The 57,671-nt window shown below is 36.0% G+C and carries 54 protein-coding genes; 31 read left to right on the forward strand and 23 right to left on the reverse strand.

Translation table 11 applies throughout. From position 1 onward, the window contains the following. Both H6W53_RS19240 and H6W53_RS19245 read left to right on the forward strand, forming a co-directional pair. Positions 1-900, forward strand: a 900-nt coding sequence (locus tag H6W53_RS19240) for an RHS repeat-associated core domain-containing protein (protein WP_185209024.1), incomplete at its 5' end; no start/stop codon positions are given. Positions 901-1,719: 819 nt separating this feature from the next. Beyond that, on the forward strand, positions 1,720-1,890 hold the full coding sequence (locus H6W53_RS19245; RefSeq protein WP_185209026.1) for a hypothetical protein: 171 nt from the start codon (positions 1,720-1,722) through the stop codon (positions 1,888-1,890). A gap of 32 nt (positions 1,891-1,922) precedes the next feature. Here H6W53_RS19245 and H6W53_RS19250 read toward each other — a convergent pair whose 3' ends face one another. After that, complete coding sequence (locus tag H6W53_RS19250) at positions 1,923-2,231, reverse strand: helix-turn-helix domain-containing protein (RefSeq protein ID WP_185209028.1); 309 nt, start codon at positions 2,229-2,231, stop codon at positions 1,923-1,925. A gap of 304 nt (positions 2,232-2,535) precedes the next feature. On the opposite strand from H6W53_RS19250, the gene H6W53_RS19255 reads away from it, so the two are divergent. The 6 genes from H6W53_RS19255 (at position 2,536) to H6W53_RS19280 (ending at position 8,001) form a co-directional block, all read left to right on the forward strand. Further along, positions 2,536-3,354: a hypothetical protein gene (locus tag H6W53_RS19255; RefSeq protein WP_185209030.1), complete on the forward strand. Its 819-nt coding sequence runs from the start codon at positions 2,536-2,538 to the stop codon at positions 3,352-3,354. 172 nt (positions 3,355-3,526) lie between these two features. Further along, positions 3,527-3,922 carry a hypothetical protein gene (locus H6W53_RS19260; RefSeq protein ID WP_185209032.1) on the forward strand — a complete coding sequence of 132 codons (396 nt, stop codon included), beginning with the start codon at positions 3,527-3,529 and terminating at the stop codon, positions 3,920-3,922. Between the two features lie 10 nt (positions 3,923-3,932). Continuing rightward, on the forward strand, positions 3,933-4,664 hold the full coding sequence (locus H6W53_RS19265) for a CsgE family curli-type amyloid fiber assembly protein (RefSeq protein WP_087712165.1): 732 nt from the start codon (positions 3,933-3,935) through the stop codon (positions 4,662-4,664). Between the two features lie 11 nt (positions 4,665-4,675). After that, the gene (locus H6W53_RS19270; protein ID WP_087712102.1) at positions 4,676-5,083 is read left to right on the forward strand and encodes a curli production assembly/transport component CsgF; all 408 of its coding nucleotides are present in this window, start codon (positions 4,676-4,678) and stop codon (positions 5,081-5,083) included. A 31-nt stretch (positions 5,084-5,114) separates the two neighbouring features. Next, complete coding sequence (locus H6W53_RS19275) at positions 5,115-6,479, forward strand: CsgG/HfaB family protein (RefSeq protein ID WP_185209034.1); 1,365 nt, start codon at positions 5,115-5,117, stop codon at positions 6,477-6,479. 10 nt (positions 6,480-6,489) lie between these two features. Further along, entirely contained in the window at positions 6,490-8,001 is a 1,512-nt protein-coding gene (locus H6W53_RS19280) for a carboxypeptidase-like regulatory domain-containing protein (RefSeq protein WP_185209035.1), read from the forward strand. A 213-nt stretch (positions 8,002-8,214) separates the two neighbouring features. Here the strand turns inward: H6W53_RS19280 and H6W53_RS19285 are convergent, their stop codons facing one another. From H6W53_RS19285 to H6W53_RS21685, 7 genes are all read right to left on the reverse strand, one after another. Then, entirely contained in the window at positions 8,215-8,862 is a 648-nt protein-coding gene (locus H6W53_RS19285; protein WP_087712167.1) for a response regulator transcription factor, read from the reverse strand. Positions 8,863-9,091: 229 nt separating this feature from the next. Next, entirely contained in the window at positions 9,092-9,559 is a 468-nt protein-coding gene (locus H6W53_RS19290; protein WP_185209036.1) for an OsmC family protein, read from the reverse strand. A gap of 1 nt (position 9,560) precedes the next feature. Further along, positions 9,561-10,466 (reverse strand): hypothetical protein, encoded by a 906-nt coding sequence (locus H6W53_RS19295; protein ID WP_185209037.1) that lies wholly within the window; start codon positions 10,464-10,466, stop codon positions 9,561-9,563. A 100-nt stretch (positions 10,467-10,566) separates the two neighbouring features. Further along, positions 10,567-11,985, reverse strand: a complete 1,419-nt coding sequence (locus H6W53_RS19300; protein WP_185209038.1) for a T9SS type A sorting domain-containing protein — start codon at positions 11,983-11,985, stop codon at positions 10,567-10,569. 80 nt (positions 11,986-12,065) lie between these two features. Beyond that, positions 12,066-13,625 (reverse strand): ribonuclease E/G, encoded by a 1,560-nt coding sequence (locus H6W53_RS19305; RefSeq protein ID WP_185209039.1) that lies wholly within the window; start codon positions 13,623-13,625, stop codon positions 12,066-12,068. A 366-nt stretch (positions 13,626-13,991) separates the two neighbouring features. Then, positions 13,992-14,282 carry an HU family DNA-binding protein gene (locus H6W53_RS19310; RefSeq protein ID WP_027388329.1) on the reverse strand — a complete coding sequence of 97 codons (291 nt, stop codon included), beginning with the start codon at positions 14,280-14,282 and terminating at the stop codon, positions 13,992-13,994. Between the two features lie 140 nt (positions 14,283-14,422). Then, a complete protein-coding gene (locus H6W53_RS21685; RefSeq protein ID WP_185209040.1) occupies positions 14,423-15,094 on the reverse strand; it encodes a LuxR C-terminal-related transcriptional regulator in 672 nt (223 codons plus the stop codon). Between the two features lie 180 nt (positions 15,095-15,274). On the opposite strand from H6W53_RS21685, the gene tssO reads away from it, so the two are divergent. From tssO to H6W53_RS19430, 23 genes are all read left to right on the forward strand, one after another. Further along, on the forward strand, positions 15,275-15,811 hold the full coding sequence (tssO, locus tag H6W53_RS19320; RefSeq protein WP_087712125.1) for a type VI secretion system TssO: 537 nt from the start codon (positions 15,275-15,277) through the stop codon (positions 15,809-15,811). An 11-nt stretch (positions 15,812-15,822) separates the two neighbouring features. After that, positions 15,823-16,350 carry a type VI secretion system transmembrane protein TssO gene (locus H6W53_RS19325; protein ID WP_185209042.1) on the forward strand — a complete coding sequence of 176 codons (528 nt, stop codon included), beginning with the start codon at positions 15,823-15,825 and terminating at the stop codon, positions 16,348-16,350. Positions 16,351-16,411: 61 nt separating this feature from the next. Beyond that, positions 16,412-17,320, forward strand: coding sequence for a PKD domain-containing protein (locus H6W53_RS19330; protein WP_076392027.1), 909 nt, complete (start codon positions 16,412-16,414; stop codon positions 17,318-17,320). A 54-nt stretch (positions 17,321-17,374) separates the two neighbouring features. Then, positions 17,375-19,774, forward strand: coding sequence for a type VI secretion system protein TssR (gene tssR / locus H6W53_RS19335; RefSeq protein ID WP_185209044.1), 2,400 nt, complete (start codon positions 17,375-17,377; stop codon positions 19,772-19,774). A 93-nt stretch (positions 19,775-19,867) separates the two neighbouring features. Further along, entirely contained in the window at positions 19,868-20,371 is a 504-nt protein-coding gene (locus tag H6W53_RS19340) for a DUF4280 domain-containing protein (protein ID WP_185209046.1), read from the forward strand. A gap of 20 nt (positions 20,372-20,391) precedes the next feature. Beyond that, entirely contained in the window at positions 20,392-22,527 is a 2,136-nt protein-coding gene (locus H6W53_RS19345) for a DUF5675 family protein (protein WP_185209048.1), read from the forward strand. Further along, positions 22,520-23,779, forward strand: a complete 1,260-nt coding sequence (locus tag H6W53_RS19350; protein ID WP_185209051.1) for an SH3 domain-containing protein — start codon at positions 22,520-22,522, stop codon at positions 23,777-23,779. Before H6W53_RS19345 ends, H6W53_RS19350 begins: the two co-directional genes overlap by 8 nt. 152 nt (positions 23,780-23,931) lie before the next feature. Further along, complete coding sequence (locus tag H6W53_RS19355; RefSeq protein WP_185209053.1) at positions 23,932-24,459, forward strand: hypothetical protein; 528 nt, start codon at positions 23,932-23,934, stop codon at positions 24,457-24,459. 266 nt (positions 24,460-24,725) lie between these two features. Then, entirely contained in the window at positions 24,726-25,688 is a 963-nt protein-coding gene (locus H6W53_RS19360; RefSeq protein ID WP_185209055.1) for a hypothetical protein, read from the forward strand. A 189-nt stretch (positions 25,689-25,877) separates the two neighbouring features. Beyond that, positions 25,878-26,282 (forward strand): type VI secretion system tube protein TssD, encoded by a 405-nt coding sequence (gene tssD, locus H6W53_RS19365; protein ID WP_076392041.1) that lies wholly within the window; start codon positions 25,878-25,880, stop codon positions 26,280-26,282. A gap of 258 nt (positions 26,283-26,540) precedes the next feature. Further along, on the forward strand, positions 26,541-29,036 hold the full coding sequence (locus H6W53_RS19370) for an ATP-dependent Clp protease ATP-binding subunit (RefSeq protein ID WP_185209057.1): 2,496 nt from the start codon (positions 26,541-26,543) through the stop codon (positions 29,034-29,036). Between the two features lie 48 nt (positions 29,037-29,084). Further along, entirely contained in the window at positions 29,085-29,957 is an 873-nt protein-coding gene (locus H6W53_RS19375) for a lytic transglycosylase domain-containing protein (protein ID WP_185209059.1), read from the forward strand. 42 nt (positions 29,958-29,999) lie between these two features. After that, on the forward strand, positions 30,000-31,937 hold the full coding sequence (locus H6W53_RS19380; RefSeq protein WP_185209061.1) for a type VI secretion system Vgr family protein: 1,938 nt from the start codon (positions 30,000-30,002) through the stop codon (positions 31,935-31,937). Positions 31,938-31,939: 2 nt separating this feature from the next. Then, entirely contained in the window at positions 31,940-33,619 is a 1,680-nt protein-coding gene (locus H6W53_RS19385) for a T6SS phospholipase effector Tle1-like catalytic domain-containing protein (RefSeq protein WP_185209063.1), read from the forward strand. 58 nt (positions 33,620-33,677) lie between these two features. Then, positions 33,678-34,670 carry a DUF2931 family protein gene (locus H6W53_RS19390; protein WP_228457840.1) on the forward strand — a complete coding sequence of 331 codons (993 nt, stop codon included), beginning with the start codon at positions 33,678-33,680 and terminating at the stop codon, positions 34,668-34,670. A gap of 368 nt (positions 34,671-35,038) precedes the next feature. Further along, entirely contained in the window at positions 35,039-35,446 is a 408-nt protein-coding gene (gene tssD, locus H6W53_RS19395; protein WP_084196398.1) for a type VI secretion system tube protein TssD, read from the forward strand. 246 nt (positions 35,447-35,692) lie between these two features. Further along, positions 35,693-37,732 carry a type VI secretion system Vgr family protein gene (locus tag H6W53_RS19400; RefSeq protein WP_185209065.1) on the forward strand — a complete coding sequence of 680 codons (2,040 nt, stop codon included), beginning with the start codon at positions 35,693-35,695 and terminating at the stop codon, positions 37,730-37,732. Between the two features lie 6 nt (positions 37,733-37,738). After that, positions 37,739-38,629 (forward strand): hypothetical protein, encoded by an 891-nt coding sequence (locus H6W53_RS19405; protein WP_185209067.1) that lies wholly within the window; start codon positions 37,739-37,741, stop codon positions 38,627-38,629. A gap of 233 nt (positions 38,630-38,862) precedes the next feature. Continuing rightward, a complete protein-coding gene (locus H6W53_RS19410) occupies positions 38,863-40,482 on the forward strand; it encodes a hypothetical protein (protein ID WP_087712157.1) in 1,620 nt (539 codons plus the stop codon). A gap of 6 nt (positions 40,483-40,488) precedes the next feature. Beyond that, positions 40,489-40,989, forward strand: coding sequence for a hypothetical protein (locus tag H6W53_RS19415; protein ID WP_116099377.1), 501 nt, complete (start codon positions 40,489-40,491; stop codon positions 40,987-40,989). A gap of 169 nt (positions 40,990-41,158) precedes the next feature. Beyond that, the gene (locus H6W53_RS19420; protein ID WP_076392061.1) at positions 41,159-41,509 is read left to right on the forward strand and encodes an immunity 51 family protein; all 351 of its coding nucleotides are present in this window, start codon (positions 41,159-41,161) and stop codon (positions 41,507-41,509) included. 619 nt (positions 41,510-42,128) lie between these two features. Further along, entirely contained in the window at positions 42,129-44,966 is a 2,838-nt protein-coding gene (gene polA / locus H6W53_RS19425; protein ID WP_185209070.1) for a DNA polymerase I, read from the forward strand. A gap of 162 nt (positions 44,967-45,128) precedes the next feature. After that, positions 45,129-46,103 (forward strand): hypothetical protein, encoded by a 975-nt coding sequence (locus H6W53_RS19430; RefSeq protein WP_185209072.1) that lies wholly within the window; start codon positions 45,129-45,131, stop codon positions 46,101-46,103. Between the two features lie 8 nt (positions 46,104-46,111). Here H6W53_RS19430 and H6W53_RS19435 read toward each other — a convergent pair whose 3' ends face one another. From H6W53_RS19435 to H6W53_RS19505, 15 genes are all read right to left on the reverse strand, one after another. Then, on the reverse strand, positions 46,112-47,356 hold the full coding sequence (locus tag H6W53_RS19435) for a hypothetical protein (protein WP_185209075.1): 1,245 nt from the start codon (positions 47,354-47,356) through the stop codon (positions 46,112-46,114). Positions 47,357-47,584: 228 nt separating this feature from the next. Next, positions 47,585-48,223 (reverse strand): hypothetical protein, encoded by a 639-nt coding sequence (locus H6W53_RS19440; protein ID WP_185209077.1) that lies wholly within the window; start codon positions 48,221-48,223, stop codon positions 47,585-47,587. A gap of 96 nt (positions 48,224-48,319) precedes the next feature. Beyond that, positions 48,320-49,054, reverse strand: a complete 735-nt coding sequence (locus tag H6W53_RS19445; protein ID WP_185209079.1) for a protein phosphatase 2C domain-containing protein — start codon at positions 49,052-49,054, stop codon at positions 48,320-48,322. A gap of 36 nt (positions 49,055-49,090) precedes the next feature. Continuing rightward, entirely contained in the window at positions 49,091-49,486 is a 396-nt protein-coding gene (locus H6W53_RS19450) for an immunity 22 family protein (protein ID WP_076392074.1), read from the reverse strand. A gap of 58 nt (positions 49,487-49,544) precedes the next feature. Then, positions 49,545-49,901: a hypothetical protein gene (locus tag H6W53_RS19455; protein WP_185209081.1), complete on the reverse strand. Its 357-nt coding sequence runs from the start codon at positions 49,899-49,901 to the stop codon at positions 49,545-49,547. Further along, positions 49,898-50,110: a hypothetical protein gene (locus tag H6W53_RS19460; RefSeq protein ID WP_185209083.1), complete on the reverse strand. Its 213-nt coding sequence runs from the start codon at positions 50,108-50,110 to the stop codon at positions 49,898-49,900. The genes H6W53_RS19455 and H6W53_RS19460 overlap by 4 nt, the downstream gene beginning before the upstream one ends. A 1-nt stretch (position 50,111) precedes the next feature. Beyond that, the gene (locus H6W53_RS19465) at positions 50,112-50,267 is read right to left on the reverse strand and encodes a hypothetical protein (protein ID WP_185209085.1); all 156 of its coding nucleotides are present in this window, start codon (positions 50,265-50,267) and stop codon (positions 50,112-50,114) included. A 23-nt stretch (positions 50,268-50,290) separates the two neighbouring features. Then, the gene (locus H6W53_RS19470) at positions 50,291-50,605 is read right to left on the reverse strand and encodes a hypothetical protein (RefSeq protein ID WP_185209087.1); all 315 of its coding nucleotides are present in this window, start codon (positions 50,603-50,605) and stop codon (positions 50,291-50,293) included. Between the two features lie 131 nt (positions 50,606-50,736). Further along, entirely contained in the window at positions 50,737-51,399 is a 663-nt protein-coding gene (locus tag H6W53_RS19475; protein WP_185209089.1) for a hypothetical protein, read from the reverse strand. A 26-nt stretch (positions 51,400-51,425) separates the two neighbouring features. Continuing rightward, a complete protein-coding gene (locus H6W53_RS19480) occupies positions 51,426-52,721 on the reverse strand; it encodes a DUF389 domain-containing protein (protein ID WP_185209091.1) in 1,296 nt (431 codons plus the stop codon). 202 nt (positions 52,722-52,923) lie between these two features. Beyond that, on the reverse strand, positions 52,924-53,592 hold the full coding sequence (locus H6W53_RS19485; protein ID WP_185209093.1) for a hypothetical protein: 669 nt from the start codon (positions 53,590-53,592) through the stop codon (positions 52,924-52,926). Position 53,593: 1 nt separating this feature from the next. Then, entirely contained in the window at positions 53,594-54,073 is a 480-nt protein-coding gene (locus H6W53_RS19490) for a hypothetical protein (RefSeq protein ID WP_185209095.1), read from the reverse strand. Between the two features lie 14 nt (positions 54,074-54,087). Beyond that, entirely contained in the window at positions 54,088-54,672 is a 585-nt protein-coding gene (locus H6W53_RS19495) for a hypothetical protein (RefSeq protein WP_185209098.1), read from the reverse strand. A 57-nt stretch (positions 54,673-54,729) separates the two neighbouring features. After that, positions 54,730-56,445, reverse strand: coding sequence for an ATP-binding protein (locus H6W53_RS19500; RefSeq protein ID WP_185209100.1), 1,716 nt, complete (start codon positions 56,443-56,445; stop codon positions 54,730-54,732). Between the two features lie 6 nt (positions 56,446-56,451). Then, positions 56,452-57,564 (reverse strand): sensor protein KdpD, encoded by a 1,113-nt coding sequence (locus tag H6W53_RS19505; RefSeq protein WP_185209102.1) that lies wholly within the window; start codon positions 57,562-57,564, stop codon positions 56,452-56,454. Between the last annotated feature and the right edge of the window lie 107 nt (positions 57,565-57,671).

Genomic DNA, 57,671 nt, shown 5'->3' on the forward strand with positions numbered 1-57,671 from the left:
GATGCTAATGATTATTATCCTTTCGGAATGAATCACCTAAAAAGTGGAAATTCATTCTTTGGATCAAGTTCGTATAAAAATTACAAGTACAACGGTAAAGAATTGCAGGAGACGGGCATGTATGATTATGGGGCAAGGTTTTATATGCCTGACATTGGAAGATGGGGCGTTCAAGATTTATTAAGTGAATTTTACTATTCATACTCACAATATAATTATGTTGGTAATAATCCCATTATCAGGACAGATCCAACAGGAGCAGATTGGTACACAGACAAAGATGGTAATTACCAATATAATTCCAATCTTAATAAAGATAACGCAGATAAGTTCTTTAAAGACAATAAAATTGAAGGAGCAAAATATTTCGCGGCTAGTGGTAAAGCTATTTCTGGATATAATTTAGGAAAAGATAATCAAGAAATTACTTCAAGTTATAATTTAAATAGTGATGGCTCGGTAACTGATAATATTTTAGGTAAAAACATTGATGCTGGTTCAACAGGACAATTAGGAGAAACAGGTAAATCTGTGACTGCTGTGGATGATAGACCAACAGGTGATTTAAATAAGAATGGTGATAAATTTTATTCGAATGATAAAAATACATATCAATTAAATAATAATCATTGGGTTAAATTATCTGGTCAAATGGTTGATGCAAATGCTCTTCATGCTGGTGGAATGGGATCTATTTATTCAACTCACAATTCTATTACCTTAGTAGATCGTGCTATTTATAATGATAATTTAACAACCATTTTTGATTATACAATTGATTTAAAAGGATTGGCAGTTGGTATGGGTTTATCTTCTATAGAGAAAGGGAAATTTGAAAAACCTTCTATAAAAGGTCTTGCAATTGGGTTTATTTATAATTTTTATTCAGGAACTTTTTAATCAATTAAATTCAATAAGAGAACATGATGAAAACGCTGAGAAAAATATAAATCAGAATAAAAAGTAATTATAAACGGTAGAATTATTATAAGAGTAATTATATATTTATTGAAATTTTGTGGAATTATCATAGGGATTGATATTATATATAATATTATAGTGCATCATCAATTAAAATCAGTTAATATAATATTTGATATTATTTTTGGCTTTCTTTTTTGGATACTATTTCTTTTTTCTGACAGATTGCGGTCTCATAAATTTTGATATTCCCGATCCCCCGATCTCGCGGATTTATAATCCGTGAGCAACAATAAAGAACCCACCGCTTTGCGAGGTCACTGAAAAACCTTGCATCTTACGCCAGCCTATTCATTTAGGATGAAAAATAAGAGCTTATTACAAGATTTAAAAATCCGTAATAAGCTTTTTATTTTTTTGGGAAGTTGTTTTTTTGATTTTTTTGAGTGGTGATTTTAATCTTATTACAATTGATTTTGAAAATTCGGTACAGAGATTTATTTTCTCTACAATAATTTCAGGATTCTCTTCAGATTGACTACGAAAACAGCCATTGCGCCCTGCATCTGCATGTTTTCTATGCCGTAAGAAGTGGCTCTTTGATAGCCGTGTACATTTTTCAGTTCGCTGCCGCTTTGCGGTGGGTTTTGTTATTTAACGTGAATTCGGAGAAAAACATGAGGTGCTTAATGTCTAAAATTAATATTTTAGAATTGAACAAATACTAAAACACCTCATGAAAAACAAAGATATGCTTTTTGACGAAAATCTATTGATAGAAATCCTTTAATAGAGAGTGTGAACGATATTTTTACTTCCGTCTTTGATCTGGAGCATTCCAGACACCGAAATCCCGATAATGCTTTAACCCATATGATCTCTGCCATATGCGCCTATTGTTTTTTACCCGGAAAAACCATCGGTAAATTTCCCGAACTGGATAAATGCATAGATGGCAAGGACAACTAAATATAATTCAATATTTTAGAGTCGAGTTCACGTTATTTAGTGAACGCCTGTTTCGTTTTAAAATTTTGGATAATGTTATCTACGAGAAAGAACAGATGTTCTTTAGTTTCAGGATCAAGCTTGTCGATATCTTCAATGCGCTTCATTACTTCTTTATCATAAGAAGAAATCTCGCCTTCCCCAATTAAATAATCTACCGTTACATTAAAGGTTCTTGCCATTTTCATCAGCACTTCAATAGAAGGAGTATTTGCATTGCGTTCGTAGTTCCCGAAGATGGTTCTGGAAACTTCAATCCTTTTGGCAAGATCTTCCTGCGAAGTATTAAAAAAAAATGTCATAATATTGGTTTTATAGTCTAAGAATACACATCAAAATTAAGAATCATTTGAATTTAACAGAATTCTAACAAAGTTCTTATAAACTCGTTCCCCAAAAATATTAGAAATAAATAACGATAAAACCTCTATTCATTAGCCAACCCGTATTTTCCCCTAATCAGAACCCGTGATGCAATAAAAACAGCAAACGGTGATAAAACCGTACTGTAATCGGTGATTTTTAAAATTTACCATTTTATTGTGGTTCGCGGAGTTGCTGTAGAGTCTACCTTTGTCTTACTATTAACCAATTAATTTTTATAATATGAAAAACTTAGTTACAGGCGTATTTACATTAATGGCCATGGGATTCACATTTGCACAGGCAAATATGGATATGAGTACTCAAAACGGAAACATGAACGTTGCTACAGTAGACCAGACAGGTCTGATGAACGTAAATCAATTGAATCAGTATGGTAACAGAAACACTGCGGATATTGATCAGGTGGGAATTTTAAACACCAATGAGGCAGAAAGCTTAGGAAACCGAAATGCTGTAGACGTAGAGCAGACTGGTGTCGGAAATTCAAATCTTACAAGCCAGACCGGAAATCGTAACGAAGCTACAACTTGGCAGATAGGTATGCTGAATTCTACACAGCAGACACAGCTCGGAACAAGAAACGAAACATCTTCTACACAGTGGGGAAATATGAATACTGCTGTTCAGTATCAGGACGGAGAAAGGAATGATGCTTCCTCTTTCCAGTGGGGGAATAGCAATGCTGCTACCCAGATCCAGTTAGGACAGAGAAACGAAGCCTCTTCCACTCAGGTAGGTGATGAGAACACTTTGCTGCAATATCAGCAGGGTAATGATAACAGTGCTGCAAATATTCAGACAGGCGATAACAACATTGCTGCAGCCTTCCAGGTGGGAGACGATAATATGGCAATGGGAACCCAGACAGGAGACGACAACCTGTTGGTTCAACTGCAGATCGGTGATGGAAACAGCGCTATGAATACACAGTCCGGTGACGGAAATCTGGCGGCGGTAAGCCAAAGCGGAGACGCACACATTCACATAGGAAATCAAATAGGAAACAATAATTCTTTAATGGTTAATCAATCAAATTAGTACTTCTGTAATCTGAAGTTTGGGAGAGACGACAGTCTCTCCTTTTTTATTTTTTAGCCGTTGTTTATAATCCGTGTTTATACGTAACTGTAAGCAGTGATTTTGACGGATTACCAATTATACGTGTTTTATAGCAAGTTACATTAGACTAACTTTATCAAAATTAATAATCATGTTTACTCTAAGATGGGTTTTCTTTACAATGTTCTTCTTTATATCTGTAAAATCTCAACAGATAGATTGGGACAGGATTAACAGCAATAATGTTTTCAGCATTATCGCTGTACAGAATCAGGATCTTGTGGCTTCCTCGGATATTATTCAGATGGGTAATAGTAATCATGCAGAGCTTTCCATCAATGCTAAAACAGATATTGCGGTAAGACAGTCGGGAGACTATAATGCGCTTTACTTTGTGAATTCATTTTCGGAAGCAGAAACAAAAACTGCAGTTACAACTCAAGGTAATAACAATATTATTGATATCACAGGAAGCAACAGTATATCCGAAAATTTACAGATCCACGTAAAAGGAGATAACAAAACCATCTTCATGAGGAATTATTAAAAATAGGATGATGAAAAACAGGTTTCCCCTTATTTTGTGTACTTTTCTTATCCTTCTGTCACACACCACTTTCGGGCAGGAGGATAAAAAAGTCACTGCAAAGATAGAAAGCAGAATTGTGGAAGATCAGATTCAACTCAAAGCAGTGGTTGCCAACAACACTCCAATCTATGCAGAACTCAATTATCTTCTCATTTCAATAAAAAAAGGAAACGGAGGAAATTTGTCTAACAACAAGCAAAACGGTAAATTTTCTATCAATCCTAATGAAGTAAAGGTTTTGTCTGAAATAAATGTAAACCTTGAGAAAAAAGACGCTTTAAAAGCTTTTCTCTATGTAAAAGATGAAGAAACCCAGAAACTTATTGCGAAAGACAGTCTTGAACTTAATGGAGATTTATTCAGAAAAAAAATAGCCGGAATAGAAGAAGATGTTTTTTTCGAATTAAAAGGTTTAACCATTGATGAAACCAAAAGCAAAGTAGGAAAGGACTTCTATGATATGTTTTATATGAATTACAGCCAGATTAAAGATAAACTGAATGCCGCTGTAAAAATCTCAGAACTTCCTGTTCGCGGAACCAACGGACAGATCAATATTGAAATTGAAGACAAAATTATATACAGTTTTATAACCAATCCGAGCGAAGATTACCTGAAAGAACAATTGGTTGCTGCCTTAAAGTATATAAAAGAATTTAATGCTAAAAAAAATCTGATAAAGAATGAATTCATCTATTAATAACATCAGTCATGAAAACTCTTATTATTCTACTGAGCATTTTTGCGGGAATTTTCTCAGGAAAAGCACAACAGCTCGTTTACAAGCCTATTAATCCCGCTTTTGGAGGAGATACGTTTAATTATCAGTGGCTTTTGAGTTCAGCAAACGCTCAAAATCAGTTTGATGATAAAAAAAGCAACAGCTTACTTGATAATTTTAATTCTCTCGACAGCTTCAGCCAGAGCCTTAACCGTCAGGTTTTGAGTGAACTGTCCAGAAAATTATTTGCAGACCAGTTCGGAGAAGAAACTATTCAGCCGGGAAATTACCTGTTCGGCTCTATGTATTTACAGATTACCGCTACCGCTCAGGGACTGCTGATTAATATTTTGGATACCAAAACAGGCGATCAGTCCGAGATTGTTATTCCAAAATAAAGAAGATTACCAATTACTAATTTTTTTGACCATGAGATCCACAACCTACACCAGAATTTTTTTCTGGGTAACGATGCTGTGCATTCTGCAGGCATGCAGCTCTTTGCTCGGATTGCCCTCCAGTCCGGAAAAGTCTACGCTTGGCGAAAACACATCGTATACCACAGAACTTAAAAATTTACCCTTGCCCAAGGAAAAAATCGTGATCGGAGTATACAAATTCCGGGATCAGACAGGGCAGTACAAACCTGCAGAAAACGGAAACAACTGGAGTACAGCCGTTCCGCAGGGAACCACAACCATTTTAATTAAAGCATTAGAAGACAGCAAATGGTTTATCCCGATTGAAAGAGAAAATATTGCCAATCTTTTAAACGAAAGACAGATCATCCGTTCCACAAGGCAGGAATACCTTAAAGATGCCGATAAAAATACTCAGGCATTACCGCCGCTCTTATACGCCGGAATTTTACTCGAAGGAGGCGTTATTTCCTATGACAGCAATATTATGACGGGCGGATTGGGTGCACGATACTTCGGAATCGGTGCTTCTACACAGTACAGACAGGACAGGATTACCATTTATCTTCGTGCTGTTTCCACATTAAATGGCGAAATTCTTAAAACCGTCTATACTTCAAAAACCATTCTTTCCACGAGCGTTAACGGAAGTTTTTTCAGATATATCGATACCGAAAGATTGCTGGAAGCTGAAGTGGGGCTTACTCAGAATGAACCTGTTCAGCTTGCCGTAACCGAAGCGATTGAAAAAGCCGTAAAAGGATTAATTGTGGAAGGAATTAAAGATAAAATATGGGGGAAATCGGTAGATAATATCGATAATTATCAGGCGATTGTTGATGAATACGATAGAGAAGAGCAAAAGAATGTAAACAGAGTAATTGGAAATAAATTTCAGGACAATTACCGAAAGAATTTTGCTGTTTTCGGAAACGTAGAAGCACAAAAAATTAAAGACGATTACGTAAATCCCAAAATGAGTATTGGCGGAAAACTGGGTTTTAAATATTTCATGAATCCGAATTTCAATCTTGAATTTAATTCAAATGTATTTACGTTAGAAAATGAAAACATCGTAAAAAGAACTTTCATTGTTCCCGAAATTAACATCGAATATCTGCTTTTCCCGAAATATAAATTCACACCCTACATTTACGGTGGAGCAGGAGTGATGTATTCTGAGATCAAACCTCAGTACAAAGCACAGTTTGGCGGCGGCTTCGAGTATATTTTTGCTAAAAATGTAGGATTAAGAGCATCTTCTCAGTACGATCTGGGTTTTAAAGATCAATGGGAGGGGCTTATCAACGGGCAAAGAAAAGATCAGGCACTGAGATTTTCGCTGGGACTTAATTTTTATATCGGTAACCAATAAACCCTGAACTATGAAAACAATACTTAAAATATTCAGCATCTTTCTTCTTTCTTTACTTCTTTTTTCCTGCAATGAAGAGCTTGTAGATCAGGCACAGACAGGAACACTAAAAGGAAAAGTAGTAAAAAGGGGAACCAATGCCCCGATTGCCAATGTGAAAATTTTTACTTCTCCCAGTACACAGACTGTATTTTCCGGAGCAGACGGATCTTTTGAAATTACAGGAATGCCTATCGGAAATTATTCTGTAAAAGCAGAGCTTACCGGCTACGTCACCAATTATCAGGCTGTTAATATTCAGACCAATGATCAGGCGGTAAGTGTGGTTTTTGAAATGGATGACGACAAATCTTTAAATTCTCCTCCCACAGCTCCGGTATTACTCAGTCCTGTTGATAATGCGGTAAGCCAGCCTTTAAGTGTAGAACTTACATGGAACGCAAGCGATCCGGATACCAAAGATGAACTTAAATACAGTTTAACAATTAAAAATAATATCAATACAAATGTTGTTCAGGTAAATGATTTAACGGTAAAGCATTACACCCTTTCCAATCTTAATTACGGAGTAAGCTATTTCTGGCAGGTTTCTGTCTCAGACGGAATCCATCCTCCGGTGATGAGTGCCATCGGAAAATTTACCACCAGTACAGTTCCAACGAACAGATATCATTATGTTAAAAAACTCAACGGGAATCTTGTGATCTTTTCCAGTGATGCCTCAGGAACGAATTTTCAGTTTACCAGTTCTTCTTTCAACAGTTGGCGTCCTAGAAAAAACAATAATTCTGGGCTGGTTGCTTTTTTAAGAACAGAAGGCGGCAGCAATCATATTTACACTGCAAATCCCGATGGTTCCAATCTTTTTAAAGTGACCACAGTTCCGGTTGCAGGTTTCAGGAATGATGAGCTGGATTTTTCATGGAGTACAAACGGGCAGGAACTTTTATATCCAAATTTTAATAAATTATACAGAATTAATAAAGACGGAAGCGGTCTCAGTCTCGTGTACACCACACCCGATGGCAGCATGATTTCCGAATGCGACTGGAGCTACGACGGATCTAAAATTGCTTTAAAAACAAATGATTACAGCGGTTACAATTCAAAAATTTATGTGATTGATATGCTGGGAAATGTTCTTAAAACCGTTCTCACGGGACTTCCCGGAGCCAGTGGCGGACTGAATTTTTCCGTCGACGGGCAAATGCTGCTTTACTCTCGGGATATTTCAGGATATCAGGATACTTCCGGAAATTACAGACAATTAGATTCCCATGTTTTTGTCTATAATCTCACAGCAAACACAAACCACGATATTTCGGCAGAAAGCGATAAGATGATGGGAACTAATGACCTTGATCCCAGATTTTCGCCGAACAATGCTCAGGTAATTTTCATGAATACTTCTAATGATAACATCTCCCAACGGAATGTTATGGTTATTGATCTGAACAGCTCGATGACGGATCTCACTAGAGCTGTTCTTTTCAGTAACGCGGAAATGCCGGATTATGAATGATATTGATGAGGTTGCTTTTTTGTGAATAGCCAATGAATTCACAGGTACAGAATGGTTAGCTGTCAGTCCTTAATTACCATTTGTCTGTGTCACAAAATTGGCTGTTCACCTTTTTTAAGAGATAACATTTTTTTGATTTTTTCATGGTTCTTAAAAGGAAATTCCAAACCCGTAAGTTTGGAATTTTTTTTAATGAAAAATTGGAGCTGCTGTTTAATCTATAATATGATTTTCCAATGCATATTTTACAACTCCTACCGAATTTTTTACATTCAGTTTAAGAAGAATTCTTTTTCTGTGTGTTTCTACCGTGTTTATACTTATGAAAAGTTTTTCAGAGATGTCTTTGCTGCTGAGTCCGTCGCAGATAAGCTTCAGGATTTCCATTTCGCGCCTCGTTAACGGATCTTTTATTTGGTTTTTGCCCGTGTCCTGCTCATTGCTGATGAAGTTAATCATTCTGTCTTTTGCATGATTGCACACGTAGATTTCATTGGAAAGAAGTGCTTCTATAGATTTTATAAATTCATCGTAGCTGCTGTTCTTATCCAGATAGCTTTTAATTCCTTTGTTGAATAATTTTCGGATATCGATCACGTCATAATCGTTTCCTATAATAATAATCTTAATCGCTTTATTTTCGGTGGTAATATTTTCCACAGATTTATATAGTTCCGTAAAAATCAGCATATTGGCACTGATCATGAGAAATTCCGGCGGATCGTCCTTCAAAAGTATTTTTAATGCTTCCGGGCAATTGCAAATATCAATTGTTGTGAAAATTCCACTTTGTTCGAGAAGTTTTGAGAGCCCTTCCGTATACAACAGAGGCTCGTCGAAGATGGTTAATCTTGGTCTCATCATGATTAGTTTTAGTTTATATAAAAATAAGAAAAAAACTTAATATTTATATAAATATAATCAAAAAATATCTAATTAAATCGATTAAATTGTTAAAATAATACAGTTATTTATGATTATTTGATAAATAATTCCCTTTGGTTTGATTTTTAAGGGCTATTTTTAGAGTTATTGATTGTAAATGCCTTTATTTATCATATTTCTCAAGGGTCTGTTTTAATTTGAAAAATTATTTAACTAACACTTTTGGGATATGTTTTATCGGAAAATTTACAGAATTGGCGATGAAACAGAATTCATTTGCTTTTTGATGAAGTTCTGTTGCTTTTTCAATCATAGACTCTTCCGAAACCGTAACTTCAGGATGAAGAATTACTTCCGTAAAATGTCCGCTTCCGTTTGCCAGTTCTGTCATTATACCTGTAGGAAAATCGTTATAATCCGTCACTACAACTCCCGCTTCCGAACAAAAGTGAAGATACCAAAGCATATGGCATGAGGAAACTGAAGAGAGAAGCATTTCTTCAGGATTATATTTTGTCTTGTCACCACGAAATGCCGGATCGGATGAAGCCTCGATTAGAACTTTATTTTCTGCAGAAATTTCATGACTTCTTTCGTAGTCTCTGTAAGAACTGGTTCCTTTTCCTGTATTTCCCGTCCAGCGAACGGTTATTTTATATTGGTGATTTTTCATTTTAGTTTTTTAAAAGAGTATAGAATTTAGAATCTTTAAGAATATTTTTTACTATTTCTGCCCGATCTTTTTTAGTTGTTGTATCATACAGTTTCCAATACGGCAGTGTTACATTTCTGTCTAAGAATTTAATGCTGTATGCAGTATACTTGTTTGTCCCGCTCATTTTCTTTTCTGAAATCAAGTTTTTAAATGCCTTTTCAAATTTTATTTTTAAATCTTCTTTTGTATTATTTTTTAAAAGAAGATCATAAGCTTGCTTAATGATTTCAGAATTATCAGCCAAACCGTTTTCTATCAATAATGGGATTAAAATATCCAGTGCTTTTTCATTTTTCTTTAGTCCGATATAACATTTACTGTATTTTTCTGCCATGAAAATCTCCTCCATTGCAATAGCATTACCACAAAAAGACTGAAAAGGATGTTCATTCGCTTTGTCCAGAAATTTTACTGCCTCTGTAAAGTTATTATTTTCAAGTTCAATATCTGCAAGGCTTTGATAAATGTGATTTAGATATGAATTTTTAGAAGAAGAGAGAAATTGGTTGTCATGCTCTTTACCGTTTTTTTGATCTTCTGTTAATTTTAAACAAAAAAGATAAGATTTTTTTGCATTATCACGTTGATTTAGACCTTGCTCATTCGATGCTTTGCCTAAAAATGCAGTAAATAAATATTCAGAATTCGGATAAGTTGCAATGAACTGATCATATTTTAAAAGAATTTCATTTTGAATATGAATAATACTTTTCGAATTTATGGAAGTGCTATCATTTTCAGAAATAATTTTATTCAGTAAAGAATCTTCAATTTTAAATATTTCGTTTATCGCAACAGAATCTTCCTTCTGCCCAAAGGCAAAAAATGAACACAGTAGTAAGAGTAAAGAGAAAATGTTTCTCATTTCAGGTATTAGTTTTTATAATAAGCGTGTAAAATTATGAAAATCAGATCATAAAAAATCTCCGTATTTTTACGGAGATTTTAAATTTTATGCGTTAAAATTAATTTTTGATAAGTTTTTTTGATAAGATTTTTCCATTTTCAAAAGTGGTTTTTGCAATATAAACACCCTTTTGAAGCTCGGAAACATTAGAATTATTTTCTCTAACGGTCTTTAGAAGCTTTCCGTCAATAGAATAAATGTCTATTTTGCCTACTCTTTCTTTGGATTCATAAACTAAATTTTGCTTTACAGGATTCTCAAAAGAAATATCATTCTCAGCTTTTGTAATATTTAAAGTTGATAATGTAGTCGTATTAAATAAATATTTTACAATACTTCCGCCGACATTTGAAATAATATTATTGTTGTTGACTATTATTTCTTCAACACTAGCAAAAGAACTGTCCGCATAATAACCAAAATCAGAAGCTATTGAGCCGCTTTGAGTGAGTTTTGTGAAAAAAACAGGAGATTCATCTGATCCGTAAGGAATATATGGATGAGAAGATTGGTTTCCTCCAATGTAATAATGTCCATCTTTTTCAATAATGCTTTTTGCTAAAGCAGTGGGATGTATTGCAGATAAAGCACAATTAAATGTGGTATCAAGAGTTCCATCAGGGTTAAGTCTAAAAACTTCATTACCGGCAGGATTTGATTTTGAAATAACAATCTTATTATTGCTGTCTATAATTGCTGTACTAAAAGGAGCAAAATCTAAATTAGACTGTAAAACACCATTGTTTCCAAAGTTCATTAGCGGCTGTCCATTCGGATTGAATTTTTCAATGGTGCTGTTACTGTAGGGTGAGTTGATTTTAGTAAGACAGATAATATTAGATTGATTATCTAGTACTACAAACGCACCATAATAAAAGTTACCCTGAATTGCTACGGAACCATTAACTCCGAATGAGGTATCCATACTTCCGTTAGCATTAAGCCTGTAGATAGCAGTAGAATTATAAATGAGTATTTTTCCATTTTGTAAGAGTAGTCCTAAAGAACGACCATTTGTATCACTGTTAAAATCATTAGATATAACAGAGACTCCATTAGTTCCGAAAGTGGTATCTAATTGTCCGCTTGGAAGTATTCTGTATACAATTCCTACATTGGCAGAACCGGAAATTCCCCCACTGACATTACCGTAACCAAAAATTACAAGCTTTCCATCAGGTTGCATTTTGGATTGACATTGATAGGTGTAATAAGGTAACTGAATTTTTCCATTGTTTCCAAAATTCGAATCCAGAATTCCATTATTTGTAAGCTTATATACAAAGGTTTCGTTACCATTCGGCACAGAATAAGATGAATAAATACTGCCATTGGAATCTTGAGTCATAGTCCATGAATAGCTGTAATTGGCAACATCAGATATTCCGTTTGAACCAAAAGAAAGATCTTTGGAAATAATCTGTGCAAAAGTAAGATGTACTACAGTAAGCAGCACAAGAAATAATAGTTTTCTCATTTGTGTTTAAAATTCTTTTGTGTAATCTGATACAAATATATAAAAAAACCTCTGGTTTTCCAGAGGTTTAAAATTTTGTATCAATTAGAATATCCTATCAATTCTTCTTTATTGGAATTGTAAATTCTGTATTCTAAATATTTAAAAGAATCCCTTGGAATAACGGTTACCCACTTTTTATATTTCATAAACCATTTCATCTGGATGCTTTTAATTCCTTTCGTAAGGTAAGCTTCCACAAACGGATGTACATGCAGATAAAGTTTTCCTTTTTCCTTCTGCATAATGGTTCTCAGGGTTTCTCCCATTCTTTCCACGATCACGATCGGAGCTACGATTTCTCCGTCTTTGTTCGGGTTTTCTTCTTTAGTGTCGATCTGTTTTTCCGGACGGTTTCTTTGTCTGGTAATCTGAATGAGCCCGAATTTACTAGGCGGAAGGATTTTATGGCGGGCTTTATCACGCTTCATCTCTTCCTTCAGATGTTCGTACAGATCTCTTCTGTGTTCGGGGTTTGGCATGTCGATAAAATCGATCACAATAATTCCACCCATATCACGGAGACGCAGTTGTCTTGCGATCTCAGTTGCTGCCATTTTATTCACCTTTAAGGCGTGTTCTTTATTTACGGCAGTTCCGGTTGTGATGTTGTTTCCGGAGTTAACGTCGACTACGTGAAGTGCTTCTGTGTGTTCTATCACCAGATAAGCGCCTTTTGAGCTTGGGATATTGACGTGTTTTCCAAAGCTTTGTTTGAGCTGTTTTTCAACATTATAATATTCCAGAAGAGGAATATGGGAATCGTAAAAATGGACAATATTTTTCCTTTCCGGAGCGATAACTTCCAGATAGTTTTTCATCTCTTCCACCATCTGTTCGTCGTCGCAGGTAATGCTCACGAAATCCTGGTTGAAGTTGTCTCTTAAAATAGCTGAAGCTTTATCGTCTTCGCTTAAAACTCTGGACGGAACTTTATTCTTCTGTATATTTTTGAAGGTTGTTTCCCACTTCTGAATCAGCTGATTCATATCATTGTGCAGGTCTGCAACTTTTTTGCCTTCGGCAACGGTTCTTATAATAACACCGAATCCTTCAGGCTTGATGCTTTCGATTAAGGTTCTCAGTCTCTCTTTTTCTTCAAAGCTTTTTACTTTCTTGGAAATCGAAACTTTGTTATCGAAAGGAATAAGTACCAAAAAACGCCCTGTTAAAGAAACCTGAGTGGAAATTCTCGGTCCTTTGGTAGAAATGGGTTCTTTGGTAATCTGTAGCAGAACAAGATCGTCTTTGGCGATTACCTTGTCTACTGTTCCGTTTTTGTCTATTTCGGGTTGTATCTCGAAATTTTTTAAGCTCGAAGTATTCTGTTTTTTGGAAATCGTATCTCGCAAAAACTTTCTGTACGTAAGGTACTGTGGTCCCAGATCCTGATAATGCAAAAAGGCATCCTTTTCGTATCCTATGTTTACGAAAGCTGCATTAAGGTTAGGTGCCAGTTTTTTTACTTTCCCAACAAACAAATCTCCAACTATAAAATCGCTTTTGTCCTCTTGCTCATGAAGTTCACATAGTCTTCCGTCTTCCAGCAGTGCAATCTTTGTAAGATCATCCTCATGCGAAACTATTAGTTCTTTCTTCATTTTGTTGTAAGATAAAATTGTTAAGATTGTAGGAAAAGAGTGTTTTTTTCATCAAATAAATTTTAACCTTAAGTTAAGCATAACAATTGAATGAATGATATTTTTTTTTGATAAAATATAAAACGTTCTTTTCCTTAGACATCTTATAGTTGCAAAACAAAATATAGTCGGTGAGGCTTTAAAATTTAAAATCACCAACTATATCTTTATATTGTAAATCCCGAGAAAAAGAGATTATTTCTTCTTATGTCTGTTTGCTCTTCTTCTTTTCTTTCTCTTATGAGTTGCAACCTTGTGTCTTTTTCTTTTCTTTCCGCTTGGCATAATTATAATTTTTTAGTAACTAGTTAATATTCAGTTAATGTCTTATTTTACTGTAACTTTCGTTTTTACTTTCTCCACAAAAGATTTTGATGGTTTGAAAGCAGGAATGTTATGAGCAGGGATTTCAATGGCAGTATTTTTAGAGATGTTTCTTCCTGTTTTTGCTGCTCTTGTTTTAATGATAAAAGATCCAAAACCTCTTAGATAAACGTTATCTCCATTATACATAGAAGTCCTGATTTCTTGCATAAATGCCTCTACAACTTTCTGTGTTTCATTCTTTTCGGTTCCCAACTTATTTGAGATGGTGTTTACCAATTCTGCCTTTGTCATTTCCTTATTTTAATTTTAAATTTTAGGTGTGCAAATTTAGTTAAAAAAATTGAATATTAGCAAATTAGTGGTAAAATATTTTTTGATAAGAGGTTGAGAACTCAGTATTTATTCTGTAAGCATATTATATTAAGTCACCATTACATACTGGAATTGTAGTAACCATTCTCCACACAGAAGCGGATGAGGTGAAGTTTTGTCTTTAATCCGAGCTTTTCTGTAAGACGGTTGATATACGTATCAATTGTTCTTGTGCTGAGATTCAGTTTTTCTCCTATCTCCTTGTTACTGAAGCCTTCATAGCAGAATTTCATCAGTTGAATTTCTGTAGGAGAAAGCTCTTCCTGGCTTTTTTTCTGGCGGTTCATATAATCCATTACCGCCAAAGGCTGTTGTTCCCACTGTTTTGTGTACGCTTCATAATCGAAACTGTCTGAGGTAATTTTTCCTTTGATGATTTCTTTAATAATCGTACTTTTTTTCTGGCAGTAAAAAATGTTGGGAATTTTAGAAAGAATCTCCGCCATATCTTCCTGATAAGTTCCGGAATATGTAATAATCGGGGTTTCATAATCGCTTTTCCGGATGTATTTAATGGCTTCCAGCCCGCTGAGAACAGGCATAAAAAGCTCTACAATAAATACATCTTCCTGCCTTCTGTAATTCCTGCTGATCAGTTCATGCCCGTTGTTGCAGTCGTTCAGAAGCATGTAGAACGGATTTTCTGTCAGCGTCTTGATCATGATTTTCTTAAAATAAAAATCACTGTCGGCAATAGAAAATCGCACAGTATTGGTTAATATTTTGCTCACTTTTAATATCGATTTGGTGGATGATAATTAAAATTCAGATCACTAAATTAGGAAAATATGCTGAAAGTGAAAATTAATCTTAATTTAATTCGAAAAATAGAATTATTTAATGTAAAAACTTAAATTTTGTGCATAAATTATTTTTTTATAATTTCACAGAACCAAACCAAATCACAAAATATGTCTTCGATCAGGGAGAAAAAACTAAACAAAGCAGACGTTAGGGTAGGCATTTGGAAATTTGTTCTATCATTCATTGTCTTATCAGGTGTATCCTTCATCTGTGTCTTTTTCTTTTTTAAAAGCTATGATATCCAGCGGGAAGGAATCAAAAAACAGGCAGACGACTACCGCGAACTGCTCACCAGAAGCGACCTTCTCAGAATTCACGTCGACAGCATCATGTATCGTATGGATCAGCTCGACATCAATAAAGTGGATAACGATATTTTCCTCCGCAACTACATCATGGATAACGTAAGAGATGCCAAAAACATCATGGGAAAAGACAGTGCCGATAATTTTAAGCATTATTCCATCCTCATGAAGCAGATTGAGCCGATGCTTGCACTGAAAAATCAGATTGTAAATGTTTCCTACAAAGAGCAGAATGCTTTACGGGATCTCAGCGAATGCCGCGGTAAAGTAGGCATTGTAAACCACGAACTCAGGGTAGATCCTACAAGAAAATTTTCGGGAAGCCGACGAAGAAGATAAAAACTAAAATTATGCAGGGACAAATCACACTATCGAAAAAAGAAAGGCATTATCAGTTTTTATATTTGATCTTAATGCTTTTTGCAGCGCTTATTTTTCTGGCAATTATCTTTTTAAAAGGTTTTGAATCTCCGTTTTCATACGAAGACATGATCTCGGTACAGAATCTTGAAGAAAAGGCAAAATTCGATCAGAAGCAGAAATTTTCCTACAAAACCTTAGACAGTACCTTTTCTATGATTAATAAGCTGACAGACGAATCGCCGCAGCCTTTCGTGGAAAGCAATATTATGTACGGAATTAACGACGTTGCCAATTACTTCCAGAACGGAGATAATATTTCAGACATCAGAAAAGATGCATATCCGCAGATTGCGAAATTCTACAAAATGTATTTCAACGATAAAAAATTAATTTCCAGCAAAACAGAAAACATTAAAAGTTTCGAAAAACAGTTTGAAGAATGCTCCATAGGTTTCAAAGAAAAGAAAAGTCAGCTTTTTCAGAGGGAAACCGCTTTAAAGGCACGGACTCAGTAAATTTTATCACTTTTCATAACAACACACCAAATAAAACATACACATCACACAATCATTAACTATGAATTATTTTCAAAAAAACAAAAAAAACATTATCATCGGTGTTATTGCGACGCTGCTCATCGCAGCATTGGTTGCATTGTGGCTGCAGAAGAAGGTAATACACTCCGCAGATGATATTGTAGGGGTTGTTTATCCCTCTTCCCTGAAAGTAGGAGACACTCTTTTGTTTGAAGATAAAACCCAGTTTGCGAAAACCAAAAAATGGATCTTCGGAGACGGAACTTCAAGCGATAAAAACAGCGGCTTCCACTTTTACAACAGACCGGGATATTATCAGGTAACGTTGATTATTGATAATAAATATTCCAAATCTTTTCCTGTAATGGTTTCCGCGAGATCAATTCCGAAGCCGGTAGATTCTGCAAAAACAAGAACTTTAATCGACGCACAGACTCAGGCAATGCAGTTTGAAAACGTACAGTTCCGCGCAATTTCCGATGCCAAACAGTTTACCTGGAAGTTCGGAGAAACCGGAAATATCGATTCCAAAGATAAAATGGCAATCTATTCCTACAAAAAGCCGGGAGATTATGTCGTAACACTTTACACCGACGAAAGCGCAGAGCCTATTCTTCATCAGATTAAAATTCTTCCCGCTTATGATGCGCTTGAAGAAGAAGTAAGTGTAGAAGATGCTTATGCTAAAATAGATAATGATTTTAAATATCATCTTCAGCAGATTGCCAACGGAAACAGCTTCAATATGCACTACAATTATTTACTGAGAACCTATCTGTGCAACAATGAAAATACCGTGGTAAAGGTAAGTGACAGCAAAGTCAATAATTTTTATATGTACTGTGCAGGACTTCAGTTTGATAAAAACATGGTGATCCAGACCGTGAAAGTGAACTTCGATGATGCGCAGAACTGCGTAACCAAAGTTGATATTAACCAAAGTAAATAATTTTCCGTTCAGAAATTTTCTTGAACCAACACACCAATCATTAAATAAATCAGGATGAAAAATAAACTTCCTTTAGCAGCATATTATATCGGAGTTTCAGTAGTACTAGTAAGCTGTCAGGTAAAACTGCCGTCGAAAAGAACTCCCGAACCCACCCATTACGGACAGGTTGATAATTCACCGGTCGTCACCGGTTTTCCTAAAAAATCAGTTCCGTGGATTGCCATATCAGACAGATCCCGAAATACCGCATATCTCGATAAAAGCGATGAGAAATCTTATAAAGAAGTTAAATTTTTAGAGCCTTTAATGGTGTTAAAAAACCGCGACGGAATGGTAAAAGTTGCAGAATATATTCCGGATGCACTCATGAAAAAAGTATCTTCCAAACAGATCAAAACCTATGGCTGGATTCCGGAATCTGATCTTCTTTTATGGAGCAATTCCTTAAAAAGCGAAAAGACAGGCTTTCCGGTAAGAGTAGCCATTGTTCCGAGCAACAGTGAAGTCATCAAAAACTCAGAAAGATATTACAAGAACGATTCCATCATGGTTTTCAATTCGCCAAGTCTTATTGAACAGGCAGATGTGAAAATTCCGAACGGACAGATCGTATACGTCTACAAACAGGCAGAAAACAACAAAAGATTTCTGGTGGGTAAAAAACCAAACATTGATATCGACAGCATCGGTACAAGTCTCTACGGATGGGTAAGCTCCAACGTAGTTTCGACATGGGGAGAACGTTCTGCCGTAAAAATGAAAAATACCACAGGAATTACAGAAACCACGCTGGGAATTCATGAAGGTTCTCCGGGAGGAAACGAAACCGAAAATAGAACCGCTGTTTTATTAACGGATGTAAACAAAAGAACACCGCTTGAAAATATTTTTCCAGTAACATTACCCTTAAATGAACCACCCACTCCGGATTCCAAAACAAAGTATTTTACCAATATTTTAGATTACAGCAAAAATTACGTTTTCAATGTATTGGGAGAGCCGATTTATTTTGACCGTTACCGCGAGATTACAGAGAAAAATAAAAAAATAAATATCGTATTTGCCTTAGACATCAGTGCTCCGAATGCACCTTATGCTCCGATTGTTAAATCTTTGTTACAGGATTTACAGTTGAGATTCGAGAAACCGTCTTACTTTAATCAGGTAAAATACGGAGTGGTTTTGTACAAAAATAATTCGTGTGGAGACAATGTGGCGGTTTCAAATTTAAGCACAGATTACAGCAAAATCACCACCTTCATCGATCAGAAAAGCAATGAGATGAATTGTGTAAGCAACAGTGGTTATCAGCCCGTAAACGAAGGTTTAATGGCAGCCGGAAACCTCTTATCCAACGTTCCGGATGAAACCAATATTGTCATAACGGTGGGAACATCGTCCAGTCAGGGCGGAAATATGTACGGAGTCATCAATTCTTTAACGCAGGCCCAGGCGAGACTGATCATGTTTCAGACCAGCGCGAGATCATCCGATACCTACAATGATTTTGTTTTGATGGCAGAAAATGTGGTAACGAATACGGCAAAAAATATCGCTGAACTGAAAAAACAGAAAATTATTAATCAGAATGATGTTTTAACGAAAAATAATTTCAGTCTTATTGAAGGAGATGAAGGCTTTTTCTCACTCGATTATCCAAAGCAGAGTATGGCACAGGGATTTGTAATTTTTCCTAAAAAAGGAGATATCGCGAAGCCGGGTTATCTTAAAAAATCTGTCGACAGTCTGATTGCGCAGGTTACTCTTGATAATACGACTTTGGATAAATCTTTAAACGATTATTTCCATTCATCAGTAGGAGCAGGAAGAACGGATGTGGATGTAAAATACAAATATCTTTATCCGGGACTTACCAATCCAGTTCCGGCAGGAATTGCCGCACAGCTCATCAATTACGGAAATCCGTTTCTGGTGAAAGGTTACATTCCGAAAGAACTGAAAGACTACAAACCGGGACTAGAGAAAGGAATTTTAATTTCTGAGAAAGAATTTGACAATTTAAAACTTTTCTACACCGAAGTTTATCAGAATACAGGAGCGGAACGATCAGATTTTAGCCAGTCCAGAGCGATTAACGAGTACGTGAAACTGCTGAAAAAATACAACCCTACTCTGAAATTTTTAGATAAAAGTGATCTTTACAAACAGCCGATGTCTTACGCGGTGGGAATAAGTACAGGTTTTGATAATTCTGATGAAGAACTGATGTCGAAATATATGCTGAAAGGCTGGAAAAAATCTAAAATTGTGACCAATGAAACGGTAAAAACCTATTTTAAACATTACAAAGATTTAGCCGACAGAATGTTGTCTCACAGAAATGATCCTGCGGTGAAAATTGAGCAGAACGGACAGACTTTTTACTGGCTGAATGAATATTTTATGCCGACCATGATGCCCGTTGAAGAACCGGAATATACTCAACATTAATTATTTATAAACAGAAAAGCGGAAAATATTTTTCTGCTTTTTTTATTTTTTAATGTAAATTTTTTATCTTTGGATTACCCAAATCACGTAAATATGTCACAGCAATCATCACCTCATGACGGCAAATATTTTGTTGTCCGGAAAGGCAAAGCCCAGTGTAATCAGGGTGATCAGTTCCCGCAGTACAAAGTTACTTCCCATCAGAAACATTTTTGGAACGATTCCGAGGGTAATGCAGATTTTCTTGGCGTTACCGAAGACGATCTTCAGTTTAATCCATCCGGTCCCAGTTTTGGAAAATGTAAACTGAAACCTACTTCAGGAGGCTATTTGCCATGCTCTTATGCGCCTGCCGGAAAATGGCAGAAAACATACGACAAAGTAACCATTATGGGCAAAAAGATCGTCACCGAATTTTCTGAACTGCAATGTGTAATCGGAGGTAAAATTACCATCAAAGATCACGGACAGCGTGGAGAAATGAGCAAGCAGAATGTGAAAAATGCGGATAACAAAACCGTTCAGCACATCAATCCTTTAGTGAAAATGCAGGATTTTAAAGAAACCGTTCTTGAAAATGAAATTGATGCCTATTAATTAATTCCAAAAAACATTCTATGTCTAAACAAGGAGTTTCAAAGATCTCAGGAAATCCAAATCCTGTAGTTGGCGAAAAAACAACTTACATGGTTACGGACTGGTATCCTGCTACACCTTCAGGAGAAAGAAATCCTGCTTTGGTAACCTGGGAGCTTTTTAAAAAACGTCCCGACGGAAGTTTTACCACAACAAACATCAAAAAAGTGGGGGACGGAAGTTTTACATTCGGAGAAGTTGCAGCCAAAAATACCTATCGTCTGGAAGCTTATCTTCATAGTCCTGAAGGAAAAGGGAGTACCACCATTGATATTACTCCGCAACCAGGAGAAATTCCAAAGATCAATAAAGTGGAACTGCGCTATGCAGACGATTCTCCGGGAACCGTTTTCAGTTATCAGGAAAAGCTTATAGCCAGCGCGCAGTGCGTAAATCTTGCAGGTAAAAAACTGCTGTTTACGCTTTGGGAAGATGATGCAGCCGGAGAAGGACATAATTCTAAGAATAAATTTGTAGACAGCAAAGAAGCGGTTGTAAGCAGAACCGGAACTGCAACCGCAGAATTCATACTTACTAAAGCTTTGATGCAGAAAGCTTCACAAGGAGAAAGAGATCCTAAAGAACTGGAATTCTATGTAACGGTAGAATATTACAAAGACAGAAAGCACGCAAGTGAAAACCGCGTGATAAAAAATCCTGAATACAAACCGCCTGTTCAGCCGTCTCAGGCTCCGAAATCCACGCCAAAAGCCACCGGTTCGCCCGCCGCTTCAAAACCAGATTCTAAAAAAGAAACCAGCGGAATATTTGATTCCTTCACAGAAACCGTAAGAAATACATGGAATGAACTTTGGGACTGGGCAGAATCCAAAGGAACGGTAAAACCGGATAAAAAACCTACGGCTGCCAAACCTGAAGGTAAAACAAAGAGTGTGGTAGATCATACGGAAAAACAGGCTTCAGATAAAAAAGGAAAGTGTTTTTGCAACAGGGATTTTACCGCTGAAGAATTTGAAAAAATTATTAAAGGACTTAGAGATAGTGAGCCAAGAGTTAAAAAAGACAGCGGCTATGCACTTTTCGGTGCCAGTAATTGTGAATTGCCGGAAGAAGATAAGACGATTGAAAAATTAAGAACTCAGTTGAATAGCCTTTTTACAAAATATCAGATTAATACATGTTTAAGAAAGCTTCATTTTCTGGCGCAGGTTTATCATGAGACAGACCGGTTAAGAACAACTTTAGAGTATGCTACTAAAAAAGATTATAAACCTTATTTTGGAAGAGGCTTAATGCAATTAACCTGGGAGAGTAATTATAAAATCTACAAAGCATACAGCGGAATTGATTGTGTAAAGGACTATGACAAGATTTCAAACAATCTGTCCAATGCCTGTGATTCTGCCGGTTGGTACTGGAAGCAGGGAAAAGTTTTAGGAGTAGGAAAAAGATGGAAAGGACCTGCCGATCCTCCTGCATACGTAAAGATTCAGAATCCGGATTATCCTAAAGAAACAATTACTTACACAGACGGAAAAACAAGCGGAAAATATGGTACCGTAAATTTAGGATTAATTGCAGATGACGATAAAGTAGATTTAATAAGTTATTTAGTAAATGGAGGTTCTAACGGACTGCAGGAAAGAAGAAATTATGTATTAACTTTAAAGAATATTTTTAAGTATCCTCAGGATTGTGTAAATAAAGACCAGAAAAAAACGGCTGCATCTTCAGGAAGTACTTCTGTAACGATTAGATTAACCAGAAAATGGCAGACGAACAAATCTACAATCGGAGAATTTACAATTGATAATTCGGAAATTAAAGGTTATATTCTTGAGGAAAAAGGTCCCGATACTACCGTTTCGGGAATTGAACAAAGAGTTCCCGTCGGTACATACAATTTGGAGTGGCATGCCGGAACGAAAATAAAAAAAGGGTTAAAATTATATAACGATGTAGTATCAAAATCAAGAGCAATTTTAATACATTCCGGAAATACAGCGGATGACACCGAAGGGTGCTTATTACCGGGTTCTACCAAATCCAAAGACTTTGTGGGAGGTAGTAAAGTAAAATTAAAGGAAATATTTGACTATGTAGAAGAAATTGGCATAAAAGATGCTAAAATTATTATTTCACAAGCGTATGAATAGATTGTATTTATTGATGTCATTTGCCGTATTATTTTCGTGCAAAAGTCCGTCTCAGGAAAATGCTAATAAAGATATTAGTGAAAAAGTTACCACGCTTACAACGTCACTCGAAAATAAAGAAGAATCAGCTTTTCTGAACAGTTTTCCTAAAGATTTTACAAGTTTTAAAAATACTTTTGGATGGGATGATGAAAAAGATACTGCAGAACCACTTTATAATAATGCCAATAAATATCTTGACTATTGGTTTTCGCTTATTAAACAGCCAAAATACAATAAATACGAAAGCCAGATCATTGATATATCAAAAGGAGGTATTTGGCAGGCTGATGCAGTTGCGTATTTTCAGAATAGTGCCGTAAAGTATATTAAAGAAAATAAAAGATATCATCTTATCAATTCTCTTTCAGATAATGATGCAAAGTCTGTTTTGTCATTTTTATTTGATAGCGGATCAGGATTTAAAAAAGATTCGGATTTTATTTCAAATTTAAATAAAGAAAAACAGCAGCTTGCCAATAGTTTTTTATCTGCCAATATCTCCTCTGAAAAAAAGCGGGGATCGTTTGAAACCTATGAAAATAACAAAAATTATTTCATAAAAACTTTCGACGTAAACAAAGATGGAATTCCGGATAAATTAGTAAGCAGTACAGCTTATCAGGGCGAAGATTTATTTGTTTTTTTAGGAAATAAAGCAGGAAGCTATGATCTGAATTTGGAGACAACGAATTTTTCTGAAGACGGAGGAAATATCATCAGAGATATTACACCGATCGCCAACAGTAAAGGTTTTACAGTGAAAACTTACTTTCCCGATCGCGGCTTTTACGAAAAGGAATTTAATATTATTCCCGAAAATAATACATGGATTTTGAGAAATACTATTTATAAAACCATGTCTGATGTTTCAGAAAATGCTGTAAAGTACATTTGTGATGTTTCTCAGAATATCGATATTACAAAATCCGGCTGGTCAGACAGATTAAATTCTATTCCGGAAGAAAATGAAAGAAGCAAAAAATGCAGGGTAGAAAAAGTTTCGGAAAACGGGAAGCAGTACCTTATTCAGGATCCGGATGGTTATACGAATCTACGGAAAGAAAAAAATACATCTTCACAGGTTTTACAAAAAATAAATTCAGGTGAAAATGTTGAGGTTCTGGATAATTCCGGAGACTGGTATCTTGTAAAAACCAGACAGGGCACTAAAGGATATGTGCATAAAAGCAGGATAACATCTGCTCATTAATAATAAAATTAATAAAAATAAAGGAAGTTATGTACCCATGACTTCCTTTTTGTTTTAAAAGATCGGATTTTTGAATTAAATTAAAATAAAAATATTTTCGGATTAAAATTTATGGTATTTTTGATCTAATAAATACGTCAAAAGTATACCTTATGATTACAAAAAAAATCATTGGAATTTGTTTACTGGCAGGGGTTTTTGCCATTTCCTGCTCCAAAAATGAAACAAAAAACAAAGCAATAAAAGCGGATTCTATGTCCGTTTCTCAGCCTGTTGAAAAAACAGCAGTTCCCGTTGAGAAAAAAGATTCAGCACAATCTGATGAACAAGCAGAAAGTCCGGAAGAAAAAGATACAAAAAAGACCGTTTCCAAAACTTCTGTTGAAGGAAAATTTATCGCAACAACCTGTGAAGGTGCAAGATTTTCAATAGAATTTAAAAATACCGACGGAAATCCAACGTTTAAAATTTTAGATAAAACAAAAATAATTGCTGCCGGAAATGTTTCTGCAGAAACCGACGAAAAAACAGGAGCGATCACCAACATTATGATGGGCGAAATTGGCGGTGTGTATGAAGGTGACAAAATTGTGATCCAGAATTACGGAAATGCCATGAACGAATTCGAACACTTCACACAATGCGGCGATAAATATCTGGAATTCACCAGACAGAAATAATCAAAAATTAATGATTGAAATAGAAACAGCATCCATTTTCGGGCGCTGTTTTTTTGTGGTTAAATTTAAAATGGTTTTAAAAAGTTTGTATTCTTACTGAATAGAATGCTCATTACAGATTTCAAAGAATTGATTGGGATTAAAAAACTTATGAACCTTGCGTTACATAAACATCATACTTAAATAACGAGATAATCAAAACGGCAAAACTATTTTGCTGACTAAAAAATTTCTTCTAACTTAGTTTTAGCCAAAAAACAAAATATATGACCGTTCATTTTATCCTTTCCGGTGAAACGCTGGAAAGTATAGCTGAAGAAATTAATCTCGAAAATCCAAAATACCTTAAAGAATTTCACAATACCCATTGTGCAAGAGAAGATTTTATAGATGATGACCTTGTTCCGCGGAAAAAACTTCTTATTCCTGATATTCATAAAATAAAGGAATACAACAGCCGCAACGATGCTCATTTTAAAAGTCCGAAATTAAATCCTCACATTCCTTTCCATCCTGAAAATCTGGCTAAAATTTATACTGTTGAAAGCCGGGAAACCGAAGAAAATGAGCTTGAAGAAAAACAGAATGCACTTTCTTACACCGTTTCAGTAAAGTGGATTCGGAAAGAAGACAATGTTCACTTTTTTCACCTCTTCAAAAATAATTTTTCGGAAAAATCGGGAAGCATGATGGCAGATCTCGCTTCAGAATCCATCCGTTCGCTGAATCCTGTTGAGGTAAAAACCGACTATAAAGGCAGAGTTGTATTTATTTCCCTAACCAAAGAAACAACTGATCATTTTAGTAAAATAAAAGAACGTTTAGAAGATCTTTTTCCCGATAAATACGCCAAAATATATCTTGATGAATTCGAACGGATTGTTCTCAATCCTTCACTTTTCCACAGCAGAATGAAGGACGATATTTTCATCAAAAATTATTTTGCCGACCTAAGAAACAGCTTTAGAAACGGAAAATCTTACTTGGCTCAGTCAATTGGAGAAGAGCATACAGAAATTCAGCTTTTGCAACAGGTGGAAAATGCGGATTATGACCGGGAAATTATTCTACAGCAGAAAATAAATCCATTGGAAGAAGATAAAGATTTCAAAGGAAAATATGTACTGTTTACTGAATCGGGATTAGTAAAAGAGATCGAAATCAAATATAATATTTCTCAGTTTGGTGTAAAAAATACGAGTCTTTTTGTGTTAAAAGAATTGTCGTAAACATTTTACAGTAAAGGATTCTTAAGATTTTATTAAATCTACAATTGTAGAATTACGACATCAAATCGTAGAATTACGACAAATTTTAAAATTGCTGTTTAAAAACTTTCGGAAGAGAGATTGCCGCTTTATCTTTGTTACACAATCACCGAATCACAAAATATTATTAACGATTAAAATTTACCTATCATGGCAGCAAATTCAAGAGGAATCTTAAAATTCAATGGCGGAGAAGGGCAAAAATTGCTGAAACTGAACTACAGCGTTTCAAGATCTACGGATGTTTCCGGTAGAGTAGCTTCAGATCCTTCCAATGCGCTCATCAAAGTAACCGTAGAAGCAACAGAAAAATCAGACATTCTGGAAAGCTTACTGAACGGAAAATACAAACCGACAACAGGAGAAATCACCTTCAACAAATCCCACGAAGAAGGCACATTAATCACCCTTTCATGGAACAACGGATACGTTATTCAGCACGAAGTTGAGTTCGACGCGGTAGACGAAAACAGTATGCTCATCAGTTTTGTGGTAAGTGCAGAAACCATCGACTACGGAAACTCCAAATACGAAGGTCTTTGGCCATCAAGCTAAAATATTCATTTCATCGTATTCATACAAAAGACTGTCGTACAAGGCGGTCTTTTTTTACCATTTTTAATTAAATTTTGTTAAAATAATCATTCTAAATCACATTATTAAGACATAATTTTCCGTTTTTAAGAAAAAACAGTTAACTTAGTAAACAATAAAAATTCAGACGGTTATAGATTCACTCCAGTTAAAAATAAGGAAAATCCAAACCCGAAGAACACCAAATTACACACACCAAATATTAATCTGAATAGTACAATGGGAGTATTAGTTACCAATGAGACTGTAAAGCAGCTATTTCATATAGCACAATCCATCGCGAAGGAAAATTACAATGCAACCTATGGAGCTCCGCACATTTTGCAGGCACTCATGCACAAAGACATCGGGCTGAACGAATTCCTTAAAAGCATCGACAAAGATCCCGGATATTTCTACGAATGGGCAGATGTTCGCATTGAAGATTATCCTAAAACCACCCATCTTCCCAACGAAACCGGAGAAGATGAAACAGTAGATCGTATTGTGGAAGAAGCAGATGATATCCGTCTGAAATTAGGTCTGGACGAAATTACCCCGATCTGCATTCTAACGGCAATTGTAAAACCTCAGGTCGCTTTTACGTTACAACAGCTCAAATCCCTTCCTCTCAGAGAACATGAAATTTTCAATCTGTACAGAAAAGATACATCTTACGAAAGTTCGGAAAACGGAGAATTTTCTTCCATATTTTCAAACGGTTCAGACTATTCAGACCCGTCTTTTCCTTCCATAAAAAGCTATTGCACAGACAGAACAGCTCAGGCGAGAAAAGGAGAACTGGAAAACATCATCGGAAGAGACAAAGAACTCAGAATGCTGGTTGAAATTCTCTGCCGGAAAAGCAAACCGAACGTTATCATTATCGGAGAACCCGGAGTCGGGAAAACCGCTTTGGTAGAAGGTTTTGCCATTGAAATCACCAAAGGAAACGTTCCTGAGATGCTTAAAAACGGAACCTTACTGGAATTGGACACCGGAGCATTACTGGCAGGAACCTCTTACAAAGGAGAAATTGAAGACCGTCTGAAAAAAGTCATCAACGAATGTAAAAAGATAGAAAAAGCCATTCTTTTTATTGATGAAATTCACACCCTTTTAGATCCAAAAGGAAGCATCGGAAACGTTGCAAACCTGCTTAAACCTGAACTGGCAAGAGGTGAAATTACCGTCATCGGAGCCACCACTCAGGAAGAATACAGAAAAATTATTGAGCCGGAACAGGCTTTCAACCGACGATTCGAAGTGTTAACGGTAAATGAGCCGGACGAAAAAACCTGCGTTAAAATGATCGACGTTTTACTCGAAGGTTACAAAAAACACCACGGAATTGAAGTAGAGAAAACTGCCCTTCCGGAATGTGTCCGTCTTGCAAAAAGATATGCTAAAGGGAAAAAACTTCCCGATGCAGCAATCGATCTCTTAGACAGAACCATGGCGGCGATTAAAATGCTCGACGAACTTTCAGAGAAAGAACTGGAAAGCTGGAAATTAACCTACGAAAAGCTTCAGAGCGAAGATTATTTCGATGAAAAAGACAAAGCAGACGAACTGATCTGGAATTACAATCTGCTGAGAGACAAAATAAGTCCGATTTTGTGGGGTTCTTTAAGTGAGCAGCCACAAATCGACAATTCCATGCCGGTGGAACAGATTCAGAAAATTATTGAAGACAGCTACGCCGAACTTTTGCAGCACGCCTCAAAAAAAAGAGAAAAAGTAGACCGTCTTGAACTCGCGGCGGTAATGGCGGCAAAAACAAACATTCCGATCGGGAAAATTCAGGCGCAGGAAAAAGAGAAACTGCTGAATATGGAATCTCTTTTAATGAACCGTGTTGTAGGGCAGGATCATGCTTTAAAAATCCTTTCCGATGCAATTGTTGAAAACCGAAGCGGACTGAATAAACCGGGACAGCCCATTGGATCATTCTTCCTTTTGGGACCAACAGGAACAGGAAAGACCGAGCTGGCAAAATCGATGGCAGAACTCCTTTTCAACGACGAAAAAGCAATGGTTCGTTTCGATATGTCTGAATTTAAGGAAGAACATTCGGCCGCACTTTTGTACGGTGCGCCTCCCGGATACGTAGGTTACGAAGAAGGAGGAATGCTCGTAAACAAAATAAGACAGCAGCCTTACACTGTGGTGTTATTTGATGAAATTGAAAAAGCCCATCATTCGGTTTTTGATGTCTTTTTACAGATCATGGACGAAGGAAAAGTTCATGATAAACTTGGAAAAGAAGGCGATTTCAGCAATGCCCTGATCTTATTTACCTCAAATATCGGAAGCGAAGAAATCGTAAAACAGTTTGAAGAAGGAAAAATCCCGGAATCAAAATCCCTAATGCAGATTATGTCGAATTCAGGACGTTTCAGACCGGAATTTTTAGCAAGAATTACAGAAATTATTCCTTTTGCGCCAATTACAGAATCTATCGCCGAGAGAATTTTTAATATTCAGTTAAAATCACTGCACAACTCTTTAGCGCGACTGGGAATGAGCCTGAAAATCTCCGATGAAGCCGTGAAAAATCTTGCATTGGGCGGATTCAGCAGCAAATACGGAGCAAGACAAATCTCAGGAGTGATACGTTCTCAATTGTCAAGACCGATCTCGAAAATGATCGTAAGAGAAGAAGTAAAAGCCGGACAAACCATTCATGTCAACTGGAATTCCGAAGAAGAAAAACTGAGCTGGAAAGTAGAGTAAGAAAATAGTGAATCTGTTTAAAAAACTTTTCACAAAAGCATAAAAACAATGAACCCAAATCTCAAAAATATTTTTCTAACCGCAATGGTATTGTTGTGTTCTCATTTTACGAACGCACAGTTTCTTGCTGCTTCCGATACTTCGGAAAGCAGTGTGAAGAAATACAAAAGCATCATTAATGCCAACAGAGAAATTGTAGATTTTATTGAATATTCTCTGGTTCAGAAAGGTTTGCCGAGGCATTTGAGAAATCTAGCCTTAATAGAATCCCATTTCAACAGAAATATAGCTTCCGGAGCCGGAGCAGTGGGAGTCTGGCAATTTATGACCGCTCACGCCAATCAATACGGATTAACCGAACAGAACAGAACGGATATTTACAAAAGCACAAAAACAGCAACAGTTTCCTTAGCCAATCTCTACAAAAAATACAACAACTGGATCACTGTAGTGGCTGCTTACAACTGCGGAGAAGGAAATATTGCCAAAGCCATGACCGCTGCAAACTCTACTCAATACCATATTTTTTGTAAGTTTTTGCCGGAAGAAACCATCAATCATGTTAAAAAATATCTGAATGCATGCTACGCAACCGGAGAACTCCAAAATGTTCTGGCAAACTATAATTCCTCAAGAATGAACACCGTTTTCTTCGTAAAAGGAGGAAGCGGAAAAAACAATGGGCAATTGGCAGAAACCGAGATCAATGCAGGATTCAATCTCAACATCATTGCTGATGAACTGGATGTAGATGTAGATAAATTACTTTCATGGAATCCAAATATCAACGATGAACTTCAGAAAAAAGGAGAAGGCACTTTATACCTTCCTACCGATCTGATGCCCGATTTTTTATTGAGAAAAACTAAAATTCTTTCAAGATCCGTAAAAGAAGGAAATACACAAAACACCGCACAGTAGAACACTAAGCGATCATGTTTAACCTACCAAATCACAGGAAATATGAAAACAGAATCACAAGATACAGTACAGAATCCTTCCTTCCGCCCATCGCAGAATGCAGACGGAATTTCCCAGAATCATCATACAGGAATCAACCGTCTGGTAAAACTTTCTCTCGTGATCGAAGGAAAAGTGATTAAATATTACAAGCATTTTCAACTCACCCAAAGCACAAAACGCCACCACCAATTCAGCGTGACATTGGCTCACGATGCTTTAGGCGACCGACAGACTCATACCCTCGAAGAAGCCAATAAATTTCTCGGAAAACGTTTAACAGCCGTTATTTCCTACAAAGATATTGAAAGCAGCCCCGAAAGAACCTTTGTCGGAGTCATTACAGGAGTAGGTTTCAGTCAGGAGAAAATGAGCCTTGGAAATATTGTGTTAACAGGCTACAGTCCCACCATTTTACTTGATGGAGCACCGCATATTCAGAGTTTTGGCGGAAGTTCACCCGTTAATATGGGAATCATTGCCAACGAAGTCATCAAACAAGGGATCGATTCCAGCCGTTTTGATGTGAGAGTGGATACCAACGATTATTCGCAGATTATTTACAGCAGTCAGTATGACGAAACGCACTACAATTATCTGGCAAGAATGGCTGAAGCGTATGGCGAACAGTTTTACTATGACGGCGAAGTATTGCATTTCGGAAAACTTCCGCCACAGAACAAACCGATCAAATTAACCTACGGGAGCAGCGCCAATGATATTAAGGTTGAATTAAAAGCAGTACACACAAAACCCCAGTTTTACGGTTACAACAGCAGTAAACATGAAAAACTGACTTCGGGTGAAACGCCGGTTCAGCATGTGGGAGATTTGGCAAAAACAGCTTATTCCCACAACGAAAAAATATATAAAACCCCTGCATTACAGGTTGCGCCCATTAAAGCTTCCACTCATCTTGATGTGGAATATTCTCAGAAAAGTGCGGCGGGAAGTGAAGCGGTGAGCGTATTTTCATTTTCAGGAAATACAACCGTTCCTTTTTTGCATCCGGGTTGTGTGGTGGATGTTCAGATGAGAAAATTAGACAGCAACGAATCCGATTATTTTACGAGAATCATGGTGACGGAAGTTACTCATGAAATTGATACCATCGGTCATTACAAAGGAAGCTTCGAAGGAATTGCTTCAGACACCGGATTTTTACCTAAACCCGAATTTAAAATTCCAAAAGCCGAACCGCAGATTGCTACCGTAATTTCCAATACAGATCCGGAAGGACAGGGAAGAGTTCAGGTAAGATTCGACTGGCAAACCAATGATACAACGCATTTTATCAGAATGATGAGTCCCGATGCGGGAGGAACCGATCAGGTGAACCAAAACAGAGGTTACGTCGCGATTCCCGAAGTGGGGGATCAGGTGATGGTGAATTTCGTTCACAGTCATCCCGACCGACCTTTTGTGATGGGCGGAATGTTTCATGGCGGAGTCGGTCTCGGCGGCGGTGTGGACAACAGAGTGAAATCTATCCAGACGAGAAGCGGTCACAGAATTATTTTTACAGAGGATGAAAGCATCGTGATTACTGACAAATCAGGAAATAAAATTCATTTAGACACCACCGGAAGCAACATCACCATTACAGCTCCTGAAACCATGACGTTCAACTGCCGGAACATGAACATTAACGTCGGCGAAAATATGAGCACCAATGTCGGAATGAATAAATCTGATACCATTATGGCAAATCATACCGAAAGTGTAGGTTCTATGAAATATCTTTCTACAGGAGCCGATTTCATGACCAATGTGGTCGGAAAAATGAGTCATTACGTAAAAGGCGATATGGAAGTCTATGGCGAAAAAGAGCATAAATTAACCAGCCTTAAAGGCGTTGAGGTCAACAGTCAGGGAAAAGTGGAACATCACGCAGAAAAAGAAGTTCAGAACAATAGTGGCGAGAAATCTAAAAATCACTAAAAATGAGCATTGAATATTTTGTAGAAGGGAAAGCGGTCACCCGTTTTGATGGAGATCATAAAACCTTTGCCAAAGAAGGCATCAGTCATAACAGTGCGGCAACCGTGGAACAGAAAGGAAACGGAACGGGTGTAAGCTATAACAAAGCAGAAACCATTAATCCCGATGATAAACCCGTTAATACCATCGATATAAGCCTGAATCTTTTTTTTGACGGAACCCAGAATAACAAAACCAATACCCGGCTTGGCGGAGATTTCAAAGAAGCAAGCAGCGATAAAGACGACAGCTACAACAATGAGTTTACGAACGTTGCGCGCGGTTACGACTCTATCGATCCGAATGCACAGAATCAGGTTTCATGGTATATTGAGGGAATCGGAACAGAGGACAGAAAAAGTGACAGCATTTTAAAAGGTGTTGCGCAGGGAACCGGAGATACAGGAGTCGTGGCAAAAGTGGCAAAAGGTTGTAAAAAAGGAGCAGAAGCCATCGTAAATAAACTTAAAAATAACACGAAACCGATCGGGGTTCTTACCGTAAATGTCTTTGGTTTCAGTAGAGGAGCTGCGGCGGCGAGACATTTTATACACGTTGCAAACTCTCCGGGAATAATTTCTTATGCTTTGGGAAAGGAAACGTTACAGGTTTTTCCTCCCGAATTCATCAATAATGAAACGGTTACAATAAAGGATAAAGATGGCTCCAAGTCGCAGTTCATCATGCGGCACGGATATTTCGGAGCCTGTCTTCTGGCGCAGGATCTTGAGGTTAAAGAGATAAGATTCCGTTTTGCAGGATTGTATGATACGGTTGCTTCTTACGGACTCAATCACAGAGGAGGTTTCGGGATTGATGATGATACCAAACAGCTTGGTTTAGATACCATCGGAGGCGGAAAAGTAAATTTTGTTCTTCAGCTTGCTTCAGATGACGAATACAGAGATAATTTTGATCTAACGAATATCGACAGCACAGGTTTATACGGACTGGAGTTTACCCTTCCCGGAGTTCATTCCGATATTGGCGGATCTTACGGAGAAGGAGATGAAATTTCTGTTTTATATTGCGATTCTTACGATCCCTACAATAATGTATTTACCCACAAAGAATGCGAAGCATTTAAAAAAATTGTAGTAGAGGAAGGGTGGTATCATGATGAGCAGCTGGAAATTAAATCTTTCAGGCAAAAAGATGTGAACTACGACCGGTGGTGGAATAAAATATCGATGTATTATGGCTTGGTGGGAACCAGAAACTTGTCCAATAAATATGATAAAATCCCGCTGAACCAGATGTTTCATTATTCCAGACAGCATGAAGTGAAATATCTTGAAGATCTCATCAACGAAAATCATAAAATAACAGATTCTTTTTTAACCGGAATTTACAGTCAGCTTTCATCATATACCAATGCGTGTAACCAACTCAGAAATAAGTATGTAGAAGATTTTAAAGCCGGAAAAAAACCTTCAGTTGCCAAATACAAACAGGATATCAAAGCGATTTCGTATTTAGGTCACATTCAGGAAGAAGATCTTAAAAAATTAAGAAACGAATATCTTCACTGGTCTGTAAAGGCCAACCAGATCGGTCTGGATGCACGACCCAACGACAATGCCCCGAAAAGAAGAGGCGCATTGGCTGCACAATACCGCAAAAGAAACATACAGAATGGATAAAACGATAAAAATAGTATTTTTTTTAATCCTCCTTTTTCAGAATATAAGTTGCCAGAAAATGAAAGAAGAACAATTGCCGGAATTTAACGTGGAAATAAGCAGTCCGAATAACAATATGATTGTAACGCCAGTGGAAGATAAAATCATCACTCTGGAAGGTGTTCCCGCGAGTCTGCCTTATGGAAGTTCGTCGGGAACATGGGGGAATTCCGGGAAAGGCTGGACGGAACAGCACGGAATTCCCATCGGAATAGATGTTACTTATTTTTCCAGATACGAAGATACTTTTTATCATCTGAAGGCAGACTTTCCGGTGGAAAAAATCAAAGACTACATGCAGCGTGCGTATGCGCAGCGCGAAGCTTCTTTTTACAATAAACCTCTGGAAGAATATAAAAATCTGGGAAGGAATGAAAAATACAGCAGCGCAGAAAATCCTTACAACAGTTTTACAACGCTTGTTTTTGGTTTTGCTCCAAAAGGAATGGTTGTAGTATGGCTCAGATTCCGGGCTGTTCAGATTGAGCTGGGAAAATTTCAGGCTGAAATCGTAAAAGATGATCAGCAGCTTGAACAGAAGTTTTTTTCGAAACTTTCGGTAACACGTGAAGAAATGAAAAAGAACAGATTTTTGGATGCGGAACCTAAAGAATGGGAAGACTATAGAAAAAAATACAGTTGGAAACCACAAATTACTTCAGAAAATCCGGCTTTTAAACTGTTTGAATCCAATATAAGTTATTACAACGCCGAAGAAGAAGTTATTCTCCATTCGTGGATCGATAAAATTCCTTCAAGAGAAAGAGCGGTTCCGAAAGAACTGAATTTTATCTGGGAAACAGCAAAAGGCGAACAGTTTATCGGAAGAGCGTATTTCAATTGGGAAAGGCTCAACAGTGAGTTCGAAAAAGCAGGAAAAGACTTTCAGTTGGATTTTAAAGTGGCAAAAGACAACAGCAGTTTTGATATTTTCATTAACAATCAGCCCATTAAAGCAGACAGCATAAGAATATTCAGGGCAGAAAGAGAATTTCACGACTCCTATCAATAAAAATAATTCAATTCTCAGTTTAGTTTATAGAATTCCGGTGAAAATTTTTTTCATCGGAATTCTTGTTTTAATTTCAATTTCTAACCGTTAAGAAATAGTAAAAATATCTTAATTAAATCTTAATATTTCTCTTTTTAGTGTGTAAATTTGTTTGATTTTTATTGCGTTTTAAGTATTTAAATAATTGATTAATAGTACTTTAATTTAAAATATAATTCTTTAATCGTAGAATTACTACATGAAGTCGTAGAACTACTACAAAAACTAAGATTACTGTTTAATTCCTTTCAGGTTCAGAAAAGGTGCCCTATCTTTGGAATACCAAATCAACCAAATCACAAAATATTAACGATTAAAATTTACGAATCATGGCAGCAAATTCAAGAGGAATCTTAAAATTCAACGGCGGCGAAGGACAAAAATTATTAAAGCTGAACTACAGTGTTTCGAGATCTACGGACGTTTCAGGCAGAGTAGCATCAGATCCTTCCAATGCACTGATTAAGGTTACAGTAGAAGCTACAGAAAAATCCGACATCCTAGAAAGCTTACTTAACGGGAAATACAAACCAACGACAGGCGAAATTACATTCAACAAATCCCACGAAGAAGGAACCTTAATTACTCTGGGTTGGGAAAACGGATATGTAATCCAGCATGAAGTGGATTTCGATGCAGTGGATGAAAACAGTATGCTCATCAGCTTTGTCATCAGCGCAGAAACCATCGACTATGGAAATTCTAAGTATGAAGGTTTATGGCCGGGAGCTAAGTAATTCAAAACACAACAATCATCTTAGTAAAAATAAAATTGGTTACAGAATAGCACGGCTCAGAAGAGTGGCTATTCTGTTTTTCTTTTTAGGACTAAATTTTTTTCATCATTTTTCAAAGTAATTCTTTAAAATCTCTAAAAAATAAAAGTTTACATTGAAATTAGAGAATAAAAATTTAATTAATGTGAGGTTAGATAAATCTTTGCATTTAAAAATAAAACACATCAAATCACAAAATATCAGGCTATGTTTAAGGATGAAAATATGCCCAAAACGCCTTCTTCAACAGGAGAATCTTCAATGCTGATGAATGAAAATTTACAGCCCAACAAACCCTTATTGGTGGATGAAAAGTTCTGGTCTCAGCAACCGACTTCGAAAATACATAATGCAAAGGCAATTCCCGAAAGTCAGATTCAGGGAATCAACCGCGTGGTAAAGCTGGATATTGTTGTTGAGGGAAAAGCGGTAAAGCATTTTAAACACTTTCAGTTAAAACAAAGCGCAACAAGACATCATGAATTCAGTCTTTTATTAGCTCACGATACATTGGGAAGCGCAGAAAATCATAATCTGGAAGCAGCCCAGAATTTTTTAGGTAAAAGAATTACCGTAGTTTTTAAATATAAAGACCTCGAAGACGGTCCGGAAAGAAGCTTTGTAGGAGTTATCACAGAAGTTGGATTCAGTCAGGAAAAAGGAAGCCTCGGAAATATCGTTCTTACAGGATGCAGTCCGACGGTTCTGCTGGATGCGGCTCCTCATATTCAGAGTTTTGGCGGTGCGCAGGAAATCAGCCTGAACAGCATTGCCAATGAGGTGATTAAAGAAGGTTTTGGACAGGGAAAATTCGATTTTCGCGTAGATGCACAACACGGAAATGTTTCCTACAGTTCTCAGTATGAAGAAACCCACTACAATTATCTGGCAAGAATTGCGGAAGCCTATGGCGAACAGTTTTTTTATGACGGTGAAGTGCTGCATTTCGGAAAGCTTCCTCCACAGGAAAAACCTGTAAAGCTTACCTACGGAAGCAGCGTGAATGATGTGAAGATCAAAATGAAAGCACAGCACGTAAATCCTACATTCTACGGCTACAACAGCAGTAAAAACGAAAAATTAACAACGGGGAATTCCAAAATCAGTCACACCTCAGATATTGCCAAAAGAGCGTATGAAATTTCAGAAAGAACTTTTACGACGCCATCTTTAAGAGTTGCTCCCATTAAAGCAGCCTCTTTTATGGATATTGATGCCTCACAGAAAGGAACCGCCGGAAGTAAAGCTTCCGATGTTTTTATAACTTCGGGTGAAACTACCATTCCCTTTCTTTATCCGGGTTGTATCGCTGATATTGAGATGAGAAAAACCGATACGAACGCAACCGCTTATTTTACCAAATTAATGATTATTGAAGTTAATCATGAAGTAGACGCAAGAGGATATTATACCGGAACTTTCGAAGCGATTGCTTCAGACACAGGATTTATTCCGCGCCCTGAATTTCAGTTGCCAAAGGCGGAACCTCAGTTTGCCAAAGTAATTTCCAACTCAGATCCGATGAATCAGGGAAGAGTAAGGGTACAATTCGACTGGCAAAACGGCGCAACTACTACAGAATACATCCGAGTAATGACTCCAGATGCGGGAAGCAGCGATAAAGTGAATAAAAACCGTGGTTTTATGGCAGTTCCTGAAGTCGGGGATCAGGTGATCGTTAATTTTGTTCATCAGCATCCCGATCGACCTTTCGTGATGGGCGGAATGTTTCACGGCGCAATTGGCGCAGGTGGTGGTGCAGAAAATAATATTAAAAGCTTAAGCAGCCGAAGCGGAAATAAGCTCGAACTGGACGACGGAGCGGGTTCTGTTTTTCTTACCGATCAGGGTGGCGCGAATATGAAATTTGACGGTGCGGGGAATGCGATTACCAATGCGAATCTCAACAAAACTGTCAATGTAGGAACTGCCAATACAGTAAATGCGGGAAGTACCAATATTATCAATGTCGGAAGTAAAGAAGGTGGTGGTGCAAATTCCAAAATATCGATGGATAAAGCCGGAAATATCAGTTTGGAATGCGATACCAATGTAACCATTAAAACCGGAGCAAGTTCAATTACATTAAATTCGGACGGAACAATCATCGTAAAGGGAAAAATTATCGGGATCGGAGGTGAAGGAATCGGAATTGCGGCGTCTCAGGGAATTGATGTCTCTTCACCGGCAAACCATATTGGAGGAGGCCCTACGAAAATCGATGGTGGAGATGCATTTATAAATTAATTTTTCATGGATAGCTTATTTAAAATAAAAGATAAATTTTCTGAACAATATACATTAACGATCGATTCAGATATCAAGGCAGTGAATGTTCACATGACTTCAAAATCCCAATTGCGATGGGATTTCAGTGTTTTGAAAATCGAAGAGGATTTTGTTGAGGTTAAAATTATTCAGCTCGATCATATTTTATTGGAATCGAATAATCCTTTGATTAAAGAAATTGCGGCACTAACGAACGCTTTTTCAAGATTATATAACGAATTATATTTAAAAATAAATTCGGAAGGAAAAGTAACAGAAGTGCTGAATATGGAGATCATTAGATCCAAATGGCAGCATACAAAAGCCGAAATGGAAACTATTGCAGAGAATAATCCGGATATAAAAAATGCAATTGTCCTGAATGATAATATTTTTCAAAATCCATTAAAATTAATAGAAGGAATTCAGAATAATGAATTTTTTCTGATGTTTTTCAATAAAATTTATGGGAGAAAAATCCCCGGAAGTTACAAGGAAAATACGTTGAATTTATTCAATTCTGCTAATGTGCATTGGAGCTATAATCTTAAAAATGTAAGCAATCCTTTATTGTCATCTGATGAAATGATTGCTGAACTTTCAGGAGAACCCTCTGTTTTGTTGAATATTGGTTTCTACAACAGAGCTTATGTACAATTTGCCAATCAGATCGATACCAAAAAACTCAATACTTCACTCAACGAAAGAGGAATTTTCAGAGTAGATCAGACTACGGGAAGAATCATCGAAGCTTCTTTAAACAGAGAAGAAATTGCCGATCCCGAAAATCTTTACAACAAATTGAAATATACTTTCTACAGCGATGAAATATTAAAATTTAAAATGTCTAATGAACACGTTACCGCAGAATCTTAGCATAAAATCTTTTGTTAAAAGGTTTTCATTAAAAAATTACTACATCGAATTTAATTTAAAATTGGATCGTAAAAATTCTGCCCGAAGTTTATTCATTTTAATTGAAAAAAAATACCGCGAAAATCAGGAAGATTATATCAAAAGAATCGGTTATGGTTTAGAACATCAACTGATTAATAAAAGAAATAAAATAACTACCCATACAAGAAAGCAAATACTTAAAAAAACATGATATGGGAAATAAAATTATCACAGAGAAAGATTTCTGGATGTGCTCCAGTGGCGCAATGCCCGCTCAGTTACAGGGAACCAGAAAAAGTAATAAAAAAAGTTCGGGAGATGTCTACATCACCGTTGCAGATACTGCAACAAGCAGTTGGATAGACTTCGGATGCACCAAAAATATGTTGTTGGCGGCACTGATAACGGCAATTGCTGTTGTAGTTGTTGTTGCTCTTATTGTCGGAACAGGCGGTGTTGCAGCCATCGGATTAATCGGAATGATGGCAATTGGAGCAGCAGCCGGAGTTGCAGGAGGGATTGTTGCTGCCGTTGACGGAGCTTTGAAATGCGGACAGAAAAATGCTACTGCAAGAACTTGGAGTGACAGCAAAGGAAATCTTCTACTAACGGGAACTCCTGCTATTACTGGCGATAAAACCATGACTTGTTCCATCGGCGGTGTTGTAAAATTTGCCCCTGAAATCAAAAGCTGGACTCATGCTCTGGCTTTGGGAGGGTTTAATTATGTTACTCAACTTGCAGGTTGTGCTTTGGGAGGAGCTGCAGTCGGAGCGGGAGGATTTTTGGTTTCTGGTTTAGCGGGAGGTTCACTTGCCGTTGCTGCGCCTACATTTTCGAGTGTGCTATCGAATGTTGCAGGAAGTTTTACCGGGATTTGGGGCGGAAGCAGAGCGCTTTTCGGACTGAATTCTTTAGCAAATGAACATGCGTATGGAAATGTTCAGGATGCCGGAGACGCAGGAGCAGCGTTGGTAAATGGAGGTGTTCCGGAAATCGGAATGGGACAACGTATTTTTACCGGACAGGCACATCCTTCTGATTATCTTCTTTTCTTATATTTGTTGAACATTAGAGCTAAAGGTCCGGCAACTCCTCATGTAGAAGAACCGAATACAGCAGGAGATAAAGATGGAAATACGCCGACAGATAAAGACGGAAATACAGCAAATAAAGACGAAGGACAACCAAAAGAAGAAGGAAATCAGACACCTGAAGATGAAGGTGCTAATAGAAGTAAAGGACAAGGTGACGAAGGACAGAATAATTCTAATAAAAATAAAAAAGGAGATGCCTACGAAAGCCCTCCTAAAACTCCTCAGGAAAAACTAGTTGAAGCTACGGAGGCAAAAGCAAAAGAGATTGTAGGAAGTCAAAGTGCCTCAGAAAGAGGACCTTGTTTATCCGGAGTTTATGATCCCGCAACAGGTAAAACATTCTTTGGCCAGAATTTTAAAACCAATGCAACGGGTAGGGCTGCTTATGAAAAATGGCTTACAGATCCTCCGGAACTTGGAGGAGCAGATCCTATTATAAAGCAAAAGGTTGCGGAATACGAAGCTAAAATTAAAAGCGGTGAAATTAAACCACCCGAAACTGCTGATAACAGATTAGCCGCTCACTCAGAAATGAGAGCTTATGATCAGGCTTTAAAAGCAAGAAGAGAAGCCGGATTGCCTGTTGATGAAAATTCAATAAGAGAAATGGATCTCCATAACAGAGATTTACAAAATAATGCAATCAAAAATAATGGAGGAACTCCTCCTCCGAAGGTAAGATGTCCACATTGTGGTTTCTTAACGGATGGAATTAATACTCACGGACATAATTAAAAGTATATGTTGGATTTATTTAATAAAAAATTAAGACTTGAAGATATTGATGATCGTTTTTACACTAAAAATGACATCAATGGAAATGCAGTTTATTTTTTAGACAAAGAATTTAAAGAACCATTCACTGGTGAAATATTTGTAACGTTTAATGGTGTTTTGGAGTCTGAAGCCCAATATAAAAACGGATATAAAAATGGTATCGAAAATATTTATAATTCTAATGGAATTTTAGAACAAACCAATGAAAATAGAGGAAATGTAATTTTTGGAGTCTCCAAAGAATTTAATGAAGAAGGAGATGTTGTAATATCGAGTATTGTTTACAATAATGACTATATCAGATCTGTGGAAAATTCTGATGGCGAAGTTGTAGAAACCCAATCATATACAGGGAAATATGGCGAAAATTTACCGGAATATCTCCAAAATTTATTAAGGCTTTCCAAAGAAGATTTATTTAATTATGAGTTCAAAAGTGAGAATCCATATTTAAATATTAACTAAAATAGTTATATAGTAATGTTTTAGATTTTAACTAATCTTAGGAAACGTAAGAAACTGTCTTATTTTTTAGCATAAAATAAAAAGGGCAAAAGTTAATAAATGTTATAAAAAATAAATGAGCTCAGAAATTTATTATCTTTAATATTCAATTAATTTTAATAAAAATAGTATGGAAGCCTACAATTTTGAGACTGCTATTAAACCCTTTTTTTGGGTATCCTCAGAAAAAACATATTCAGTATGTTTAAACGCAGGAACGTACAAACCTGAAATTTTCGAATGGAGAAAAGACGAAGGTTTCGAAGGCAACGGTTACGACTGGACTTCATTGGCAAAAGTTTTTGTAGAAGAGAAAAAACCGAACCTGTCGGACGACATTAAATTCGATCCGGAAGCCGATATGTTCTGTGCCTATTCCAGCAATCCGGAAAGCCTGAAAGAATTTATTTCTGAATTCAAAAAAGCCTGCGAAGACGAAATGCTGATTCAGGATCTCTTTTCAAAAGCCGAAATTGATTAAATTATCTCTAAAATATTCAAAAAGATCTCAATTTGAGGTCTTTTTTATTTTTAACATTCCAACTGTTTAAACAATTTCGATCCAAAATCTGTTCTTTCTTATCCTGTGAATGAAAATATTTTAAGGAGCTGTTTCTCGCTTTCCGCACTCGCTATTTCTTTAGTTTCGGCTGCGGCGGCTTTGCCGCCGCAGCCGAAACTAAAGAAATGAGCTCAGACAAATGCTGCAATCGAGGCTAGGACAAAGGAACCGTTGAAATTTTCAGCAAGATTAGTATTCATTCGTCAGAATGACAGCTCATATTGCCTGAAAATCGACTTCGGAAGCTGAAGCGTTAAGAAAATGAATCAGATGAACGTTAAGTCTGAGCGCGACAGAATTTTAAACCGAAGAACCAATTTACCATTCGCGCGAGTTTTAGAATTTTTAGAGCATAGGATTCATTTTTAGCATTCAGCTTTCCGGTCTTGAATTTTTGTTTCTTTTGTTTCAAGACAAAAGAAAATGTTATAATAAAAAAGCATTTAGATTCTTTCAGATGACAATTTGCACCGTTATTTTAATTCAACACAAAAGAAAAAAGAAAAGTAATTTCTTATCTTTGTTCCTTATGGAAAATATGGACGCAACACAAGATAAAAGGTTATTTCTCATCGATGCTTATGCGATGATTTTCAGAGGATATTACGCATTAATCAGAAATCCGAGGCTTACAAGCAAAGGTCTGGACACTTCTGCTATCTTCGGATTTACGAATTCTTTAATTGAACTGATCAGAAGAGAAAAACCAACCCATTTGGCAGTGGTTTTTGATGTAGGAGAGGCAAGTATAAGAACGGAAGACTTCTCAGATTATAAAGCGAACCGAAGCGAAACGCCTGAAGCCATTAAAAATGCGATTCCATACATTCACAGGATTTTGGAGGCAATGCACATTCCCATTTTGGGAGTTCCGGGATATGAAGCAGATGATGTAATCGGAACCATTGCCTGCAAAGCAGAAAAAGAAGGCTACACCACATTTATGGTAACGCCGGATAAAGATTTTGCACAGCTTGTAACGGACAAAATCAAAATTTATAAACCGGGACTTAAAGGCGGAGACATTGAAATTTTAGGCGTTGAAGAAGTCAAAGCCAAATACGAAATCGAAGATCCGAAACAGGTAATCGATTTCCTTGCGATGATGGGAGATGCAGTCGACAATATTCCCGGACTGGAAGGCGTTGGTGAAAAAACAGCCATGAAATTCCTGAAAGAATTCGGAAGTATTGAAAATCTTTTAGCCAATACAGATCAGCTTAAAGGAAAGCTGAAAGAAAAAGTGGAAGCTTCAGCCGAAAGAGGAATTTTATCCAAAAAATTAGCGACCATTATCTGCGATGCTCCTGTAGAATTTCATCAGGAAGAGTACGATCTGGAAACTCCTGATTTCGATAAAGTAAAAGAAGTTTTTGAAGAAATAGAATTCCGTAGATTATACGAAAATCTTTACCGTGCTTTTGCTCCGGCTGCAGCGCCAAATGTAGTTACAGAAGTGGAAGTAACCGTTACGGAAACGACTCCTCAGCAAAAAGTTGCACAGGCAGTCGGACAGTTGGATCTTTTTGCCACTTATGAAGATCTCGATCAGGCAACATCCACAAAATCGACGATTGAGCAGAATGATCACCTTTATCAGTTTGTAGATAATCCGAAAGCACAGAAAATTTTAGTCAATAATTTATTAAAACAAAAAGTAGTCTGCTTCGATACCGAAACCACCTCTCTTAATGAACTGGAAGCCGAATTGGTCGGGATGAGTTTTTCCTACAAAAAAGGATTGGCGTATTATGTTCCTTTATCCGAAGATCAGGGAGAAGTTTTACAGACACTGGAAATTTTCAGACCGTTTTTCGAGAAAGAAGATCTGGTAAAAGTAGCGCATAACTTAAAATTCGATTATAAAATTCTTAAAAGATACGATATTACGGTAAAAGGAGCCATGTTTGATACCATGATTGCGCATTACCTTTTAAATCCGGACGGAAGACACGGGATGGATTATCTTTCGGAAGTTTATTTAAATTACAAACCTGTTTCCATCGAAACCATCATCGGTAAAAAAGGAAAAAAACAGGGCAGTTTCCGTGATGCGGATCTCCGAACCCAGACCGATTACGCTGCAGAAGATGCAGATGTAACTTTCCAGTTGTACGAATTGTTTGCGCCACAGCTTAAAAAAGAAAATTTAGAAGACTTATTCTTCAGTATAGAAATGCCTTTGATGGAAGTTTTGGCAAAAATGGAACTGGAGGGAATTTCTCTTGACGAAAAATGGCTGGCTCAGGAAAGTATTGATCTGGAGAATGATCTAAGACAACTCGAATCCAAAATATTTGAGATTTCAGGAGAAGAATTTAACATGAATTCTCCAAAACAGTTGGGTGAAATTTTATTTGAAAAAATGCAGCTCGACCCGAAAGCGAAAAAGACAAAAACCGGACAGTATGCAACTTCGGAAGATGTCCTTCAAAAACTGTCTTCAAAACACGAAATTATCAAGCATATTCTGGAATACAGAACCTATCAGAAATTAAAATCAACCTACGTTGATGCATTACCGTCACAGATTGAAAAAACAGACAACCGTGTCCATACCAATTTTTCGCAAACTACGGCTGCAACAGGTCGTTTGGCGAGTGTAAACCCGAATTTGCAGAATATTCCGATCCGAACTCTTAGAGGTCAGCAAATTCGTGGCGCGTTTGTTTCTGCAGAAGGAAAGAAAATTATTTCTGCCGATTATTCCCAGATCGAACTGCGTCTGATTGCCGAAATTTCCGGCGAAGACAATATGATTAAAGCATTCCAGAACGGGGAAGATATTCACGCTTCTACGGCGGCAAAACTGTTCAATATTCCGTTGGAAGAAGTTTCCAAAACACAGAGAAGTCAGGCAAAAACCGTAAACTTCGGAATCATTTACGGACAGGGCGCTTTTGCATTGGCAGAGCAGACCGGACTTTCAAGAACAGAAGCCAAACAAATGATCGAAGCCTATTTTGAAACCTATCCGAAACTGAAGGAATACATGGCGGAACAGGTAAGAAAAGCCCGTGAAGTAGGTTATGTGGAAACACTTTTAGGCAGAAAACGTCATTTGAAAGACATCAATTCCAATAATTTTGTGGTTCGTGGTCACGCGGAACGAAATGCGGTGAATGCTCCTGTTCAGGGAAGCGCGGCAGATGTCGTAAAAATGGCAATGATTAAAATTCAGAAAGAACTGGAAAAGGAAAAACTGCAGACAAAAATGCTGCTTCAGGTGCATGACGAATTAATTTTTGAAGCCCCGATTGATGAGGTGGAAGTTGCCAAAAACATCATTAAAATGGAAATGGAAAACGCCGTTGAAACGCAGGTTCCGCTATTGGTTGAAGTTGGAGTAGGGAATAACTGGCTGGAAGCGCATTAATATTAAAAAATTCTGAGATGCTTCGGCAAGCTCAGCACGACATCGCTACGAATGAGCTGCTAAAATAAGGTGGTAAGTATTAGAGATGTCGTGTTGAGTGTGTTGAAGCATTTTTTCTCAAACAATTAGTTTCAAATGTAAGTCTTAGAAAAAACTCAAACCGTGAAAAAAACAAAACTATATATTCTTACTGCATTTTTTATTATTGTAATTTCTTCTGTTTTCTTTTTTAATTTACGTGAAAAAGAACATAATGAAAATGGCTTCGAAGTGAAAAAAATTACTAAGGAAACAAAAGAAAATGTAAAAGAAGATTCTCTTATTATTTTTACAAATTTTGTTAAAGATTTTAATTCTCATAAAACTGAAAATATTGATAAATATATTGATGCTGACTTAGGGATGATGCTTTTTTATCATGACGGTCCATATCCTATTCTGAGAATAAATTCTACTTTAGAAGATGAAATTGACTGGTTTAATCAGGATGTTTTTGAAAATGTAAATTTTACAGATTCTCCCATTTATTTAGGCGATTTTGAATTTTCTAAAACAGGATTTTTCGTTAAACAAAATAAAGGTGATTTTTCCTTAAGAGATTTTGATAATACATATACATCACATTCAGAATCATTTTTTAAAGAAAACAGAAAACTTGAAACATCCTGTAATTTTTCTGCGATAGGAATTTCAAAAAATCAGGGTGGGACTTATCATTTTTATTTTAGACTTGAAGGAAAAAAACTTACGCTTCTTGGATTAAGTACAGAATCGGTAAGTGATTATTTGTTTGCAAATCCTAAGGCAGTATTTATTCCGTTTAATAATAAAAGTGCTATCGAAAATTATTTTAAAACCCAAAAATTATTCAGAGATAAAGATCAGAATGCTTATATCGACTTTGATAAAAAGGAAATTACTTATTATGATTTTCCGGATGATCCTTTTGTATTTGAATATTTCGAGATTGGCGAAATTAAAAATGATTCTGATAAAATAAAATCTGTAGAATTAATCTTCTACCCTGATAAATCAAACAAAGAAAACGGGTTTTTTACTTATTTTTCGAATAAAGGATCTTTTGTGGTTCCGTCAATGGGAGTGCGACCGCCTTATTTTTATGAACCTGTAAAATAATAGATTTTCTATATCAAACCTTTCCCCTTCATTTCCTGATAAACCAATCCAAGACAGCTTTGTCCTTCCGTATTTTCGTCCCAGTACATATCATGAACTTTGATGCTGTAGAGCATAATAAAATCAATAATGCTGAATTTTCCGATAGGATAAACCTCATAGTTGATATTAAACGGCTTATTGGAAGCTCCTTTGAAAGAGATTTCAGAGTCTCCGGCAATTCCGTCTTTTCTGAAGTTGGAACCTAAAGCATCGGCTGCAGAATACACATTCAACCACTGAAGCTGATCTCCGGGTTGGGTTTGGCGGTTGTTGTAAAATTCAGGATAATAAGAATTTACAAATTCATAAGGCGTTCCGATGGTAACGATGGCTTCGCAGTATTCTAAAGCGTTTTTAGAGGCTTTTATGCCGTAGGGAAAGACATAGTCCAACGCAAGAACACTTCCGAAACTGTAGGCGTGAAAATGAATTTTACAGCCTTTTTCGTTTTCCGTAATGTAATCTACAAGATGTTCTAAATTTCCCTGAATCAGTTGTTTTTTTGAGCCATGCTGCAAATAATCGTTGGCGCAGACAAAATTGGTGGCGAGATCTGTGATAATGGTATTTGCGTTCGGAACAAGCAATACCAATAGTGCTGTGAATAATACAATCATTCTTGAAAGCCAATGAAAGTCGATATTAAAAGAACAGCCATTGGGAAAATCAATAAAAATTCCTTTCATCGAAATATATTTCAGGTCTCCGACGGGAATCAGTTTTCTGAGTTCAGTCATTTTTCCGCTTTCCTTTGAGAAAAACTGACCTGTAGCTTCGAGAACGGCGGGAAACATCAGAACCAAAGAAAGCGATAAAATCAAAAATATGGAAAATACATACATTAACTGTCCCGGTCTTGAATAGTTTTGGGGAATAAAAATCCGTTTGATGATTAATGGAAATTTCCTGATAACCAATGCGAAAAGCCACAGACTTTTGTAAATAAGCGTTCTGCCTTTAAAATCTTCGGTGAGAATTTCGTTGTATTTGAAGTCGTAAAATTTGTAAACGGGATTTTCGGATGATTCTTTTTCGAAAATGCTTACAACAGTACTTTCCCTGCTTTTGCTGTAATGGATTTTTTCGATTTTGGTTTCGTATTGGTAACCATTTGTATTGAAATTGATTTCATTTTTTAACCGTTCTGCATAATTTTCAACCGAGTTACTTTTTGAAATTCCCAATCCGGATATATAGATTCCTATTTTCATGGCTGAGCGTTTTTTAAAGAAGTAAAAATTAGATGAAAAGATGAATTAAAAATCCATACTGAATGACGATAAAAAAGAAATAATTTATCCTGAATTTTCAGATAACTGATGTTGAGATAATTTCATGTTTATAGTTTTTAAGGTTATTAAAATCAATTTAAATAGCTGATTGTTAGTTTGTTTTAAATTTAGCAATTTTTTTCTTAGAAACTAGATTATTAATGAAAATTATTTTTGAGTAGATAATTCGGTTAATTTCAGTTTGTTGATTTCATTCTGCATTTTACTTTCCCAGCCTTTTCCATTCCTTTTTTCTAAGTACGGCTTTACTGTTTCGATATATTTTTCCTGAGCTTTACTATCAATTTCGTCTATGGTACAACCTGTATTTTCACTTTTAATTCCATACTTTTTTTGAATGCTGTCAATTTTTACATCCATTTTACGGTCATTTTTTGGTAATTCAAATCCTCCGGTAAATCTAAAAGTAACCTGATCATTTTTAATATCTTCTTTTGCCTGTTGAATGTATTCATTCTCAATTTTTGTAATTACTTTTCGGGTATTAAAGAAAGTGCTTAAATTATAATAACCTATCCATAAAAGCATTATTCCGCACAAAATGGTGAAAGCCAGAAGAAATCTGTTTTTAGGGCTTAAATTCTTAATTCTGACATGGCTTATTAACCATGAAATAAGAATAAAAAAAGCAATAATAAAAAGAAGATAATGCGGCTGACTTTCCGAAATAACGGTCAGGAAATCAAACTTCATCGGATAAAGAATAAGATAATTTCCTAAAGTATGAACAACGATAAGCAGGGATAAAACAGCTATATTGATGCGAAGTAACTTTTTAGAAATCATCTTATTAAGTTATGATAAAGCAAATGTAAGGAAAATTATTTCTGCTCATCAACATGATAAAAACAAAAACTTAATCTATTATATTGAAAATAAAATTTACTTTATAATTCTTATGATGACAAGATCATCAGTCGGTTTCATTCCGTAATGATGTTCAATTTTTTTTAATTTCAGGGAAAGCATTTCTTCAGATTCAACATTGTTTTTATCATAGAGAAGATAGTCTGTTGGATTGATTTTTTCGTTGTGATTTGTCTTTTTATTTGGGGTGAAAGATGAAATTCCGTCTGTAGCAATAGAAACATCTTTAAGCTTAGTGAATCGTATTTTCTGAGTCTGATTGCCGTACCATTCTTCGAAATCTTCTTTCAAATGATACGCCAGATAATCCGGTTTGTAGTCCCTTTCAAATTCTGTGGCTTTTCCATTTACGGAAATAAAACCATCTCCGATGCACATGATAATTCCTTCGTCTTTTTTGGAGTTGTAAAGAAGAACAATCAATGTTGTAAGAAGCTCTTTTTCGTCGAGCATCAAATGATTTTTAACTGTTGTAAGTTCTTTAAACAAATCTTTTAAAACAGCTTTTAAATCTTCTTCGGGATCAGAATTTTTATCCGGTTCGTATAATTCTTTATAACCTTTTTCAATGCAAATTTTACGCAGAATTTTCCCAAATAGTGCGGAAGCAAACTGACTTTCCATAGCAGTTGAACATCCATCCATTACAGCACAAAGAATCTTATTGCTACCTATTTTCTTTGTGATGAGAAAATCTTCGCAATGATTAATGTGGTAATCGCCAATCTGAAGAACAGAATAAATGTTCATTAATAATTTGAAAAAGGTTATAAGTTTTTAAATATTTTACGCAGAATATTCAATTCCTCCGATGTAAACCAAAGAGAAAAAATCTGTTTCTACGGAAGTCGGTTTCGGAATCTGCTTATTCAGGAAAATAATGGAATTGATATCAAAATCAAGATTCAGTTCGTTGAGCCTGTTGATTAAAATCGGGAGCCACTGTTCGGCAAAAGAATAGTCTGCAAATTTTTCGTAAATGGTTCCGTTTCCGTTTTCATAGCCGTATTCTACAAAATCGTGATCCAGCCAGATGGTGTCCTGAGATTCTGCAAATTTTGAAATAAAAACATCATCAGAATCTTCTTCCAGATAAAAATTTTCATCTTCTTCCACAAATTCATAAAAATCTTCCTCGCTTTTGAAATTTCCTACCCAAAAGTCTAATGTGTCTGTAGTCATTTGCTTTTCTAATTTTAAACGTAATAAAGATCAAAGGTAAAATAATATTTGGAGATTTTTAAAACAGATATTTAAGTATTTCGTTAGCAATGGCAGAATCTTTTTTGGGAATTTGGGTACAACGTGTCTGAAATTCATCCCGTGAAATTTTTTTTTCTGAGTATAAATAGTGTTCAAACCACACTTTTCCTTTCGATTTCACAAACTTTTTATCGAGAGCCGGAGCAATTATGTAACGGTATTCTGAATGACAGTTCAAACAGTTATTCTCGTAGAAAACAATTCCGGGAGGGGAACTTTTAGTCTTAAAATTTTCCATCTCAATAATTAATGGCTTCTTTCGGGCAGAATTGTTCAGCTTTAATGTTTTAAAAATATCTAAAACCTGCTGAATATCTCCATTTTTATTTCTCATGTATAAAAACCCTGCGCAGAATCTGTTATGGGAATATAAACCGAAGCGAAACCTCCGTAATTATTTCGTGAAGTTTCAAAAAGAGCTTCTGTACCGTCAATTGGAATTTGCATGAAAATATGATCTTTCAAAGGTTCTTTGTATATCTTCGGATTATAAGATCCGTATTCTATCCAGATGGTATCTTCATCTTTTTGAAAGGTAAGCAATTTAAGAATCGATTCCTTGTAGTTTGGTAAATTTCCAGTCAGACGAATATTCAAAACCTATTTCACCAACATTGAATTTCTCAGTAAAAACAGTTTCTTTTTTAGCACAGAATGTAAGCGTTAAAAGTATGGGAATAAATAAAAGGCGAGTAGTCATTTGTTCTTTATCTGAAAGTAAATTTAAGCATTATCTAAAGTGAAAATCATCATCATCAACATCGTTAAAAAATAATACAACAACGTCGAACTAAGAAATAAAATACCAAATATAACATTGAAAGTAAAATAGCCTCGAATAATCGGAATGTTTTCCAAGAGGCTGTTGATTCCGAAAAGCATTAAAAAATATCCGGGAACAGCAAAGTTAATCATTGCTAAAAACAAGCAGTTTTTTAAACCTTTATATTCAAAGAAATGGGGAGTAATGATAATGATGTATAAACTTGCCAGAATGGTAATCATGAAAAGTACCGTTAAATATATTTTCAGCTTCATCTGCTTATTTTCCCTCCTGAAAAAGAGGAAATAGTGGAAATTTGAAATTGCCAGTAAAGCGGTAAAAAAGATTAAAGTTTCCGGCATATTGAAAGGGAATATCAGTATTTAATTCAAGTGTGTAATTATTATTAGTCAAGTTTCTGAAAGTCTGATTGTAGCTTTTCGGAAATCAAATTCTCATGAATTAAATATTTTTTCATCATTTTCAAGAATCTCTTTGACTTTTTGAGAAATTCCTTTTCAAAATGCTCTTCACCGGTTTCTTTAAGATTAAAATATGCGCGATGAATGAAACGTCCTGAACCTTCATAATTTTTACTTGTAAATAAAGTTCCTACTAAAGAGAGGTAAGAAACAAAATTATACTGAAGGTGATTTCTTTTCAGATAATCTGTTGGAAGATCGGCGAATACATAAGAAAACTCTTTAATAATATCAATTCCGCCAATTTGTTTTTCTCTTTCTATTACAAAATAATCGTCTGTGATTTCTCCTTCAAAATCGGCTTCTAAAATATAGTAACCTACTGGATCCCAATAACCAGCTTCAACATCCGCTGAATCGTAAAAAATTATTTTGGTATTAATGGTACTTGTACAAAAATGATGGTGAATATTAAATTGATGTCCTCCAAAAAAGATCTTCATTTCCTCTTTCTTGTAACCTTTAAGAAAATCAGGGTCATTTTCATTTTCTATATGAAATAATTTTTCAAAGCTATCGAATGCTTTTTCTTTAAGATGGTGCTTTTTACAAATTTCGACTAACTGTAAAGCAATATTATTTTTCATCTCTTGTATTAACAGTTAAAAATAGTCTATTTTTCGCTTGTATTCATCAAAATAACCTTATTCACTTTCAGCTTATTTTGCAGCCAGGCTTTTAGTTTATCTTCGTCTATTTTTGCATCGGTCTTATACAAAAAGGCAGTTTCTACGCTTAATGAATCCTTGGTATAAAAATTTTGAAGTCTTCCGACAGCAAACTCTTTTACTTCAGGAAAAAGAATCTGGATTTCTTTATTTAATTCAGGATTATCCATTTTATATTCACTCAGTTCATTTTTCAGCTCCTTAATTTGCAGATCTTTTTCTGAAAAAGTGGTTTTCTGAAGATTGATTTCATTGAGGATTTCCGACTTCAAATCGGAGGTATTCTGTTTGATACTCAGCTTGGTATTGCTGATTCCGAAGTCCTTGAGCGAGTTATTGAGCTTTTTAATTTCCGCACTGTCAAACTTTTTGGTTAAAAATGCCAGTTCAATAGATTTCGGATTAGAATGATAATCTACCTTTTTATAAATAACCGTATATCCGTTCTTAGAAAATTCACTGTTAATAAACTTCTCCACATTCTGAGAATATTTTTTTTCGTTCAGTAAATTATAAGCAAGATAACAGCTTGGAACAATCATAACTACGATTAAAATAGAAATTCCGTAGCGGATTCTTTTTTCAACAGTTTTATCTGCGGTTTGCACTGCCTGATATTTCAGTAATTTAATGATTAAAAAAGTTGAAATACAGATGAAAAAGCAATTAATAGTATAAAGATAAAATGCTCCCGCCACAAACGAAAAATTTCCTGTAGCAATTCCGAAACCCACCGTACAAAGTGGAGGCATTAAAGCAGTCGCAATGGCAACTCCCGGAATAGGATTTCCTTTTTCAACTCTTGTAATAGAAATCGCACCCACTATTCCCCCGAAAAATGCAATTAAAACATCATATATAGTTGGAGCCGTTCTTGCGAGAAGTTCTGACTGTACCTCTTTAAACGGACTTAAATAAAAATAAATTGCGGAAACAGCAAGGCTTACAAAAGTAGCGATCAGAAGATTTTTTAATGATTTTTTCAACAATCCGAAGTTAAAGGTTGCCAAAGCAAAACCAGCTCCTACAATAGGACCCATTAAAGGCGAAATCAACATAGCACCGATAATTACCGCAGTAGAATTTACATTTAATCCTACCGAAGCAATTAAAATGGCACAGGCTAAAATCCACAGGTTTGATCCTCTGAAGGATATATTATTCGTTACATTTTCAAGAACCAGTTTAGGATTTTCCTCCCCTGTATGAAGGTTTAAGAAATCAGAAATAGTATTTTTCATATCAGAAAGTGTATTTAAGAGACTTAAATTCAACCTGTGAATTGCCGAATTAAATTAAAGGCGGAATGAGTACTGTTTTCATTCCGCCTTTAGCAAATATACATAATTTCATATAATTTAATAATATTCCTGAGTACTTACTGAAGTATAACAAGAAGAGATTGGGAGTTTTTTTTCATGAATCTGAAAATCAGATTTGTCATTAATCATCAATTCCATAAATTAAGATCTTATCAATTTCAGGAATATTCAAGTTTTCTTTTTTATTAATTCTAATGAGCTGCTCAGCAAAATCTTGAAGTTCTTTTTTTACATTTTCAATTGCTGTTCTTAATGATTCTTTATCTACTTCAATTTGATCCTCCGAAAAAGGATAAGCATAACTTTCCTGAGGCATCGAATGTAAAAAATCGAAAATGATCTTATGTTCCTGTATTTCAACTTTCGGAGAGGGATGTCCTGTATAAAAACAATGATTCCCTTCGTCGGAAACAAGATCTTCCCATTCAGTAATGTGTTTAAGCCTTCCACAACATTGTGGAAAATAGGTGTCAACATCATTAATCTTTAAAATGTAACCGCCATCCATGGAACACACCAAGTCATCAATTCCGCGATTTTCTTCAGTCTGCTGAATTTCTATTTCTCGATGAATAATTTTCAACAGATCTGCATCAGAAATTTCAGTTATTCTGTAAAAAGATGAACTTTTAAAATAAGCTTTGAAACTTTCGGAAAAACCCGCCTTTGCGTTAGCAGAAATTTTATATTTTTCCCACTCATCCGAAAATTCTAAAGACGAACCGGAAGGCATTTCCAGATCCTCATCGTAATTTGAGACTTCAATAACGGGTATAAGTTCTATTTTCATATTAATACATTCTGCGGCTTTTGCCTTCTAATTTTTTTTCTAAAATGGAAAGCTGTTCTTCAGAAAGATTTTTCAGTATAATTTGGCAGCTTCTGTTCATCAGATGATCAGGATAATAAACGAATTTAACACTTTTTGGATCAATTTTATATTCTCTGAGCAAAACACCTCTTTTTGTATTTTTTCTGTTGGAATTTGAAAAAAATAAATTCGTAGTCCGTCCCGGAATAAAACCGAAACTTTTCAGAAATAAAAAAATTGAATTATCGTTAATCAACAGATCAAATGTACCCAATTCCATTCCCCAACTGAGAAAGCCTTTGTCTGTAATTATTGTTCCGCTAATATTTTTAAGTTCAATTGAATTTTCCTGTCTGTAATTTTTAATGGTATTTTTCTTCTGAATGAAATAATAAATACCGACAATGATTGCAGAACAGATTGTGGCTATAAAGAAGTAATAGATAGGAACTTCAGGCATTTTCAGATAAAAAATTAATTACTAAATATAGAATTTTTCCATGCGGTAAGCATTTCGTCTCCCTTTTCAGGATCCATGAACATAATATTTACAGAAAAATCTTTTTTACCGAAAAGCCTGCTGAACATTAACATTTTCATAGATATTCCGTTAGGCAATGCTATTTCGAAAGTATTTTTGTAAAAAAGAAGGTTGTTTATCTTTTCTTTGGTTCTTGTGTTGGTAACCTTTGCATTTGGCATATTTTCTTTGAAAGATTTATAAACAATATCATTTATAAATGCATTAGCTTCTTCATAACTGCCATCTGTTTTGGTATCAAAAGGCTGATAATTAGTTTCCAGATAATTAAAATTTCCGGATTTTACGACAAATATCGTTTTACTTTGATTAATAACGTCTTGTCCAGCAGTTTTTTCTAAAGCCTGTTCTCCTTTTCCTTGAAATCTTGCCCATTCTTCATGATCTACTTTTTCAAAACCTTCCGGAATCTGAATTTTCCATTTAAATTCGGGACTGTAAAACATAGAACCTGAATTTTGAGCATATAGATTAGAATATATAACAATAGAGAACAGAATGTAGAAAAAGCTTTTCATGGTTATACTAAATTTTAAAAGTTCAAATGTATAAAACTTATCTGTAAAGTTCCGTTTTTAGGCGATGGGCAACACAAAATAAAAAGTACTTCCCTGATTTAAAGAGCTTTTAACGCCGATTTCTCCATTTTGTTTCTCAATGAAATTTTTAGAAATTGCGAGTCCTAGACCTGTTCCGTTCTGATGTTCTCCCGGAACCTGAAAATAGCGGTCGAAAATCTGTCGTTGGTACTTTTCTTCAATCCCTTTTCCGGTATCGGTAATGCTGAATTTAATTCCCGAATGTTCTTTTTCAACCAAAATCAGGATATTTTCATCCTGAAAAGAATGTTTAATCGCATTGCTTAGAAAATTATTCATTACCCAGACAGTTTTATCAAAATCAGCCAAAACAAAGTCCTTTTCATCCGTCAGAAACTGCGTCTGGATCGAAATGTTTTTCTGTTCCGCCAGTTTTTCCACATTTTTTACAGCAGTCTGTACCATTTCTTTTGGAGCACAGCTTTCGATATTCAGGCGGATATTTCCGGTTTCCACCTGGGATAAATTCAGCAGTTCTCCCGTAATATCAAGCAGCCTTTGTCCGTCTTCATTAATGCTTTTTAATAATTCTTTCTGCTGATCATTCAGTTCCCCGAATTTTTGATTTTCCAAAAGCTGAACGCCCATTTTTATGGCAGAAATTGGCGTTTTTAATTCGTGCGAAATGGTTGCGATAAAGTTGGTTTTTGCAAAATCCAGTTCTTTGAAAGGAGTTATGTTTCTCAGCAGAATAACCTTTCCGATGTATTTTTTTTCCTTTTCTCCTGTTTTTGTAATATTGATCGGGATTACATCCTGCTCAAAATAATTTTCCTTATTGTCGGTTACAATTTTAATAGGATCTTTCTGCGGATGATTGATATTTTTCAGAAGTTCTCTTATCAGATCATTGTTTACAGCTACTTCATGAACCGTTTTCCCGATAATTTCATCTTTATTGAGATTCGTGATTTTAAGAGCCTCATCATTAATCATATAAATAAAATGATTTTCGTCCAGACCGATTACAGCATCGTGCATATTATTCACTAACGTTTCAATCCGTTTTTTATCCATAAGCTGTTCAGACAAAGTACTGCTTTCATATTCCTGAAGCTTTTCTGCCATGATATTGAAAGAATTCGCAAGATCATTAAACTCTTCACTTCCCCTGAAATGAACCCTTTCGTTATAATTTTTATTCGCGATCTGACGGATGCTGAACGTAAGCTGACTGATGGGTTCCGCAATCGTCTGAGGAAGATTAAAAACTAACGTGATCGCAATTAAAAAGCAGATTGTTCCGAGACAGGCGATCCAAAACGTCGCATTTTCTGCCGTAATGATCGCAATATCGCTTTTTCGCTCAATTCCTTTCATATTCAGAGACATGATTTTTACCAGATCTTCACGAATCAGCTTTTCCTTTTCCGGTGAAGGATCATGGATGTAGCTGTTGAAATGAAGATTAAGATTCTGGGTAGCTTCTTTCTCACCGAATTCCGTTAAATTTCTTTCCTGAAGAAGATTATTTTTCTTAAAATCTTTAATGGCAACTGCGCTGTCGGTTTTCATTTTATCCAGTGCGAGAAGCATATTCTGGGAAAATTCCAGACTGTTGTAATTGGCGATAAGAATTTTTTCTGTGTCAGATTTCAGTTTATTGATATAAAAAGACCCGATAACCGATAGCAAAACAATCAGCACAAATAAAAGACCTACTCCGAGGGTGAGTTTCGTTTTTAGTTTCATTGCATTCTAAGATAAAATAATAATGTCGATCTGTCTTTCATTCAGTCGGTTCATTAAAGTGTAAATCCAGCTATAGCCGAAAATTCTCTGCAGAAGATGAGCGTGTGGTTTTCCGATGCAAACGGTGGTGATGTTATGCGCAATCACATAGTCCAGAATTCCTTTATGAATACTGCTTTCCTTCTGCCGGATCACTTTGGCTCCCAATTCCTGAGCTAAATTAAAATTATTAATCAGAAATCGCTGCTTGTTCAGTGCAATTTTTTCAGGATTCTCTGAAGGTTTCTGAATGTAAAGAACGGTCCACGGACTGTTGTAATAACTTGCCAGTCTTGCCGTTTTCCGGATGATATTTTTGGCTATTTTCTCGTTGCTGCTGATGCAGGCAAGAAATTTTATGGGTTTAAAATTCTCGGTTTTGATCTCCGTTTCTACCTTTCTTTCAACATGGGTTGCCACTTCTTTTAAAGCCAGTTCCCGAAGCTGCAAAATATGTCCGCTCTGAAAAAAATTGCTTAAAGCCGTCTGGATTTTCTCTTTTTTGTAAATTTTTCCTTCTTTCAGGCGCGTAAGAAGTTCATCGGCGGTTAAATCGATGTTGACCACCTCATCCGCCAAAGCCAGAATTTTATCGGGAACCCGTTCCGAGACTTCTATTCCGGTGATCTTTTTTACTTCTTCATTCAGACTTTCAATATGCTGAATATTCATCGCACTGATGACGTTGATTCCATTATCCAGAATTTCCAGAACATCCTGCCATCTTTTTTTATTTTTGGAACCTTCAATGTTCGTGTGAGCCAGTTCGTCCACCAAAACAACTTCGGGATGCGTATTAATGATGGCCTGAAGATCCATTTCTTCCAGATTTTTACCTTTATAAAAAGAAGACCGTCTCGGTATTTCTGGGATTCCGTCTGTTAAAGCGACAGTTTCTTCTCTTCCGTGGGTTTCAATGTAGCCAATTTTTACGTCAATTCCGTTTCGCAAAAGAGCATGCGCTTCCTGAAGCATACGGAAGGTTTTTCCTACACCCGCGCTCATTCCGATGTAGATTTTAAATTTCCCTTTTCTGGATTTCTGGATGAGTTCTAAAAAATCTTTTGCTAAAGAAGACATGGCTTTTATTGTTTTAATTTTATTTTAAAGGATTATCATCGTTATCAAAGTCATTACAAACCTCACAGGTTTTTAAAACCTGTGAGGTTTCCTGCTTTAGACTTAAT

It is taken from the genome of Chryseobacterium sp. C3 (assembly GCF_014218905.1).
Classification (GTDB): Bacteria; Bacteroidota; Bacteroidia; order Flavobacteriales; family Weeksellaceae; genus Chryseobacterium; species Chryseobacterium mucoviscidosis.

What these genes read in the sequence shown, in the direction of transcription:
- H6W53_RS19310 (WP_027388329.1), bottom strand. Translation starts at nt 14,282, where the DNA reads ATGACAAAGGCAGAATTGGTAAACACCATCTCAAATAAGTTGGGAACC.
- H6W53_RS19305 (WP_185209039.1), bottom strand. Translation starts at nt 13,625, where the DNA reads ATGAAGAAAGAACTAATAGTTTCGCATGAGGATGATCTTACAAAGATT.
- H6W53_RS19380 (WP_185209061.1), top strand. Translation starts at nt 30,000, where the DNA reads ATGAAAACAGAATCACAAGATACAGTACAGAATCCTTCCTTCCGCCCA.
- H6W53_RS19360 (WP_185209055.1), top strand. Translation starts at nt 24,726, where the DNA reads ATGACCGTTCATTTTATCCTTTCCGGTGAAACGCTGGAAAGTATAGCT.
- tssR (WP_185209044.1), top strand. Translation starts at nt 17,375, where the DNA reads ATGAAAAATAAACTTCCTTTAGCAGCATATTATATCGGAGTTTCAGTA.
- H6W53_RS19450 (WP_076392074.1), bottom strand. Translation starts at nt 49,486, where the DNA reads ATGACTACAGACACATTAGACTTTTGGGTAGGAAATTTCAAAAGCGAG.
- H6W53_RS19350 (WP_185209051.1), top strand. Translation starts at nt 22,520, where the DNA reads ATGAATAGATTGTATTTATTGATGTCATTTGCCGTATTATTTTCGTGC.
- H6W53_RS19475 (WP_185209089.1), bottom strand. Translation starts at nt 51,399, where the DNA reads ATGAAAAATAATATTGCTTTACAGTTAGTCGAAATTTGTAAAAAGCAC.
- H6W53_RS19440 (WP_185209077.1), bottom strand. Translation starts at nt 48,223, where the DNA reads ATGATTTCTAAAAAGTTACTTCGCATCAATATAGCTGTTTTATCCCTG.
- H6W53_RS19445 (WP_185209079.1), bottom strand. Translation starts at nt 49,054, where the DNA reads ATGAACATTTATTCTGTTCTTCAGATTGGCGATTACCACATTAATCAT.
- tssD (WP_076392041.1), top strand. Translation starts at nt 25,878, where the DNA reads ATGGCAGCAAATTCAAGAGGAATCTTAAAATTCAATGGCGGAGAAGGG.
- H6W53_RS19435 (WP_185209075.1), bottom strand. Translation starts at nt 47,356, where the DNA reads ATGAAAATAGGAATCTATATATCCGGATTGGGAATTTCAAAAAGTAAC.
- H6W53_RS19375 (WP_185209059.1), top strand. Translation starts at nt 29,085, where the DNA reads ATGAACCCAAATCTCAAAAATATTTTTCTAACCGCAATGGTATTGTTG.
- H6W53_RS19330 (WP_076392027.1), top strand. Translation starts at nt 16,412, where the DNA reads ATGAATTATTTTCAAAAAAACAAAAAAAACATTATCATCGGTGTTATT.
- H6W53_RS19250 (WP_185209028.1), bottom strand. Translation starts at nt 2,231, where the DNA reads ATGACATTTTTTTTTAATACTTCGCAGGAAGATCTTGCCAAAAGGATT.
- tssD (WP_084196398.1), top strand. Translation starts at nt 35,039, where the DNA reads ATGGCAGCAAATTCAAGAGGAATCTTAAAATTCAACGGCGGCGAAGGA.
- H6W53_RS19370 (WP_185209057.1), top strand. Translation starts at nt 26,541, where the DNA reads ATGGGAGTATTAGTTACCAATGAGACTGTAAAGCAGCTATTTCATATA.
- H6W53_RS19415 (WP_116099377.1), top strand. Translation starts at nt 40,489, where the DNA reads ATGTTGGATTTATTTAATAAAAAATTAAGACTTGAAGATATTGATGAT.
- H6W53_RS19455 (WP_185209081.1), bottom strand. Translation starts at nt 49,901, where the DNA reads ATGAGAAATAAAAATGGAGATATTCAGCAGGTTTTAGATATTTTTAAA.
- H6W53_RS19500 (WP_185209100.1), bottom strand. Translation starts at nt 56,445, where the DNA reads ATGAAACTAAAAACGAAACTCACCCTCGGAGTAGGTCTTTTATTTGTG.
- H6W53_RS19495 (WP_185209098.1), bottom strand. Translation starts at nt 54,672, where the DNA reads ATGAAAAGCTTTTTCTACATTCTGTTCTCTATTGTTATATATTCTAAT.
- H6W53_RS19465 (WP_185209085.1), bottom strand. Translation starts at nt 50,267, where the DNA reads ATGACTACTCGCCTTTTATTTATTCCCATACTTTTAACGCTTACATTC.
- H6W53_RS19480 (WP_185209091.1), bottom strand. Translation starts at nt 52,721, where the DNA reads ATGAAAAATACTATTTCTGATTTCTTAAACCTTCATACAGGGGAGGAA.
- H6W53_RS19505 (WP_185209102.1), bottom strand. Translation starts at nt 57,564, where the DNA reads ATGTCTTCTTTAGCAAAAGATTTTTTAGAACTCATCCAGAAATCCAGA.
- H6W53_RS19355 (WP_185209053.1), top strand. Translation starts at nt 23,932, where the DNA reads ATGATTACAAAAAAAATCATTGGAATTTGTTTACTGGCAGGGGTTTTT.
- H6W53_RS19325 (WP_185209042.1), top strand. Translation starts at nt 15,823, where the DNA reads ATGCAGGGACAAATCACACTATCGAAAAAAGAAAGGCATTATCAGTTT.
- H6W53_RS19275 (WP_185209034.1), top strand. Translation starts at nt 5,115, where the DNA reads ATGAGATCCACAACCTACACCAGAATTTTTTTCTGGGTAACGATGCTG.
- H6W53_RS19385 (WP_185209063.1), top strand. Translation starts at nt 31,940, where the DNA reads ATGAGCATTGAATATTTTGTAGAAGGGAAAGCGGTCACCCGTTTTGAT.
- H6W53_RS19255 (WP_185209030.1), top strand. Translation starts at nt 2,536, where the DNA reads ATGAAAAACTTAGTTACAGGCGTATTTACATTAATGGCCATGGGATTC.
- H6W53_RS19340 (WP_185209046.1), top strand. Translation starts at nt 19,868, where the DNA reads ATGTCACAGCAATCATCACCTCATGACGGCAAATATTTTGTTGTCCGG.
- H6W53_RS19405 (WP_185209067.1), top strand. Translation starts at nt 37,739, where the DNA reads ATGGATAGCTTATTTAAAATAAAAGATAAATTTTCTGAACAATATACA.
- H6W53_RS19470 (WP_185209087.1), bottom strand. Translation starts at nt 50,605, where the DNA reads ATGAAGCTGAAAATATATTTAACGGTACTTTTCATGATTACCATTCTG.
- tssO (WP_087712125.1), top strand. Translation starts at nt 15,275, where the DNA reads ATGTCTTCGATCAGGGAGAAAAAACTAAACAAAGCAGACGTTAGGGTA.
- H6W53_RS19285 (WP_087712167.1), bottom strand. Translation starts at nt 8,862, where the DNA reads ATGAGACCAAGATTAACCATCTTCGACGAGCCTCTGTTGTATACGGAA.
- H6W53_RS19420 (WP_076392061.1), top strand. Translation starts at nt 41,159, where the DNA reads ATGGAAGCCTACAATTTTGAGACTGCTATTAAACCCTTTTTTTGGGTA.
- H6W53_RS19300 (WP_185209038.1), bottom strand. Translation starts at nt 11,985, where the DNA reads ATGAGAAAACTATTATTTCTTGTGCTGCTTACTGTAGTACATCTTACT.
- H6W53_RS19270 (WP_087712102.1), top strand. Translation starts at nt 4,676, where the DNA reads ATGAAAACTCTTATTATTCTACTGAGCATTTTTGCGGGAATTTTCTCA.
- H6W53_RS19295 (WP_185209037.1), bottom strand. Translation starts at nt 10,466, where the DNA reads ATGAGAAACATTTTCTCTTTACTCTTACTACTGTGTTCATTTTTTGCC.
- H6W53_RS19345 (WP_185209048.1), top strand. Translation starts at nt 20,392, where the DNA reads ATGTCTAAACAAGGAGTTTCAAAGATCTCAGGAAATCCAAATCCTGTA.
- polA (WP_185209070.1), top strand. Translation starts at nt 42,129, where the DNA reads ATGGACGCAACACAAGATAAAAGGTTATTTCTCATCGATGCTTATGCG.
- H6W53_RS19280 (WP_185209035.1), top strand. Translation starts at nt 6,490, where the DNA reads ATGAAAACAATACTTAAAATATTCAGCATCTTTCTTCTTTCTTTACTT.
- H6W53_RS19410 (WP_087712157.1), top strand. Translation starts at nt 38,863, where the DNA reads ATGGGAAATAAAATTATCACAGAGAAAGATTTCTGGATGTGCTCCAGT.
- H6W53_RS19265 (WP_087712165.1), top strand. Translation starts at nt 3,933, where the DNA reads ATGAAAAACAGGTTTCCCCTTATTTTGTGTACTTTTCTTATCCTTCTG.
- H6W53_RS19485 (WP_185209093.1), bottom strand. Translation starts at nt 53,592, where the DNA reads ATGAAAATAGAACTTATACCCGTTATTGAAGTCTCAAATTACGATGAG.
- H6W53_RS19490 (WP_185209095.1), bottom strand. Translation starts at nt 54,073, where the DNA reads ATGCCTGAAGTTCCTATCTATTACTTCTTTATAGCCACAATCTGTTCT.
- H6W53_RS19400 (WP_185209065.1), top strand. Translation starts at nt 35,693, where the DNA reads ATGTTTAAGGATGAAAATATGCCCAAAACGCCTTCTTCAACAGGAGAA.
- H6W53_RS19260 (WP_185209032.1), top strand. Translation starts at nt 3,527, where the DNA reads ATGTTTACTCTAAGATGGGTTTTCTTTACAATGTTCTTCTTTATATCT.
- H6W53_RS19390 (WP_228457840.1), top strand. Translation starts at nt 33,678, where the DNA reads ATGAAAGAAGAACAATTGCCGGAATTTAACGTGGAAATAAGCAGTCCG.
- H6W53_RS19290 (WP_185209036.1), bottom strand. Translation starts at nt 9,559, where the DNA reads ATGAAAAATCACCAATATAAAATAACCGTTCGCTGGACGGGAAATACA.